Source organism: Lentzea nigeriaca (assembly GCF_016907955.1).
In the GTDB taxonomy this organism is placed as follows: Bacteria; Actinomycetota; Actinomycetes; order Mycobacteriales; family Pseudonocardiaceae; genus Lentzea; species Lentzea nigeriaca.
The window spans coordinates 57,194-114,864 of the sequence record NZ_JAFBCX010000008.1 but is presented as its reverse complement, the minus strand read 5'-3'; the positions used below and the strand labels follow the sequence as shown (position 1 = coordinate 114,864).

The following is a 57,671-nucleotide window of genomic DNA, read 5'->3' as shown; positions in this document are numbered from 1 at the left end:
GAGCCAGAGCTCATCGACGGCGGCCCCGCCTGGCGCTGCGGCGACGCCACGATCCGGCCCGCGCCGAAGCCCGCGGAGGCCACCTGGATCGCCAAGACCCTCGACGGCCTGGACGTGCCCAATCTGCGCATCGGCAGACCGCTGAGATCCACGGACGGCCGGTACGTCGTCGGCGGCTGGTCCGCCACCAAGTTCCTCGCCGGTCGTGCCGAGGCACGTCACGACGAGGTCGTCGCCGTCGCCCAGCGTCTGCACCAGGCCACGGCCGACCTGCCCAAGCCCCGTTTCCTGGACGCGCGGACGGACGTGTTCGCCGTCGCCGACCGCAAGGCGTGGGGCGAGGAGGACGTGCCGCTCGAGGCCGACCTCGGCGGCAGGCTGTTCGACCTGCTGAAGGAAACGCAGAAGCCGCTCAACCTGCGGTCGCAGGTCGTGCACGGCGACCTCTTCGGCAACGTGCTGTTCGCGGGCAACGCCCCGCCCGCCGTCATCGACTTCACCGCGTACTGGCGCCCCGCCGAGTGGGCCGCCGCCGTGATCGCGGTGGACGCCGTCGCGTGGGGTGGCGCGGATTCCGGACTGTTCAAGCGGTGGAGCCACCTCGCGGAGTGGCCGCAGGTTCTGGTGCGCGCGACGCTGTTCCGGTTGGCAGTGCACGCTTTGCACCCGTTGTCAACGCCACAGTCGTTTGCGGGCTTGGAACGAGCTGCTCACCACGTCACAGCACTGCTCTGAGCTGACAACTTTCCACGTTGGAAACATTGCGGAGCATTGGGTTAACGCGCGCTTCTTAGCGTCAGCCGGGTGACCCATTGCCCCTACTGCGCGCTGCAGTGCTCCATGAGCGTCATCGACGGCCAGGTGGCCCCTGGTCCCGGTGGGCTGTGCCAGAAGGGCTGGACGGCGGGGGAGTTGCTGCGCCATCCAGGCCGCCTCACCACGCCGCTGGTCCACGGCCGGCCCGCCTCCTGGGACGAGGCTCTGGACTTCGTCGCCTCCCGGATCAAGGAGTTCGAGCCAGACGAGGTCGCCGTGTTCGGCGGCGGCGGACTGACGAACGAGAAGGCGTACCTGCTCGGCAAGTTCGCGCGGGTCGCGCTGAAGACCTCGCAGATCGACTACAACGGCCGCTTCTGCATGTCCTCCGCCGCCGCGGCGGGCAACAAGGCGTTCGGGCTCGATCGCGGCATGCCGTTCCCGCTCAGCGACCTCAAGTCGGCCGACACGGTGCTGCTGGCGGGCTCGAACCCGGCCGAGACGATGCCGCCGTTCCTGCGTCACCTGGAGGGCACGCGGCTGATCGTCATCGACCCGCGCCGGACCGCGACCGCCGAGCGCGCGACGTTGCACCTGCAGCCCGCGCCCGGCACGGATCTCGCGCTGGCACTGGGACTGCTGCACACCGCCGTCATCGAGGGCGTGATCGACAAGGAGTACATCTCCTCCCGCACCAGCGGTTTCGACGACGCCTGGCGGGTCGCGGCGCAGTGGTGGCCGGAGCACACCGAACGCGTCACGGGCGTTTCCGCCGCTGACCAGCGCGCTGCCGTGCACATGCTGGCCGGGCGGTCGTACATCCTGACGGGCCGCGGCACCGAGCAGCACGCGTCCGGCACCGACAACGTGTCGGCATGGATCAACCTGGCGCTGGCGCTGGGATTGCCCGGCCGTGTCGGCTCCGGCTACGGCTGCCTGACCGGGCAGGGCAACGGCCAGGGCGGCCGCGAGCACGGGCAGAAGGCCGACCAGCTGCCCGGTTACCGCAAGCTCGACGATCCCGTGGCGCGGCAGCACATCATGGACGTCTGGGGCGTCGACTGGTTGCCGGGACCGGGCCGCAGCGCGTACGAGCTGCTGACCGCCGACGACCTCAGGGCGATGCTGGTGTTCGGCAGCAACCCGGTGGTCTCGGCGCCGCGGGCGTCCGGCGTCGCGGAGCGTCTGAAGGCCCTGGACCTGTTGGTGGTGGCGGACTTCGTGATGTCCGAGACCGCCGCGATGGCCGACGTCGTCTTCCCTGTCACGCAGTGGGCTGAGGAAGACGGCACGATGACCAACCTCGAAGGCCGGATCATCAGGCGCCGCAAGGCACTCGACCCGCCTGCCGGAGTGCGCAGCGACCTGCACCTCATCCACGGACTGGCCGCACGTCTCGGCTGCGCGGAGAAGTTCCTGACCGAGCCGAAGGAGGTCTTCGAGGAGCTGCGCAGGGCTTCCGCCGGCGGGCCCTCCGACTACTCCGGCGTCACCTACGAACGGCTCGACGCCGAGCAGCTGCACTGGCCGGTGCCGTCCGTCGATCATCCCGGCACGCCAAGGCTCTTCCTCGACCGGTTCGCGCATCCGGACGGTCTCGCCCGGTTCGTCCCGGTCGACCACAAGGGTCCGGCGGAACCGCCGGACGAGGAGTTCCCGTTGCAGGCCACCACCGGGCGGGTCCTGCAGCACTACCAGTCGGGTGCGCAGACGCGGCGGATCGGCGAACTGATGAAGGCGGTTCCCGAGATGTACGTGGAAATGCACCCGGACACGGCTTCACGTGCGGGGCTTGCTTCCGGTGAGCCCGCGCACGTCGTGTCCCGGCGGGGCAGGGTGACGGCGACCGTGCGGTGCGTGCCGAGCATGCGCGCCGACGCGGTGTTCCTGCCGTTCCACTTCCCCGGTGACGGGAGGGCGAACCTGCTCACCAACCCCGCGCTCGATCCCACGAGCCGGATGCCCGAGTTCAAGGTCTGCGCGGTGCGATTGGAGCAGGTATGCGACGAGTCGTGATCGTTGGCTACGGCATGGCGGGCGCTCGGCTTGCGGACGAGCTGCGCCGTCGTGACCACGACATCTCCATCACCATCATCGGATCCGAGCCGCACGCCGCGTACAACCGCGTGCTGCTCTCGACGGTGGTCGCCGGAACCATGACGCCGGAGTCGACCCGGCTGCACGACGAGAAGTGGGCGGCCGAGCACAACATCGACCTGCGCCTCGGCTACGAGGTCGCCGAGATCGACCGAGCCTCACGCACAGTGACCATCGAAAGTACGCGGGGAGCTTCCGTACTCTCGGAGAGTACGGAAGGGCCCCGCGTGAGCGTCCAGTACGACGCGTTGGTGCTGGCTACCGGGAGTACGCCGTGGGTGCCGCCGGCTGAGGGGCTCGTCGAGGACGGGCGGCTTGCGGAGGGGGTCGTCGCGTTCCGGACGCTCGACGACTGTGCCGAGATCGAGGCCAAGGCACACAAGGGTGCTCCCGTGGTAGTCCTCGGCGGTGGGCTGCTCGGCATCGAGGCCGCACGTGGCCTGGCTGGACGAGGCTGCCTCGTCACGGTCGTCCACCCCGTCGGCCACCTGATGGAACGCCAGCTCGACCCCGGCGCGGGTGGTGTGCTTGCCCGCACGCTCGGCCAGCTCGGCATCGAGTTCAAGCTGAACTCGCTGGCCGCCAAGTACCTTCCCGGCGACGGCCTGATCCTCGACGACGGCACCCACGTGCCCGCCGAGCTCGTGGTCGTCTCCGCGGGTGTGCGCGCCGAAACGTCGTTGGCGGTCAAGGCAGGTCTCGAGGTCGACCGCGGGATCGTGGTGGACGACGCCCTGCGCACCAGCGACCCGCGCATCCACGCGATCGGTGACTGCGCCCAGCACCCCGGCACGGTCTCCGGCCTGGTGCAGCCCGCCTGGGACCAGGCCGCGGTGCTCGCCGACCGTCTGACCGGCGCCAACCCGGCGGCCCGCTACCTCGGCACCTCCGTCGTCACGCGGTTGAAGGCCCGTGACGTGGACCTGGCGGCGTTGGGTGACGTGCACACCGACGTGGACTGCCCGGACTCGGAAGTCCTGTGCTTCCAGGAACCCTCCCGCGGCCGGTACGCGAAGCTCGTGCTGCGGGACGACCGGGTGGCGGGCGCGATCGTGCTCGGCGCGCCGGATGCCGCCGCCACGATCACCCAGTTCTACGACCGCGGAATCCCCGCGCCGACCGATCGACTGGCGTTGTTGCTGGGCCGTGCGCTGCCCGCGGAGGCCGCGTCGCCGGCGGACCTGCCGTCCAGCGCGGTGATCTGCCGGTGCAACACCGTTTCCAAGGGACAGATCGTGTCGGCCTGGCGTTCGGGAGCGGAAACCCTCCCGCAGCTGGCGGAGTCCACCCGCGCGACCACGGGCTGTGGTGGTTGCAAGGACGCCGTGTGCGGACTGCTCGACTGGCTCGGAGCCTCACAGCCCGCCTCGGCGTGATGTGCGGCGGAGTTGCCTCCGCCGTCATCGGCCAGAACCCCTCGGTAATCCGGACTTCTTAGCTTTTTCGGCAGTCGCCGACCCCAGGAGGAACTACATGCGGAGCTGGATCGAGCACTGGGAACCCGAGAACCCCGAGTTCTGGGAGTCGAAGGGCAAGCAGATCGCGCGCAAGAACCTGGCGCTGTCGATCTTCGCGGAGAACCTCGGGTTCAGCGTGTGGGTGCTGATGAGCATCGTCGTCGTCAGCCTCGGCTCGGTGGGCTTCAACTTCACCGTCGGCCAGCAGTTCTGGCTGCTGATCGTGCCGAACCTGGTCGGCTCACTGCTGCGCGTGCCCTACACGTTCGCGGTGCCGAAGTTCGGCGGCCGGCTGTGGACGACGATCAGCGCCGGTCTGCTGCTCATCCCGACCGCGATGCTCGCCTACGCCGTGACCACGCCGGGCACGCCGTACTGGTTCTTCCTGCTCACCTCGGCCGCGATGGGCCTCGGCGGCGGCAACTTCTCGTCGTCGATGGCGAACATCTCGTTCTTCTACCCGGAGGGCAAGAAGGGCCTGGCGCTCGGCATGAACGCGGCCGGCGGCAACCTCGGTGTCGCGATCACCCAGCTGATCGTGCCGGTCATCATCAAGATCGGCACGGGGATCAACCTCGCCTACGCGGCACTGATCTGGATGCCGTTCATCGTCCTCGCCACGGCGTTCGCGTGGTTCTTCATGGACAGCCTCACGCAGGCCAAGCCGGACGGTCAGTCGTACAAGAAGGCGCTCTCGAACCAGCACACCTGGGTGATGTCGTTCCTGTACATCGGCACGTTCGGGTCGTTCATCGGCTACTCGTTCGCGTTCCCGTCACTGATCAAGATCAGCTTCGTGGACTACAAGTCCTGGGTGTCACTCGCGTTCCTCGGCGCGCTGATCGGTTCGATCGCCCGTCCCGCCGGTGGCTGGCTGGCAGACCGGATCGGTGGCGCCAAGGTGACGCTCGGCACGTTCGTCGGGCTCGGGATCGGCACGATCGGCGTCATGGTCAGCGTGGACATGAAGAGCTTCCCGCTGTTCTTCGCCTCGTTCATCCTGCTGTTCATCCTGGCGGGCGTCGGCAACGGCTCGACCTACCGGATGATCCCGGCGATCTTCAAGACGCAGGTGGACGACGACAAGTCGGCCAAGCGCCAGGCCGCCGCGGTCGTCGGCATCGCGGGTGCGATCGGTGCTGCCGGTGGCGTCTTGGTGAACCTCGTCTTCAAGTTCTCGCTGGAGGGTTCGAAGACGCTGACGCCCGCGCTGACGGCGATCCTCGTCTTCTACGCGCTCTGCCTCGGCACGACGTGGTGGTTCTACCTGCGGCGCAACGTGTTCGCGACGCGACCCTCGCTGGCCTACGCCGGCGTGTGACGCACAACGCGTTGAGCTGCGAAGAGAGTTTCCTTTAACACCCGCGAAATGTTGCGGACCTTGGGATGACACGCCGCCCGGTGAGCATAACCGGGCGGAAGGAGGGATACCCGATGACCCAGACCCTGGTCGTGATCGGCAACGGCATGGTCGGCCACCGGCTCGTCGAGATCCTCCGCGACTCGTCCTGGCGGATCGTGGTGTTCGGCGAGGAAGCGCGCCCTGCCTACGATCGAGTCGCGCTGTCGTCCTATGTGGACACCTGGAACTCCGCCGACCTGGAGCTGACGCCGCTGACCGGCTGCGAGCTCCGCCTCGGCGAGAAGGCTGTCTCGGTCGACCGGGAACGCCGCGTGGTGACGGGCGCGTCCGGCATCGAGGTGCAGTACGACGCGCTCGTGCTCGCCACCGGTTCGGTGCCGTTCGTCCCGCCGGTTCCCGGTCGTGACCTGCCCGGTTGCCACGTCTACCGGACCATCGACGACCTGGACGACATCCGGGCGACCGTCCAGGCCGCTGACCGGCCCGGCCGGCACTCCGGCATGGTGCTCGGCGGTGGCCTGCTCGGCCTGGAGGCCGCCAACGCGCTGCGCGGCATGGGCGTCTCGCCGCACGTCGTGGAACTGGCGCCGCGGCTGATGCCGATCCAGGTCGACGAGGGTGGTGCCGGGCTGCTGAAGCGGCTGGTCGAGAAGCTCGACCTGACCGTGCACACCGGAACCTCCGCGTCCTCCATCGAACGCGACGGCACGCGGTTGATCGCCAAGCTGGCCAACGGTGTCGAGCTCGACCTCGACGTCGTGGTGTTCAGCGCGGGTATCCGGCCGCGCACCGACCTCGACCTCGGCCTGGAGCTCGGGCCGCGCGGCGGTTACCTGGTCGACGCGGCGTGCCGGACCGCTGACCCGCGCGTGTTCGCGATCGGTGAGTGCGCTTCCGTCGAAGGCGTGGCGTACGGACTCGTGGCTCCCGGTTACGCGATGGCCGAGGTGGTCGCGGACCAGCTTTCCGGTGGCACGAAGGTGTTCCCCGGTGCCGACCTGTCCACGAAGCTGAAGCTGCTCGGTGTGGACGTGGCGTCGTTCGGTGACGCGCACGCCACTACTGAGGGTGCGCTGGAAGTAGTCGTCAACAACGCGGTTGCCGGCACCTACAGCAAGCTCGTGGTGTCGGACGACGCGAAGACGTTGCTCGGCGGCGTGCTCGTCGGTGACGCCTCGGCGTACCCGTCGCTGCGGCCGTTGGTGGGCAAGGAAGTTCCGGCGGCCCTGCTGCAGCCGGGTGGTTCCGTCGACGTCGAGATGCCCGCCGACGCCCAGGTCTGCTCGTGTCACGCGGTCACCAAGCAGACGATCACCGACGCGATCCAGTCCGGTGTCGCGTGCGATGTCGCCGAACTGAAGGCGTGCACCAAGGCCGGCACGGGCTGCGGCTCGTGCGTGCCGATGCTGAAGAAGCTGCTGACCGACTGCGGTGTCGAGCAGTCCAAGGCCCTGTGCGAGCACTTCACGTACTCGCGCGCCGAGCTGTTCGAGATCGTCCGGGCGACGCGCATCACGACGTTCACCGCGTTGGTGGAGAAGCACGGCACTGGCCGTGGCTGCGACATCTGCAAGCCCGCCGTGGCGTCGATCCTGGCATCGCTGAACAACGGCCACATCCTCAGCGAGGCGCAGGTCTCGTTGCAGGACACCAACGACAGGTTCCTGGCGAACCTGCAGCGCAACGGCACGTACTCGGTCGTGCCGCGCATTCCCGGCGGCGAGATCACGCCGGAGAAGCTCATCGTCATCGGCGAGGTGGCCCGCGACTTCGGCCTCTACACCAAGATCACCGGTGGTCAGCGCATCGACCTGTTCGGCGCGACCGTCGAGCAGCTGCCGCAGATCTGGCGCCGGCTGGTGGACGCGGGCTTCGAGTCGGGCCACGCGTACGGCAAGGCGCTGCGCACGGTGAAGTCCTGCGTCGGCACGACCTGGTGCCGTTACGGCGTCCAGGACTCGGTGGGCCTGGCGATCGAGCTGGAACTGCGGTACCGCGGCCTGCGTTCGCCGCACAAGCTGAAGTCGGCCGTCTCCGGTTGCGCGCGTGAGTGCGCCGAGGCACGCGGCAAGGACTTCGGGGTGATCGCGACGGAGAACGGCTGGAACCTCTACGTCGGCGGCAACGGCGGCTTCACGCCCCGCCACGCGGACCTGCTGGTGTCCGATGTGGACACCGAGACGTTGATCAAGGTGATCGACCGGTTCCTGATGTTCTACATCCGCACCGCCGACCGCCTGCAGCGCACCTCCGCGTGGCTGGAAGGCCTCGACGGGGGGCTCGACCACCTGCGCGAGGTCGTCGTCGACGACAAGCTCGGCATCTGCGACGACCTGGAAGCCGCCATGGCCGCACACGTCGACGACTACGCCGACGAGTGGAAGGGCGTGCTGGAGGACCCGGAGAAGCTCGCGCGGTTCACGTCGTTCGTGAACGCGCCCGGCACGCCCGACCCCACGATCTCGTTCCGCGCTGAGCGTGGTCAGCGCGTTCCCGTCCAGCTCGGTATTCCGGAGGTCGTCAGGTGACCGTCGTCTGTGACTTCGACTTGTTGCGTCCCGAGACCGGCGTGGCCGCACTGCTGCCCGACGGCACGCAGGTGGCGGTGTTCCTGACCGCCGACGGATCCCTGCACGCGCTGGACAACATCGACCCGTTCAGCGGTGCCGCGGTGCTGTCGCGCGGCATCGTGGGCGACCGGGGCGGCGTTCCCGTCGTGGTGTCACCGGTCTACAAGCAGGCGTTCGAGCTGGCGACCGGCAAGTGCCTCGACGAGCCGGCCGTCTCCGTCGCGGTGCACCAGGTCCGCGTGCGTGACGGCGTCGTGGAGCTGCCATGAACGGACCGTTGGCGGGCTTCACTATCGGGGTGACCGCGGCCCGTCGCGCCGACGAACTCATCGCCCTGCTGGAACGCAAGGGCGCGTCGGTCATCCACGGCCCGGCGATCCGAATCCTGCCGTTGCCCGACGACGCCGAGCTGCACCAGGCCACCTCGCAGCTGGTCTCGGCGCCGGTCGACGTCGTCGTCGCCACGACCGGCATCGGCTTCCGCGGGTGGTTCGAGGCCGCAGAGGGGTGGGGACTGGCCGCCCGCCTGCACCGCGCTCTCGAAGGCGTCGTCGTGCTGCCGCGTGGCCCGAAGGCCAAGGGCGCGGTGCGGGCGGCCGGCCTGGTCGAGACCTGGTCGCCGGAGTCGGAGTCGAACGCCGAGCTGCTGCAGTACCTGCTCCGCATGGGCGTGTCGGGCAAGCGCGTGGCCGTTCAGCTGCACGGCGAACCGTTGCCGGACTTCGTGAACACGCTGCGCGCCGCCGGTGCCGACGTCGTCGAGATCCCGGTGTACCGCTGGGAGCCGCCCGCCGACATCGCGCCGCTGGAGCGGTTGATCGACGCGACGCTGGCGGGGCAGGTGGACGCGCTGACGTTCACCAGCGCGCCGGCGGCGTCGTCGGTCTTGCGGACGGCCGGTCCTCGGTACGCGGATCTCGTGGAAGCGTTGCGGCGCAACGTTCTCGTGGTCGGCGTCGGGGCGATCACCGCCGGGCCGCTGGTTGCTGCCGGGATTCCGGTGGTGCAGCCCGCGCGGTCGCGGATCGGGTCGATGGTTCGTGAGCTGGCTTTGGAGCTGCCGGCTCGTGCCACTCGGTTGCGGATCGCTTCTCGGGACATGGAGATGCGGGCGCAGGCCGTGGTGATCGACGGGGAGCTGCGGCCTGTGGCGCCGGCTCCGATGGCTGTTCTGCGGACTCTGGTGGCTGCTCGGGGACGGGTGGTTTCCCGGCAGGATCTGTTGGCTGCCTTGCCTTCCGGGGGTGAGGAGCACGCTGTCGAGACGGCTATCGGGCGGTTGCGGACCGCTCTCGGGTCGCCGCAGATGGTGTGCACGGTTGTCAAGCGTGGTTACCGGTTGGCGATGGAGCCCGCATGAAGCTTGTAGTGGCGTTTCACGGTACGCGGGACCCTCGTGGGGCCGTGGTGTGCGAGGAGATCGCGGCCTCGGTCCAGTCCTCTGTGGACGTTCCGGTCGAGGTTGCGTATGCCGATGTTCGGCAGCCTGACGTCCGGTCGGTTGTCGACGGGCCTTGCGTGGTGGTTCCCGCCTTCTTGGCTGCTGGGTATCACGTCCGGGTGGACATTCCCGAGCAGATCGGGAATCGGCAGGGTGTGGTGCTGACGTCGCCGCTCGGAGTGGATGCGGTGCCGGCGGTTCGGGATCGGTTGCGGGAAGCCGGCTTCCGCCGCGGCGACGCAGTGGTGCTCGCCGCGGCGGGTTCTTCCGATGCTCGGGCGTTGGCTGACGTCGGGCGGGCTGCTCGGATGCTCGGGGCTGCCGCCGTCGGGTATGTGGCTACGGCTACGCCTCGGGTGGCGGATGTCGTTGCCGAGGTGCGGAGGCGGCCGGGGGTGGTGGGGCGGCGGGTTGCTGTTGCCTCTTGGCTGTTGGCGCCTGGGGTGTTTCATTCGTCGTTGGACGAGTGTGGAGCGGATGTTGTTTCTGCGCCTATTGGGGCGCATCCGCTTGTGGTTGAGGCGTTGTTGCGGAAGTACTACGCGGCTCGGGCGGGGTTGGTGCGGTCGGCTTGAGCGGTGGTGCGGGTGGGTCGGCAATGCCCTGCCCAGCTCGGCTTCGGCATCGCGGTTGGGACGGCTCGCTTCGCATCGCCACGCGGGGGCCTCGGCGTCGCTACCAGAGGCCCGGCTCTTCCTCCTTGCGCGCGTCCTCCCAGCGGTACTCGCGCAGGTTCACCTTGCCGTCGAGGTTCGGGACGCCCTCTTCGTGCAGCAGCTGGAGTTGGGTCTCGCGGAGGTGCGGGGCGCAGGTGCCGTCGGCCCTCAGGACTCGTTGCCACGGCAGGTCGTGGCCGTCCTCGTTGAGGATGCGGCCTACCAGCCGTGGCGACGGGGCCTTGGCTAGATCCGCGATGTCGCCGTAGGTGGCGACTCGTCCGCGGGGGATGGCCTTGATGAAGTCGCGGACTCGCTCGTGGATCTCTTCGTCCATCCCCTGAGTCTAGTCAGATCGATTTCGTCCAGGTGGCCACAACGGAGTGGTAGTCGGGGGCGTTGGGGGCGTAGTTGATGGAGTGGCCGTAGCCGTTCAGGATGAAGGTGTCGAGGCGCGTTGCCGAGGGGAAGAACTGGCCCTCGTCGGCCTTCAACGCGGAGGCGGAGGAGCAGTCGCTTCCCATCAGCGGGAAATCGTTGCCGCAGAAGTGGAAGTCGTTGCCCACCACGAGGAGGACGGGGACGGTGATCCGAAGGGAGATGGGGATGATCACGGTGTCCAGGAGGATGGTGTCGACGGCCTCGGTGGCGGAGAAGACGTCCTTGGTGGACTCGTCGAACCTGATGGCGCCGTCGACCAGGGGGCCTGGCTTGTGGAACGAGTCGTAGCGGGTGTTCGGCATCGTGGTCAGGTAGCCGAGGTCGAGGCGTGCCGGGATCATGTTGGCCAGCACCGGGATGACGGTGACGTAGTTCATCTTGTGCGTGAAGCCGGTGACCAGGACGCCGTCCACGTCGTGGTAGGTGCCCGCCTCGATCATGGCCATCGCGGAGCCGATGGAGTGGCCGGCGACGATGACCTTCTCGAAGCGGGGCCTCAGGGTTTGGATGACCTGGTGGACCGCGCCGGCTTGCGTCGAGGCGGTGACCAGGGCGCTCAGCGGCTTGGAGCTCCTGCCGGTGCCCAGGCGGTCCAAGGCGAGGGTGGCGATGCCCGCCTTGTTCTGAGCTCTGGTGTAGGAGCGGGTGTCCGGGTCGTAGCCGATGTCCCAGTACGAGTGGTCGTAGGTGCCTCCGGGAATCAGCACCTGGACGGTCCTGGCGCCTTGGGGAGCGCAGAGGCGGCCGTACATCCGTTCCAGGGACGGGACGAGCGGGGTCCGGCCGATGTTCACGTTCGTGTAGACGTCATCGCACGTCACTGCGGCCGAGGCGGGTGTGGGGGCTAACAGTGTTCCGGTGGCGAGCAGAGCCGCGGCGCACAACCGGCGGAAACGCATGGGAGAACACCCTCCAACTAGTTGCGGGGGACGGCCTTCATCCGCAGACCGTCGGGGTACGGGGCGGACGTGAACTTCACGCGCGCCGGACGGGTCGGGATGAGACGCCAGCGCGTCGCGACGGTGGCGAGCGTGATGACGATCTCGGTGTGGGCGAAGGTGTTGCCGAGGCACTGGCGGTTGCCGCCGCCGAACGGGATGAACGCTCCGCGCGGCAGGCCTGCGGTGAATTCCTGCGTCCAGCGGCCGGGGTCGAAGCGCCGCGGTTCGGGGAAGTAACGCTCGTCGTGGTGCAGCGCGTGCGGGCTGACGATCACCTCGGCGCCTGCCGGCAGGTGGACGTCGCCCAGCTGGACGTCGGTCAGCGTCCGGCGCATCACGAACCAGATCGGGTACCTGCGCAGGGTTTCCTGCACGATCTGCTCGGTGTAGGTCAGGAAGGCCACGTCGGCGAACGTCACCGGGCGACCGCCCAGGACTGCGTCGACCTCGGCGTGCAGGCGGTGTTCGATCTCCGGGTTGCGGCCCACCTCGTAGAGGGCCCAGGCCAGGGCGATCGCGGTGGTTTCGATACCGGCGGTCAGCAACGTCAGGACTTCGTCGTAGGTCTGCTGGTCGGTCATGCCGGCCAACAGCAGCATCGAGAGCACGTCGCCGTGGTCGATGCCGTCGGTGCGCCAGCTCTCGATCACTTGCAGCACAACGGCTTTCATTCGGGTGATGGCCGCGTCGAACTCGCGGTTGCCCGGGATCGGGAGCTTTTCGACGAACGACGGGGAGAGGGCGCGGATCATGCCCTGCTGGATGACGGTGAAGATCGACCGGCGGACCTCCTCGACGGCCCGTCTGCCCATCTCGGTCGAGAAGAGCGCCTCGCCGACGATCGTGACCGCGAGCTCCTGCATGTCGTTCTCGATGACGCGGACCTCGCCCGGTCGCCACCGCGCGGCCAGCGCGGCAGCGGCACGAGCCATCGTCGCGGCATAGGTTTCGATTCGTTCCCGATGGAACGCCGGTTGCATCAACCGGCGCTGGCGCAGGTGGAACTCTCCGTTCGACAGCAGCAGTCCGGTGCCGAGGTACGGCTGGAACTTGTCGAACATCGCGCCCTTGCGGAACCTCGACCCCTGGGAGACGAGCACCTCGTGGGTCAGTGCGGGACTGGTGACGAAGTACGCGTGCAGCGGGCCCAGGTCCAGGCGCACCACGTCGCCGTGCTCGTGCAGCGCGTCGGTGAACTTGGCGCGCTGGGTGAGCATCGCCGGGGTGTGCCCGAGTAACGGCCAGCGGCGGGGAGCCACCGGGACGGGCATCCAGACTCCAAGGAGTTGGACCGGAGGGGGACGGACCACCCTAGGAGCCGTTCGGGGAAGACGGCAGTGCCTGATCGGGTGGTTTCTCATCACTCTGTTGGTCCAAGGCCGTTGCCGCTCGGGTGACTAAGCTCGTTCGTCTTCCCCGAACGCCACGAACCGAAGAGGTGTGCACCGTGGCAGAGACCCAGGACTGGGTGCCGCTCGGCATCGACACGAACGTGCCCAGCATGGCCCGCGTCTACGACTACATCCTCGGCGGCGCCCACAACTTCGCCGCCGACCGTGAGGTCGGCTCCCAGATCGAGAAGCTCGTCCCGGGACTGCCGAGCGTCGCCCGGCTCAACCGGCGGTTCCTCGGCCGCGCGGTGAACTTCCTGATGGACCAGGGAGTTCGTCAGTTCCTCGACATCGGCTCCGGCATCCCGACCGTCGCCAACGTGCACGAGGTCGCGCAGAACCGCGACCCGGCCGCGCGCATCGTCTACGTCGACAAGGACCCGGTCGCCGTCGCGCACAGCGAACTGATGTTGTCCGGCAACGAGAACGCCGCGATCGTGCAGGCCGACATGCGTGATCCCGAGGCCGTGCTGGCGCATGCCGAGGTCAGGCGGTTGCTGGACTTCGACCGGCCGATCGGGCTGCTCATGCTGCTCATGCTGCACTGGGTGCCGGACGAGGACGACCCGCGGAAGCTCGTCGCCGCCTACCGCGACGCGTTGCCCGCCGGCAGCTTCATCGTGATGACGCACGTCGCCAAGGACCAGATCGACGAAAGCGTCGACAAAGCCGCCGAGGTGGTGAACCGCAGCAAGAGCGCGGACCAGATGCACATGCGCACGCACGCGCAGGTCAGCGCGTTGTTCGACGGGTTCGACCTGGTCGAGCCCGGCCTGGTGGGCTGCGGGGAGTGGCGGCCGGACGGACCCGGTGACATCGCGGACGAGGCGAGCATGAACATGTTCCTGTACGCAGGGGTCGGTCGTAAGGACTGAAACCATCCTGTAGTGTCGGAGATTCACTCCGTCGGCGCAGTATGCGTCGACTGCCGGTAGGTAAACTGCCGAACACTCTCCAACCCATACAGGGCAACGGGAATGACGAATCCAAACCGAAGACCCGATGCCGCTCCACCGCCGGACACCGCCGCCGGCCGCGCGCGCGAAGCCTTGGCGCGCAAGTGGAGCTACCTGCTCAGCAGCGTGATCGTCGTCGCGTTGAGCAGAGACGAGCTGGACGCTGAACTGAGCGCCCAGCTCGATGCGTTGTGCGCGGCGTTGCACGGCGAGCCGTTCGACTCTGCTCCGTTCGAGGAGGCGGGCGAGCGACTCGTCGCTCTCGGCTACGTCAACGAGCCCGGACTCCGCCGCACTGTCGACGTGCTGGGCAAAGGCCTGCTGGCACTGGAGGAATTCCACGCGGTCGATCAACTCCCCGTCCGGGTCGTCGGTGGAATCGGCGCGCTCACGTGCGGTTTCACGATCGCGCGTGCCCGCGTGATCCTGGACCAGCAGGAGAGCATGCAGCGCTCGCTGCTCAAGGCCGCCCGTGACGCGCAACGCGACCAGCGCCAGAGCGAGGCGAAGTTCGCCGGCATCGCCTCCTCGTCGACGAACGGCATCCTGATCGTCGGCCTCGACGGAAAGCTGGCCTGGGGCAACGACTCGATCGGCGACATCCTCGGGCACCAGCCGGAGCCCGGTACGAGGCTTGTGGAGCTCATCGCGCCGCAGTCGATCGTGGTGTTCCGCGAGATGATGGAACGGGTTCTCGCCGAGCGCGGCGAGTTCGAACGCGAACCGATGCAGCTGCTGCGCGACGACGGCGAGTTCGCCAGGGTGACGCTGACGGCGTCACTGCTGCGCGACGACGACGGCAAGCCGAGTCATGTGCTCGTGATGGCCGACGACGACACGGAACTGGCGCTGCTGCAAGGAGAACTGCGCAGGCAGTCGCTGCACGACGTGCTCACCGGCCTGCCGAACCGGCAGTTCTTCACCACGCACCTGGAAACCGTGCTGCGCAGGGCTGATCCCGAGTTCGGCGTGACGATCCTCCACCTCGACCTCGACGCGTTCGGCCTGGTGTGCAACAGCCTGGGCGGCCGCGTCGGCGAACACCTGCTCCAACACGTGGCCCGCAGGCTGCGGGCGCTGACGTCCCGCGAGCAGGCCATGGTCGCGCGGTTCGACGGCGACGAGTTCGGCATCGTCGTCGAGAACACCGCCTCCACACCGGACATCGCCACGATGATGGCGGCCATCAACACCGACCTCGGCGAACCGACCTATGTGGACGAACACGGGCTCGCGGTCTCCGTGAGCGCGGGCGTCGTGCACCGGCCCTCGCCCGACATCGACCCCACCGAGCTGCTCCGCATGGCGGACCTGGCGTTGCGGCAGGCCAAGAAGGACCAGCGTGGTCAGTGGCAACTGTTCCACGGCAACCAGGACACCGAACGCAGGCGCGACCACGCGCTGGCCGTCGTGATGCCGGGAGCGTGGGAACAGGGCGACATCGGTGTCTGCTACCGGCCCGTTCGCGTGCTCGCGACCGGTGAGCTGGCGGGCGTCGAGGCGTTGCTGCATTGGGATCTCTCCGACCGGTGCGCCGAGCTCGCCGACCAGACGGGGCTGATCCTGCCGATGGGCGAGTGGCTGATGAGGATCGCGGCCGGCCAGGCGCAGTGGTGGCGTCAGCGCGGCGAGCTCGACGCGCAGTTCGGCGTCCGGCTCACGCGCCACCAGGCGACCGACGCGGATCTCGTGTCACGGGTGGCGAAAGTCGTGGAGGAGACCGGGATGCCGCACGAGCGCCTGACGTTGTGCATGCCGGTCGGCGTGCTCGGCGTGGCCGACGCGGCGGAGAACCTGAGCACGCTCGCGGCCAGGGGAGTGGCGATCGCCCTGGAGGACTTCGGCCTCGGACCGCGGGACCTGGCCTGGCTCTCGGAGCTGCCGATCGTGTCCGTGTGCGTGCCGAAGGACCTGGTGCGGCGTCAGGATCCTCGTTCCGCCGCGTTGGTTCCGGCCGTGCACGAGCTGGGCGTGAACATCTGCGTGGACGGCATCGAGACCGCAGAACAGGCCAAGTGGTGGGCGGAAGCGGGCGCCGACCTCGCGATCGGCGCCCACTTCGGTGCTCCGCTCGATGCGGGAGAATTCCTGAAGAACCTCTAGATGCCGCGCTGCCACGCGACGACCGCCGCGTGGTATCCGGCCGAGTCGGGTGCGAAGTTGAAGCAGTGGCCGTAGCCGTTCAGCACGAAGCCGTCCACCCGCGGTGCGTCGCCGAAGAACGGCCGTTCGGAGTTGACCAGCGCCTCCGGTGACGAGCAGTCGGCGCCGAGCGGCGGGGTGCCGCAGAAGTAGTCCGCCGAGGTCTGCACCGACATCACCGGGGCGTCGATGGTGGCGCTCGCGGGCAGCACGATGTTGGACATCACGACGGTGGTGACCGCCTCGCCTGCCGAGAAAACGTCCTTTGTGGACTCGTCGTAGTCCATCACCGCCGGGATGTTCGGGCCTGGCGCGTGGAACATGCCGTAGCGGGCGCCCGGCGCCGTGGTCAGGTAACCGGCGTCGAGACCGCGCGCGCCCAGCTTCGGGTCGAGCGTGGCGGGGATCGAGTTCGCGAGCGCCGGCACCACCCTGGTGTAGTCCCACAGGTGGGTCATGCCGGTGACGAGCACGCCGTCGACGTCGCGGTACCGGCCGGCCTCGGTCATCGTGATGGCTGATCCGATGGAGTGCCCGCCGATCAGCACCTTCTCGAACCGCCGGCGCAGGCTCGCGATCACGTGGTGCACCGCTTCGGCCTGGGTGGTGACGTCGACCAGCAGGCTCAGCGGCCTGCTGCTCTTTCCGGTGCCGATCCGGTCCACCGCCATCGTGGCGATGCCCCCGTTGTTCATCGCGCGCCGGACGGAACGGGACCCGGAGTCGAGGGGAATGTCCCAGTACTCACTGGTGTAGGTGCCGCCGGGGACGAGGACCTGGACGGTGGTCGCGCCCCGCGGCACGCACAGCCTGCCGTACATGGTCTGCTGGATGAGCCCGAAGCGCACGGGGGTGTACACGTCCTGACAGCTGGTCTGGGCCGCGTTCGCCGAAGTGGGCACGGGGACGAGCAATGCGAGCGATACGGCGGCGCAGAGCCGACGGAGACGCATCGGAGAACAACCTCCAACTAGCGGGGCACGGCCTTCATCCGAAGGTCGACGGGGTAGACGGCGTTGGTGAACTTGGTGCGCACGGGCTGGACGGGGACCAGCCGGTAGCGCGTGCAGATGGTCGCCACCGCGATGACGATCTCGGTCAGCGCGAAGTGGTTGCCGATGCACTGGTGGATCCCGCCGCCGAACGGGACGAACGCGCCCTTCGGGAGCTGCCGGGCGCGGTCGGGGGTCCAGCGGTCGGGGTCGAAGCGGTCGGGGTCGGGGAAGTGCTCGGGGTTGTGGTGCATCGCGTGCGGGCTGATGATCAGCTCGGTGCCGGGGAACACGCGGACTCCGCCCAGCTCGACCTCCTCCGCGACACGGCGCATGAGGAGCCAGAGCGGGTACTTCCGCAGCACCTCGTTCGCGACCCGGCCCACGTAGGTCAGCTTCGGCACGTCGTCGAACGTGACCGGGCGCCCTGCGAGCACCTCGTCGATCTCGGCCAGCACCCGCCGTTCGATCTCCTGGTTCGCCGCGATCTCGTGGAAGATCCACGCCAGCGCCAGCGCGGTGGTCTCGATTCCCGCCGACAGCAACGTGATGACCTCGTCGAAGACCTGCTGGTCGGTCATCGGCTCGCCGGTCTCGGAGTCCCGCGCGAGCATCAACATCGACAGCAGGTCGCCCTGGTCGGTTTCGTCGGCGCGCCAGCTCGCGATGACCTCCTCGACGATCGCGCGCATCCTCGCGATGGCCGCGTCGAACTCGCGGTTGGCGGGGATGGGCAGCTTCTCGACAAAGCCCGGTGAGAGCGCGCGCACGATGCCGTTCTTGATGATCACGAAGATCGACCGGCGGGCCTCGTCGATCGCGCGCTTGCCGATCTCGGTGGAGAACAGCGACTCGCCGACGATCGTGACGGCGAGACCCTGCATGTCCGCCTCGACCCGGCGGACCTCACCCGGCCGCCACTGGTCCATCAGCTCGCGCGTCGCGCGGGCCATGATCTCCGCGTAACCGGCGATCCGGTCGCGGTGGAACGCCGGCTGCATCATCCGGCGCTGCCGCAGGTGGAAGGGGCCGTTCGACATCGCGAGCCCGTTGCCGATGAACGGGCGGAACTTGTCGAACATCCTCCCTTTGCTGAACTTCGGGGCATCGGTGACCAGCACCTGATGCATCAACTGGGGACTTGTCACGAACAGAGTTCGCATCGGGCCGAGATCTACTTCGACGAGATCGCCCTGACGTCGTAAATTCGCCGTGAACTCGAATCTTTTGTGCAACATCGGCAGGGTGTGCCCGAGAAATGGCAGCCTGCCAGGCGCCACCGGGACAGACATCATCACTCCTCGTGAGTGGAAAGAGACGGACCACAATAGGAGTCATTCGGGTGAGCGTGACAGTGTCCGAACGGGTGGCATGTGCTCACACCGATGGATGAGCGAGGCGACCTTCGCGGGTGACTAAGCTTGTGCGTCCGCAACCTGAAGAGGTGGTCACCGTGCCCGTCGAGCAGAACTGGGTTCCGCAGAGCGTGGACGTGTCGGTGCCGAGCGCGGCCCGGCTGTACGACTACATGCTGGGCGGCGCGCACAACTTCGCGGTGGACCGCCTGATGGGCGACAAGATCGAGCTGGTGATGCCGCACGCCCGCAGCGCGGCCAGGATCAACCGGTCGTTCCTCGGCCGCGCGGTGCGGTTCATGGTCGAGCAGGGCGTGCGCCAGTTCCTCGACATCGGCTCCGGCATCCCCACCGTGTCCAACGTGCACGAGGTCGCGCAGGCGGAGGATCCCGAGTGCCGCGTGCTCTACGTCGACCGCGATCCGGTGGCCGTCGCGCACAGCGAGCTCATCCTCGCGGGCGACGACCGGACCGGCGTGCTCCAGGCCGACATGCGTGATCCGGAGAGCATCCTGGACAGTCCCGTGGCGCGCCGGGTGCTCGACTTCGACGAGCCGATCGGCCTGCTGATGCTGTTCATGGTGCACTGGGTGCCCACGGAGGCCGATCCGTGGGGCCTGCTGAAGCACTACCGCGAGGCGCTGGCCAGCGGCAGCTACCTGGCGATCACCCACTTCGCCAACGACCACGACAACGAGGGCGCCAAGGCCGCCGCCGAGCGGATGAACCAGGCGGGTGGTGACCAGGTCGTCCAACGCGGCCGCGACGAGATCCTGGCGCTGTTCGGTGATTTCGAGCTGGCCGAGCCGGGACTGGTCGGATTCGCCGAATGGAGGCCGGCCGGGCCCGGCGACATCTCCGTCGATCCGTCGTTGAACAGGGTCGCGTACGCAGGGGTCGCGCGGAAACCATAGAGAATCCCGATAGAGTGGCGGTCATTCACTCTGACGGTCGACCAGGGGCCTACAGTTCGTGGATAAACTGCCGGAAAATCTGAGCCCCGACGAGGCAGCCCCGAATGCCGAGCCCGAGTCGAATACCCGACGTATCGCCGTCGCCCGAGGACGTTGTCCGGGCGCGGCTGACGCTTGCCCGGAAATGGGCTTATCTGCTGCAGAGCTGCGTGGCCATCCCCATGGGCAGGGACGCTCTCGAGGCGGACCTGGCCGGCAGGCTGGACGCGTTGTGCGAGGTGCTGCACGCGGACCCGTTCACCGCCGATCCGGCCGAACGCACCGGCGCGGAACTGGCGGGCCTGGGCCACCTGGGCCGGTCCGGGTTGCGCTGCACCACCGACGTGCTCGGCAAGGGCCTGCTCGCGCTGCCGGAGTTCGGGCGCGTCGAGCGGTACGCGGAACGGGTCGCTCTCGTGATCGGCGCGCTCGGGAGCGGCTTCACCGCGGCGAACACAGAGTCGGTGCTCACCCAGCAGGAGAGCATGCAGCGGTCGTTGCTCAAGGCGGTCCGCGACGCCAACTGGAACCTCAAGGAGAGCGAGGCCCGCTTCAACGAGGTGGTCACCTCGTCGGCGAGCGGCGTGCTGATCGTCGACCTCGAAGGCCGGCTGATCAGGGCGAACGCGGCCGTCAGCGACATCCTCGGGCACGCACCGGAGGACCTCACCGGGACAGCGCTGCTCGACCTGACCGTCCCCGGCTTCACCGAGACGCTGCGCGACGCGATGGCCGCACTGGTCAGCGGTACCGCGGAACGGATCCGGCAGTCGCAGCAGATGCGGCGCAAGGACGGTGAGATCGCGCGGTTGTCGCTGACGGCGTCGTTGCTGCGCGGTGCCGACAACGAGCCGAGCCACTTCGTCGTGGTCGTCGAGGACGGCACGGAACTCGCGCTGTTGCAGGGAGAACTGCGCAGACAGTCGCTGCACGACGTGCTCACCGGGCTGCCGAACCGGCAGTTCTTCACCACCCAGCTGGAGATCGCGCTGCGCAGGGCCGATCCCGAGCACGGCGTCACGATCTTCCACCTGGACCTCGACGCGTTCGGCATGGTGAGCAACAGCCTCGGCAGCCGCGTCGCCGAACGGCTGCTGCAGCACGTCACCCGGCGGTTGCAGGTGTTGATGGAACCCGAGAAGGCCATGATCGCCCGGTTCGGCGGCGACGAGTTCGGCCTTCTCGTGGAGAACACGCCGACCACGCCGAGCATCGGCTCGATCATGAAGCGCATCAACGACGACCTGCTCGAACCGACCTATGTGGACGGTCACGGCCTGGCGGTGTCGGTGACCGCTGGCGTGGTGCACCGGCCGGACAGCGCGGCCGAGCCGGTCGACCTGCTGCGCGCGGCGGACACGGCGTTGCGAAGAGCCAAGGTGCGCAGGCGCGGCCAGTGGGAGGTGTTCCACCCCGGGCAGGACGCGGACGAACGCAGGCACCACGCGGTGGCCGTGACGATGCCAGGTGCGTGGGAGACCGGCGAGATCACCGTGCGGTACCGCCCGATCGTGCGGCTTTCCGACGGTGAGGTGACCGGCGTCGAGGCGGGGTTGCACTGGGACCGCCCGGACGCGGAGGCGCTGGGCCACGACCGGTGCGCGGAGCTGGCGGAGGCGACCGGGTTGATCCTGCCGCTCGGCGAGTGGCTGCTGCGCGTCGCGAGCGGGCAGTCGGCGTGGTGGCGGCAGCGCCGGCAATTCGGTCACTCGCTGGTCGTGCGGCTCACCGCGCACCAGTCGTCCGACGCGGACCTGGTCGAGCGCGTGGTCCGGGTGCTCGGTGAGACCGGGCTGAAGATGCACGAGCTGGCGGTCAGCATGCCGGCCGAGGTGCTGCCGGAGTCCGACGCCGCAGACAACCTGGGTGTGCTCGCCGGGCTCGGTGTCCACGTCGGGATCGACGACTTCGGGCTCGGTCCACTGGATCCCGCCACGGTGCTGGAACTGCCGGTGAAGTCGGTGCGTGTGGCCCGCAGCCTGGTCGAGCGCCGATCGCCGTACATCACGGCGTTGATGCCGTTGGTGCGCAAGGCGGGCGTGACGGTCGCGGTGGACGGCATCAGCAGCGCGGAGCAGGCCCGGTGGTGGCGCGGGGCCGGTGCGGACTTCGCGACCGGCGACTACTTCGGCGTGGCGTGCACGCCCGGACAGTTCCTGGAGCGGGTGGAGCCCCGGTGACCGGACGGGGGTCGGGGACACGTCCGGTCACCGGAGGAGATCTTGCTCAGCCGGTGAACTTCGCCAGCGCCTTGGTGAACTCGTAGGTCTGCTGGTTGATGCCGGAGCAGGAGTCGCTCATGGCGCCGCAGTTGCCCTTGTCCCGGTTGACCGCCCAGAACGAGACGCGGGACAGGTGCTTGGAGTTCGCCCAGGTGACGATGTCGCGGAAGTTCTGCGGGGTGACGGTCTCGCCGGTGTCGGTCTTGCCGTTCATCGACGAGAGGCCGCTGCGCCGGTAGGCCGCGTCGTCGCTCAGCCCGTACGTGGCCTTGATGTGGTTCTTCAGGCCGTCGACCGCGCTCTTGGTCTTGGCGGACATGTCGCCGCCGCTGCCGAAGTCGAACGGCATGACCGCGAACGTGTCGATCGGGGCGCCGAGCTCCTTGGAACGGGTGATCAGGCGCTTGCCCCAGGAGTTCGGGCCGCTGGCCTCGGTCGGCATGGTGATGACGACCTTCAGCCCGGCGTTGTTCTGCTTGACGATCTTCAGCGCGCCGAGCACGCGGTCCTGGACCGTGTTGTTCTCGAACTCCTGCGCCTCGATGTCGATGTCGATCGCCTTGAGTCCGTAGGCGTCGATCACCTTCTGGTACGCGCCGGCGAGTGCGGTCGCCGAAGAGCACTTCTGGCCGAGCTTGTTGCCGGACCAGCCGCCGATCGACGGGGTGGCCTCGCCGCCGGCCGCGCGGATGTTGCTGATCAGGGTCTTGTCACTTCCCGTCAGCGAACGGGTGCCGTCCCACTTCGGGTTGCAGCCGCCGTCGCTGAGGATGAACGCGAGGGTGAACGACTTGATGCCTGTCTGCTGCATCACGCTCGTCGCGCTGGGCACGCTGCCCCACTGGTAGAGGTAGGGCGCGGCGAGCACGGGGTTGACCGCGGCCTGAGCCTGCGCGGGGAGAAGCATCGCCGTGCACGCGGCGGCGACTGCGCCGACGAGGAACCGCTTCATCAGTCCTCCAAGACTGCTCGATCCAGGGCGGCGGAGCTGGCAGTGAGGGGGCTCACAACGTGTTCAAAAATGGACTAGACCACCTCTCTCTGTCAAGAAGGTAGACCAAATCGGTCCGTGGTCCGTCCGGCGGGCGTGACTGATCTTGTCGGTGCAGCGTGGTGAAATCGGAACGTGGCACTTCCACCCCAGCTGGTCCGCCGGAAGCCGGAGACGCGCCCGCGTCCCCGGTGGGACTCGGCTGCCCAGCGCGTCTTCTCGCGCTCCGGCTTCCTGCGGGTGCTGGGTGGTCCCGGAACGGGGAAGACGACGCTGCTCGCCGAGCTGGCCGCGCACGTCGTGCTGGAGGAGGGTGCCTCACCGGAGAACGTGCTGGTGCTCACCGCGAACCGGCGTGCGTCCGTGGCATTGCGCGCGCACATCACGCGGTTGCTCACCGGGCGGCTCTCGACGATTCGCGAGCCGTTGGTGCGGACCGTGCACTCGTACGCGTTCGCGGTGCTGCGCAACCAGGCGGTGCTGCAGGGAGAGCCGCCGCCGCGGTTGCTGTCGGGCCCTGACCAGGACGCGATGGTTCGTGAGCTGCTCGCCGGTGACGTCGAGCTGGGTGCGTTGACCTGGCCGGAGCGGCTGCGTCCCGCGCTGGAGCTGCCGGGGTTCGCGCACGAGCTGCGCGATCTGCTGTTGCGTGCGGCCGAACGGGGCCTGGGGCCGGAGGACCTGATCGAGCTCGGCGAGGAGCACGGGCGGGACGAGTGGGTGGCGGCCGGCCTCTTCGGTCAGCAGTACGAGTCGGTGAATCTGCTGTCCGGCATGGACTCCGCGACGGCGTTCGCCCCCGCCTACGACGCCGCCGAGCTGGTGTCGTCGGCGTACGCGGCGTTCGTGAACGACGAAGACCTGCTTTCGGCCGAACGGCGGCGGGTGCGGTACCTGCTGGTCGACGACGCACAGCACCTCGACCCGATGCAGTACTCGCTGATCAGCTCGCTGGGGTCGGGCGCGGAGCGGTTCGTCCTGGTGGGCGACCCCGACCAGGCGATCTTCACGTTCCGCGGCGCCGATCCGGAGATCCTGCGGGACGTGCCGGGCGAGACGGTGGTGCTGCCGAGGTCCTTCCGGATGATGCCGGAGATCCGGGACGCGGTGGCCCGCCTGGCTTCCCGCCTGCCTGGAGCGTCTCCCACGCGGTCGGTGCTGCCCGCCGACGGCGAGGGGTCCGTGCAGGTGCGGCTGCTCGCGTCGTCCGCGCAGGAGGCGACGTGGGTGGCCGACCAGCTGCGGCGCTCCCACCTGGCCGACGAGGTGCCGTGGTCGCAGATGGCCGTGGTCGTGCGTTCGGCGACGCTGTCTTTGCCGGTGCTGCAACGGGCGATGCTGGCGGCGGGGGTGCCGGTGGCCGTGCCGTCGGACGAGTTGCCGTTGGCGCAGCAGCCTTCGGTGCGTCCGTTGCTGGCCCTGCTCCGTGCCGCGGCGGTGCCGGGTTCGCTGGACGAGGACACGGCCGCGATGTTGCTGTCGTCCGCGTACGGTGGCGCGGATCCGTTGGCGCTGCGGCGGTTGCGCCGTGGTCTGCGGCGGCTGGAGATGGCAGCTGGAGGCGACCGTCCTTCCGGCGAGCTGCTGGTCGAAGTGCTGGAGACGGCAGACCGGCTGGCAGCACTGGAGGACGTGGAGTCGTTGCCCGCGCGGCGGATCTCGCACCTGCTGGCGTTGGCGCGCAAGGCGATCGAGGCCGGCAAGTCGGTGGAGGTCGTCCTGTGGGACCTCTGGACGGCGACGGGCCTGCAGGACCGCTGGGTCGCGCAGTCGGCTCGCCGGGGCATGCCGGGCATGCAGGCCGACCGCGACCTGGACGCGATCGTCGCGCTGTTCGAGGCGGCCGCGAAGTACGTCGACCGGCTGCCGGGGTCGGGTGTGGCGGGGTTCGCGGACTACCTGGAGTCGCAGCGGATCGTCGGCGACACCCTGGCCGCCTCGGCTCCCACGGGTGAAGCGGTGTCCGTCCTGACCGCACACTCCGCCGCCGGACGCGAGTGGGAGGTCGTTGCCGTGCCGGGGGTGCAGGAGGGCAGCTGGCCCGATCTGCGGCTGCGCGGCACGGTGCTCGGTGTCGAACGCATGGTGGACGTCCTGGCGGGCCTCGAACCGTCGGTGTCGGCGGTGGCACCGATCCTGGCCGAGGAACGCCGCCTGCTGCTCGTGGCCGCCTCCCGCGCCCGGTCGAAGCTGCTGATCAGTGCCGTCCGGGGTGAGGACGAACAGCCGTCGCGCTTCCTCGACGAGATCGAGTCGTCCGCCGAGGAAGAGCGCAAGCTGCACCGCCCGCAGCGCGGTCTGGTGCTGGGCGAGCTGGTGGGCGAGCTCCGCCGCGTGGTGTGCTCGGACTCTGAGGACCCGGAGCGCCGTTCGCGTGCGGCTAGGCAGCTGGCCCGCCTGGCTGAAGCAGGTGTGCCCGGCGCGCATCCGGAGTCCTGGTACGGCGTGGCCGACGTGTCGACCGATGCTCCACTGTGGACGGAGGAGCAGAAGGTCAGCGTGACGCCGTCGACCATCGAGGTGATCACGAAGTGCCCGTTGCGCTGGGTCGTGGAACGCCACGGAGGCCAAGATCCGGCCGAACTGGCGTCCGTGACGGGCACCCTGGTCCACGCGCTGGCCCAGGCGGCGGCGTCCGGTGCCGACGCGGCTCAGCTGCGCCTGAAGCTGGACGAGGCCTGGGCAGCTGTCGACGCGGGCGCCCCGTGGTTCTCCCGCCGCGAACGTCTGCGCGTGGAGCGGATGCTCGACACGTTCCTCGCCTGGCTGACCATGAGCCGCAGCCAGCTGACCCAGGTCGCGGTGGAAGAGGAAATGGTCGTGGAGGTGCCCAAACGCGACGGCGGGCCGTGGCTCCAGGTCCGCGGCCGGGTCGACCGCCTGGAACACGACGAGGACGGCCGCCCGGTCGTCATCGACATCAAGACGGGCAAGAGCCCGGTCTCCCGCGACGCCTCGCAGGAGCACCCCCAGCTGGCCGTCTACCAGCTGGCCACCTCGCTGGGCGGGTTCACCCACATCGGCCTGGGCACCGAACCGGGTGGCGCCCGCCTGCTCTACGTAGCCAAGGAGGACAAGAAGACCGGCGCTGTCGAACGCACGCAGGCGCCGTTGGACGAGCAGGGCGTCCGCGCGTGGCTGGAGGTCGTCCAGGGAGCGGCGGAGTCGGTGCTGGGCCCGAACTACACCGCTCGGGAGAACGCCGACTGCGACCGTTGCCCTGCTCGCACGACGTGCCCGGTCCACCCGTCAGGGCGACAGGTGAGCGAGTAGGGCCTGGGTGGTGCGGAGACGCGCGCAGCCTGGGTAGGAAGATGTGCTGGTGACGTTGTTCAGGACCTGTGACCGGCTCGTCGCCCCGTGCGACGTGCGGTGCGACGTCACGTGTGGACTGGTCGCCCGATGACGGTCAGTCCGTTCGAGATCGCCGAGGCGCTCGGGCTCAACAAGCCGACCCCCGAGCAGGCCGAGGTCATCGCCGCACCCACCCAGCCGGCCCTGGTCGTGGCCGGTGCTGGCGCGGGCAAGACCGAGACCATGGCGGCCCGCGTCGTCTGGCTGGTCGCGAACGGTGTCGTGCTGCCCGACCGCGTTCTGGGCCTGACCTTCACCCGCAAGGCGGCGCGGCAACTCGCGGACCGCGTGCGCGCGCGGCTACGCAGGCTGGCCGGGTCTTCGCTGCTCGACGAGCTCGACCCGAGCGGCGAGCGCAAGATGGCCGTGCTGACCGGCGAGCCCGTGGTGCTGACGTACCACGCGTACGCCGGGCGCCTGGTGTCCGAACACGGTTTGCGGCTGCCGGTGGAGCCTGGTGTGCGGCTGCTCACCGAGACCGCGTCGTGGCAGCTCGCGCACCGGGTGGTGTCGACGTGGGCCAAGGACCTCGACACCGACAAGGTCCCGGCGACGATCACCGGCTACCTGCTGGCGCTGGCCGGTGAGCTCGGCGAGCACCTCGTCACGCCGGAAGCCCTGCAGAACCACGCGGACAAGCTTTGTGCGCTCATCGAGAACGCCCCGCGTGCGCCCCGGCAACGCGACGGCCTGCCGGAGAAGCTGCAGGAGGTCATTCGCGCGCAACGGCTGCGGGTCGCGCTCCTCCCGCTGCTGGAGGCGTACCAGCTGCGCAAGCGGAAGGAAGCGGCGCTCGACTTCGCGGACCAGATGTCGCTGGCCGCACAGCTCGCCCAGTTCGAGGAGGTCGCGGAGGGCGAGCGCGAGCGGTACGGCGCGGTGCTGCTGGACGAGTACCAGGACACCGGGCACGCCCAGCGCGTCTTGTTGCGGTCGCTGTTCGGTGAGGGCAAGCCGATGCCCGTCACGTCCGTGGGCGACCCGGCGCAGGCCATCTACGGCTGGCGTGGGGCGTCCGCCGCGAACCTGCCGCGCTTCGCCGACGACTTCCCGCCCACCAGGAAGTTCGGGCTGCTGACCAGTTTCCGCAACCCGCCGGAGGTGCTGGAGCTCGCGAACGCGGTGTCACTGCCGCTGCGCGAGGCCGGCCTGGACGTCGAGGAACTGCGCGCGCGCCCCGGCGCGGGACCGGGCGACGTCCGGCTCGCGTTGCACGCCGACATCCGCCAGGAGCTCGACTGGATGGCGGACAACGTTGCGGCACAATGGGAAGCGCACCTCGACACCGAAGGCGTGCCGCCGACGGCCGCCGTTCTGGTGCGACGGCGCTCCGACATGGCGGCGATCGCGGCCGCGCTCAGGGAACGCGGCCTGCCGGTCGAGGTCGTGGGCCTCGGCGGCCTGCTCGACGAGCCCGAGGTGCGGGACCTGGTGTCGGCGCTGAGGGTTCTCGTGGATCCGCTGGCGGGCACGGCGGCCGCGCGCCTGCTGACCGGCTCGCGCTGGCGCCTGGCGGCACGGGACCTGGCAGCGTTGTGGAGTCGCGCACGTGAGCTGGCTGGTGTCCAAAGCAGACAGTCCGTTGTGGACGATCCTCTGCTCGTGCTGGCGGACGCGTTGCCCGGTGAGCACGCCGAGCAGGCCGGCCTGGCCGACGCGTTGGACGACCCCGGTGATCCCGACGCCTACTCGCAGGACGGCTATCGGCGCATTCGCAGGCTCGGGGCCGAGCTGGCTGCGTTGCGACGCCGCCTGGACCAGCCGCTGCCAGAGCTGGTGGCGGACGTCGAACGCACGTTGCTGCTCGACATCGAGGCCATGTCGCGGCCGGGCATGGTAGGCCGCGCACACCTCGACGCGTTCGCCGACGTGGTCACGGACTTCGCGGCGGCCAGCCCGTCCGCGACGCTGTCGTCGTTGCTCGACTACCTCTACGCGGCCGAGCACGCCGAGGACGGCCTCGAGCCCGGCGAGGTGGAGGTGTCCGAGGACCGCGTGCAGATCCTGACCGTGCACTCGGCCAAGGGCCTGGAGTGGCGGATCGTCGCGCTGCCGCACCTGGTCAAGGACGTCTTCCCGGGCCGCAAGAAGTCGTCGTGCTGGCTGAAGGCCGTCACCGAACTCCCGGCCGACCTGCGAGGCGACGCCCAGGACCTGCCTTCCTTGCGGTTGTCGGCCGGCTTCAACCGCAAGGAGGTCGACGAGGCGCTCACGATCCACGCCGAGGAGTTCGAAGACAGGCGCCTGGTGGAGGAACGCAGACTCTTCTACGTAGGTGTCACGCGCGCCGAGCACAGCCTGCTCATGTCCGGCCACTGGTGGGCGGAGGCGGGCGACAAGCCCAAGGGCCCGTCGGTGTTCCTGCAGGAGATGCACGAGGTCCTGCGACGCGACAACCCGCCGGGCGACATCAGCGTGTGGGCAGACGAACCGGACCCCGACACCCCGAACCCCCTGGCAGAAGACGTGAAGACGTCCCAGTGGCCGGCCGATCCGCTGGGCAAGCGCCGCGACGCCGTGGTCGAGGGCGCCAAGATGGTGCTGGCCGCGTTGGACGAACTCCGCAACGCCCCACCCGAACCACTGCCGCTGATCTTCGAGGAAGAACCGGCTGTGGCGGTCGAGGACTATCCGCCGCCGGACGAGCCGCCGGACGACGACTTCCCGCCAGAGCCCGAACCGCTGCCCGACGACGTGGTGCCCGACGACCCGGAGATGCCGGAGGAAGACGACCCGGACGGCTGGGCCAAGGACGTGGACGTCCTGCTGGCCGAGCGCGCCGCGTCGATGACCCGCCGCGAACAGGTCGAACTGCCCGAGCACCTCTCGGTGAGCCAACTGGTCGAACTGGCCAAGGACCCGGACCTGCTGGCCCGCCGTCTGAGGCGTCCCCTGCCGTTCCCCCCGAACCCACTGGCGCGCCGAGGCACGGCCTTCCACACGTGGCTGGAAAACCGCTTCGGCGCCACCCGCCTGCTCGACATCGACGAACTGCCAGGCGCGGGCGACGCCGACGCCTCCCCGGACGCCGACCTCGAACGCCTGAAGGAGGCGTTCCTCTCCAGCGCCTGGGCAGACCGCACGCCACACGACGTCGAGGTGCCCTTCGAAGCCGAGTTCGACGGAATCTCGGTCCGAGGCCGCATGGACGCCGTCTACAAGGACCAGGACGGCTGGACCGTCGTCGACTGGAAAACCGGCGCGGTGCCGGACGCGGAGGCCCTGCCGGCGCTGTCGGTGCAGCTCGCGGCGTACCGGCTGGCGTGGGCGACGCTGGTGGGGGAGCCGTTGGAGCGGGTCCGGGCCGCGTTCCACTACGTGCGTCACGATCACACGTTGCGGCCGGCGGACCTGCTGGATGAGCAGGGCCTGAAGGACCTGATCCGATCGGTGGGGTCGTGATCAGTGGGACGGCTTGGCTGAAGCTGCGACTCAGGTGCTGGCCGGTGCGTGCGACGCCTTGAGGACCCGCTCGTACAGCACCTCGAGCAGCCACCGCCCGAAGAGCGACGGCCCGAACTCGGGGGAGCGGTCCTCCGGCGGCACCATCATGTCGGCCGAGGTGTCGTCGGCGACCACGACGCCGATGCCGTAGTAGTCGAGTTCGATGTACGACCAGGCCTGCGACTCGTCGGACCGGGGCAGCATCACCGCGCACGGTGCCAGGGTCAGCAGGGTGCCGCAGGACTGCAGGGCTCGGTCCGTGGTGGACTCGCTGACCAGGACGCCGACGAGTTCGACGGCGGCGACGGGTAGGCGGTCGTGGGCCTCGGGCTCGAACCAGGAGCGGAACCAGGACGGGTCGGCGCGTGGTGGCCAGCCGTTCTGGGTGCGCCACTCGTGGACCTCGGGTAGCAAACGCACCACCGCGGACACCTGCTGGCCCAGGACGGCGACGTCGGGAACGACGACTCCGTCCCAGCCGAGCGCTGTTGCGGCGCGCTGGAGAAGCGTTTGCACAGGGCGCATCCTAAGGTTGCTCGCGCGAGAAATGACAGCGTTTGCGGGATACTTGGTTAAGGATTACCCAGGGTGGTCATGGGGTCGCTTTGGCCACTTTCCAGGCCCACGCGACGAGTGGGACCTGCAGTGGCAGGCGACCATACGCCAGGGCGCGCGCCTTTGGCGACTTGGAGCGAAAGTCCAGAGCCATTTTCACGTTTGCCGGGAACACCGCCACGAAGAAGGCCGCGGTTGCCAGGCTGCCCAGGCGGCGGGTGCGTGGGGCCGCTACCGCTGTGGCCAGGGCGAGTTCGGCCGCGCCCGACGCGTAGGTCCACTGCCGCGGAGTGCCGGGCAGGGGGCGCGGGACGATCGCGTCGTAGTACTTGGGCCTGGTGAAGTGGGTGATTCCGGCCAGGCCGAGCAGTGCGGCGAGCGCCAGCGCTGATCGCGCTCGGGAACGGTTCGGTTCCATGCGGTCACCCTGTCATGCCTACGCCGCGTAGGCGAGGTGGGGCTGGCCTATTCTCCTCGGGCGTGGCAGGTGATTCTCATCATCCCGAACGTGCCGCGGTTGCCGCGCTGAGCGAATCCTTCGTCGCCGGGCTCCGCGAGTGGATCAAGATCCCGTCGATTGGCGTCGACCCCGAGCATCGCGTTGACGTGCGGAGATCTGCCGAGTGGCTGGCCGGGCAGCTCAGGGAGGACGGCTGGCCGGAGATCGAGATCTGGGACGACGGGCCGGCGTTGCCCGCCGTGTACGCCTGCTGGCCCGCCGCGGATCCCGGTGCTCCGACCGTGCTCGTCTACGGACACCACGACGTGCAGCCCGTCGATCCGGTCGAGCGGTGGCACCATCCGCCGTTCGAGCCCGTGACCAGCGGCGACGAGTTGTACGGCCGTGGTGCGAGTGACGACAAGGGGCAGGTCGCGATGCACCTGCTCGCGGTGAAAGCGCATCTGGCGGCGACTGGCCAGAATGCGCCGAGCGTCACGCTGAAACTCTTCATCGAGGGTGAGGAGGAATCGGGTTCTCCGCATCTGCGAAAGCTGCTCGAAGACCACCGGGAAGACCTCGGCTGTGATCTCGTGGTGTTCACGGACACCGCGTTGCACGAACGCGATGCGCCCACCGTCAACACCGGCCAACGCGGTGTTCTCGGCGGTGAGATCACGTTCTTCGGCGGCACCGACGACGTGCATTCGGGGCGGGCCGGCGGCGCGATTCCGAACCCCGCCACGGCATTGGCGAAACTGATCGCGGCGCTGCACGACGAGGAGGGCCGGATCCAGCTGCCGGGCTTCTACGACGACGTCCGCGAACCGTCCGCAAAGGAACGAAGCGACTACGCCGCGCTGCCGTTCGACGAGCGGAAGTGGTTGGCGCACAACGGGGGTGGCGCGCAGGCAACCGCGGGTGAACCCGGCTACACGACGCTCGAACGCATCTGGGTGCGGCCGACCGCCGAGATCAACGGCATCAGCAGCGGCTACACCGGGCCCGGCCTGAAGACGATCATCCCGGCCACCGCGACCGCGAAGCTCAGCTTCCGGCTCGTGCCCGACCAGCTGCCGGAGAAGGTCGCGGACCAGCTCAAGGAGTTCGTCGCCGAGCACACTCCGCCGGGCATCAGGGCGGAGGTGAGCTTCCGCGGCGACGGGGTGCCGCCGTACGCGATCAGCCCCGACGACCCGGCCAACGCGACGGTGAAGGAGGCGATGGAGCTGGCGTTCGACCAGCCCGTGCGGTTCGCGCGGGCCGGTGGGTCCGGGCCCGCCGCGGTGCTGCAGGCGTGGCTCGGGGTGCCCCTCGTCTACCTCGGAGCGACCTTGCCGGATGATCGCGTGCACGCGCCGAACGAACGCGTCGTGGTACCGCTGCTCCTCAAAGGTGCGGAGGCGGCGGCTCACCTGTGGCGAATGCTTCCCCAAGCAAATATCGCGAAGAGGTTGACTCGATGAGCCTGACTGACGAAGCGTCGCACTCGCTCGTCGGCGTGATCAAGATGCCGGACCAGGCGCAGAGCCCGGTCCGCGCCATCGTCAAGCGCGTGATCGGGGCGTCGGCCGCACTGCTGCTCGCGGTGCTGATCGTCTACCTCGACCGCGAGGGCTACCGTGACGTCAACGGGGACGGCGTCTCGTTGCTCGACTCGTTCTACTACGCGACGGTGTCTCTCTCGACGACCGGCTACGGCGACATCACGCCCGCCTCGTCGTCGGCGCGGCTGGTGAACGTTCTGGTCATCACGCCGTTGCGGGTCTTGTTCCTGATCGTGCTGGTCGGCACGACACTCGAAGTTCTCACCGAGCGCTCCCGTCAGGCGTTGCGCATTCAGAAGTGGAGGCGGGTCGTGCGGGACCACGTGGTGGTCGTCGGTTATGGCACCAAGGGACGGTCGGCCGTCGCGGCGCTGCTCGGTGACGGTGTCGAGCCCGGCTCGATCGTCGTCGTGGACACCGTGCAGGAATCGCTCGACGCCGCGTCCGCCATCGGGCTCGTCACCGTGCATGGGTCCGGTACGCGCAACGACGTGCTGAGGGTCGCCGGTGCGGCCCGAGCGCGCGCGATCGTCGTTGCGCCGAACCGGGACGACACGGCGGTGCTGGTGACGTTGACCGCCCGCGAGCTCGCCCCGAAGGCGCAGATCGTGGCGTCAGTGCGGGAGCGGGAGAACGAGCACCTGCTCAAGCAGTCCGGCGCGGACTCGGTGGTCGTGTCGTCGGAGACGGCGGGCCGGCTGCTCGGCATGGCCACGGCGACGCCGTCGGTGGTCGCGATGGTGGAGGACCTGCTCACGCCGGACGCGGGTCTCGCGATCGCCGAACGCGACGTCGAGGCGAGTGAGATCGGCGGGTCGCCGCGGCACCTGTCGGACATCGTGCTCGGCGTGGTGCGGGGCAAGACGCTGTACCGGGTCGACGCCCCGGAAGCCGACGCGATCGAGCCGGGCGACCGGCTGCTCTACGTCAAGAAGGTGACCCCGCCCGGCGGGGAGTGAAAGCCACGTCCCGCCTCGGCTGAGTCGAGGCGGGATGCCTGACTTGCCGGCGGGTCCAGGACGGGTCCGCGACGGCGGGCTGAATGGCGCCGACCAACGCGAGTGCTATCCCCAAAAATGCGGTGCGATTCGAATTCTTACACGCTTCAAAGAGTCCCTCAGGCCTAATCGCTCCGAGTGGGGAGCACGGCCGGCGCTCGCAGAGGCGCGTAGCGGAAGAGGAACGCGTAAAAACCGCCCGCCAGCGCTGCCATGCACAGCAGCAGCGCGGTGAGGCGGCGTCCTACCGGCAGTCCGACCGGGACGGAGGAAGCGGACGACACCATGTCGTTGCCGGTGTTCACGATTTCGAGGGTCTCGCCTTTGCGGTGGCCGCAACCGTCGAGCTTGGCCTGCTTCTTCTCGCCGTTCGCATCCCACTCGACGGTGTCCATGCCCTGGCCGCACGACCCGGTCTCGATGACGGTCGCGGTCACGGGTCTGGGGGGCTCCTCGGCGCCCAGCACCTTGGCGGGCGCCAAAAGAGCGATCGCGACCCCGATCCCGACCAGTCCGACGACCAGCAGGATGAACACCCATCTGTTCGGGCTTCGCGGAACCGCCACACTGCGATGTTCGCAGACGCGGCGGTCCGCGTGGAGCCCAGGTTTACTTCGGCAACTGACGTAGCTGCTCGACCTTGATGGTCTTGCCGTCGGACACCGAACCGGTCACCGCGACGAGGTCGCCGTTCTTCGGCTTCTCGCTCACGCCGGACAGGTCGAGCGGCGTCTGCAGGCCGTCTACCTGGATCAACGTGGCGTTGTTCCCGTTGACGTCCTTGATCGTGCCCTGCTCGTGCGCCTTGGCGAGCGCCACGTTCAGCGCCTTGCCGTCCTTCACGCGCACGGTCACGCGCTGGTCGGCCTTCAGGCCACCCAGGTCTCCACCACGCAGCTTCGTCGAGCTGTCAGTGGTCAACGACACTTCGCTGCCGTCGTCCTTGGTGATCGTGAGTTTGCCGGATTCGACGGATTTCACACGTCCGACGACGAGAGTGCCGCCCTTCAGCTTCACCTTGTCCGGGCGGCCCGGTTTGCCGGGACCGCCGGGGTGGCGCTCCGCGAACGCCGCGGGCGGGCCATCGGGGTTGTCGGCCGCTGCCGCGACCGCGATGCCGCCGACGGTGAGCCCGACGGCCGCGACGATGGCGCCGGCCCACGCAGATTTCTTCGACATGTGCCTCAGGGTGCGCGCACATGCTGAGCGTGAGCTGAAGGCGAGTCGCCCGAAGTCCGGATGATCAGCAGAATGAGGAGGTGTCCGCCAGGGTGTTGGTGATCGAGGACGCCGAGGCGATCGGCGCCGCGGTGTCGTCCGCGTTGCGCGAGTCCGGGTACGAGGTGCAGCACCGGCTGGACGGGCGGCAGCTGGAGGCCGATCTCGGGCGCTTCCGGCCCGATCTGGTCGTGCTCGACGTGATGCTGCCCGGCCGCGACGGCTTCGCGCTGCTCGAGGTGATCCGCAGGGCTTCCGGGGCCGGGGTGGTCATGCTGACCGCCAGGGACGGGGTTCCCGACCGGTTGCGCGGCCTGTCCGGCGGGGCGGACGACTACGTCGGCAAACCGTTCGTGCTGGCAGAGCTCGTCGCACGGGTGTCGGCGGTGCTGCGCCGGCTCGGGCGGACGCCGTCCACCGTCCAGGTCGGCGACCTGGTCGTCGACGCCGACGCCGGCGTGGTCATGCGGGCCGACAAGGCCATCGAGCTGACGGCCACCGAGCTGCGGCTCCTGGTGTACCTGGCGGCGCAGCGCGGGCGGGTGGTGTCCAAGACGCAGATCCTCACCGCCGTGTGGGGTTATGAGGACTACGACCCGAACCTCGTCGAGGTCCACATCAGCGCTGTGCGGCGCAAGCTCGAAGAGCACGGGCCACGGCTCGTGCACACCGTGCGTGGCCTGGGGTACGTGTTGCGGGCCGACGAATGAACCTGCGCACTGTCTCGCTGCGGCGGCGGGTCGCCGTCTCGGTGCTGCTGGTGTTGTTCCTGGTGCTGGTCGCGCTGGTCATCGCCGTCGACCGGACCTTCCAGGGGCAGTCCAACAAGGACGTCGACCTCGTTCTGCGTGATGCCGAGAACCGCGCGGGTGTGTTGTTGATGAAGGGCAATCCGCCACGGGACGTCGTCCGGCAGCTGACCAAGCGGAACATCCACGTCACCGTGGAGCTGCCCAACGGGATCCGGTTCGGGGACGCGCCGGAAGACGGCCAGTTCGTGCGCAAGAACCACACCTTCGGGGCGGCCAAGTTCACGTTCTACGCCGACACCGAGGCCATCTCGCAGGCGCAGGTCCGGCTGCGCAAGCTGCTGATCATGCTGGGGCTCGGGGCCATCGTGATCACCGGGGTGTTGATGATCTGGGTGGTCCGGCGGGCGCTGGCTCCTCTCGACGCCATGACGTCCCTGGCCCAGGCCATTGCCGCCGGGCATCGGGGCGGTCGGTTGAACCCTTCGCGCACGGACACCGAGCTGGGACGGACGGCTGCGGCCTTCGACGGGATGCTGGACTCGCTGGAGGGGTCCGAGCAGCGGACCCGGCGGTTCGTCGCCGATGCCGCTCACGAACTGCGCACGCCGATCACGGGTGTTCAGGCCGTGGCCGAGGCGCTGGTGCAGGCGCCGGTCGACTCGCCTGATCGGGACCAGATGTCGTTCCTGCTGGTCCGGGAGGCGCGGCGGGCCGGACGGCTGGTCGATGACCTTCTCGCGCTGGCCCAGCTGGACGCCGGGTACGAGATGCAGCGCGAAGCCGTGGACCTGCTGGCGCTGGCCGAGGCCGAGGTGGCTCGGACCCGTTATGTGGCACCGGACTTCGACATCGCCGCCGAAGGGGTCTCGGTCACCGTGGTCGGGGACGGGCAGCGGCTGGCGCAGGTGCTCGCGAACCTCGTGGACAACGCCAGGCAGGCCACCGGTCCACAGGGGAGCGTGCGGATCCGGGTCGACCTGACCGGGTTCACCGTGTCCGACAACGGCCCTGGGGTGCCGGAGGCCGAACGGGAACGGATCTTCGACCGCCTGGTGCGGTTGGACGACGCCCGCGATCGGCGGTCCGGTGGCTCGGGACTCGGGCTGGCTATCGCTCGCGGGGTGGTTCGGGCTCATGGCGGCGAGCTGACCTGTGAGCCGTCCGGCTCCGGAGCCGTGTTCCGGGTCGTCCTGCCGGTCGCGCCCGCATAACCAGTCGCGTCGGTCCGGGGAGTTTTGCTTCCCTGTCGGGGTGGACGTCGACGTTGTGGTGCAGTGGGTGCGGACCGAGTGGACCAAGGATTCCCGTGGTGGAGCCGAGGCTGCTCGGCGCAACGCCGTGCCCGAGGCGTTCCCGTTGCCGCACGGGCGGCCTGCCGTGCACGAGGTGATCCAGCTCGAGTGGTGCGACTTCGAACCGGTGTGGTCGAAGGAGAGCGACTCGATCGACCGCATCCGCCTCAGCCTCCTGGAATCCGACGAGATGCTGGCCGTGCAGCTGCAGGACACCATGCACGCGGCACCGCGCCGGTGGAACCGGCCTTCTCCGGTGCGGCTCGCGCGCGGGGAGTGGGTGCGGTGGCAGCTCAACCACCGGTGGCAGCGGCCGCGTGACGGTGCCCACAACTACGAGATGACCACGCTCAACCTGGCGTACGGGCCGGTCAGCGACCTGAAGTTGTTCCTCGGCAAGCCCACCCGGCTCGTCGACGAGCGGGCTCGGTTGCGTTAGGACACCTGCGCTGCCGGGGCGGCGAAGGTGTTGCAGGCCGTCGTCGAGTTGCTCTTGAAGCCCGTCGTCGCCCACAGGGCCTGGTTGGCGGCCGAGCCGTGGGCGTTGTTCTCGGGCTTCTCCTCGACGGCGTACTTGAAGTCCTCCTGCGCCTGCCGGGCCAGTACCGGCGTCACGGAGCCCTTGCCCGCGGCGCCCGCGAGGAACATGCCCGCGAAGCAGTTGGCCTGCAGCTCGATCCGGCGCGACATCTCCAGACCCGCCGGGGTCTTCTCGCCCGCGTCGGTGATCTTCAGGTCGGCCGCGCGCAGGAGACCCGAGAGTGCCTGGACGTGGTGGCCGTACTCGTGGGCGAGAGTGGCCAGGTGGGTCGCCGGGGCGTCGCCGCCGCCGTTCTCGCGCAGGCGGGCCGTCGGCATGTAGATGGTGCGGTTGCGGCCGCAGTAGTAGGCGACGGCGTGCTCGGACTCCGGGGCCGCGCCGCACGGCCCGTCCTTGAGCTCGGGCGAGGCGTCGAGCGTCGGCTTCTCGAACGGGAGGTTGGCAGAAGCCAGCAACGGGGCCCAGGCGGAATCCAGGCACGCGACGCCCGCCGTGTAGTAGGCGACGAGTTGCTGGTCGGAGACGCCGAACGGCGGGAGCTGACAGGTCACCGGGGCGAGGGGCGCCGGCGTCACCAGGAACGGGTGGTCAGCCAGGCGGTAGACCGCGCGGGGGCGGACCGCGGTCGACGGCTCCGCCGGGCTCGACGGGGACGTGGCGGCGCGGGAATCCGCCAGCGCGTGGCCGGTCACCAGTCTGGGGCGGCTCAGTTGACCGATTCCGAGGACGAAGGCGACCACCAGCACGAACACGGCCCCGAGCACGACAGGGTTGTTCTTGGCTGGTTGGGTCACGTTCGCCCCTTCCGGGTCCTCAGGAGACGGATCCCGCGTCAGCTGCCCAGGTGTTGCACTCCGAGGCCTTGTTGTTGCGGTAGCCCCTGTCCACCCAAGCCGCGTTGTTCTCCGGTGTGCCGTGGTCCTTCGTCGGGTAGATGTCGTAGTCGCCTCGGTTGCCCGCGTCCGTCAGAGCCACTCGGATCACGTCCATGGGTATTGCGCCGTGCGACAGCGGTGCCAGGCTCATGCCGCCGAAGCAGGTTGCCTGCAGCTCCATCCGGCGGTTCAGGTCGAGGCCCTTCGGAGTATCCCACCCTCCCGCGTCGTACTGCGCGCGGTCCGACGCTTTCAGCATTCCGGTGAGCCACTGGATGTGGTGGCCGTACTCGTGCGCCAGCTGGCCGAGGTACTTGCCGGGGTGGTTCGGGTTGTTCGGGTTGCGTTCCGCGGCGTAGGCGTTGGCGGTCCAGTAGATGCCGCCCTGGCAGTACCGCGCGGTGGAGTCCGGGCGAACGGTGCCGCACGGGTACTGCACGGTCTCGGTGACGATGTGCAGCTCGACGGGCTGGTACGGGAGGTTGGCCGCCTGCAGGGCCGGCTTCCACATGCTCTCGATGCACGGCAGCGCGGCGCGCAGGAAGCGGTCCTGGCCCGCCGGGGAGTAGTCCATCGCGGGGAGCGGGCAGCCGGAGATCGTGTTCGCGCCGAAGTTCGGCTTCAGGAACGGGTGGTCGGCCAGGGCGTAGACGGCCCTCGGGCCCTCGGGCGTCGCGGACGCCGACGGCGTGCGGGAGGCCGACGGACGCGACGAGGTCGTGGTCGAGGCCGTGGGTTCGGTGGTGGTCGTGTAGGTGAAGGTCGGGCTGTAGGTCGTGTAGTTCGAGCTGCCGGCCTCCTTCACCCTGCTGTTCAGGGTCGCGGCGAACACACCGACCGCGCCCAGGCCGAGGATCACCACGCCGCCGAGGATCAGAGCCACGATCGGGCCGTTGCTCTTCTTCCGGGGTGGCATGGCCGGGTACGGCGCATAACCGGGCTGGAAACCGCCCGGCGGCGGGCCCCACGTCGGTTGCGGCGGCGGCATGACCTGGCCCGGCGGGGGCGGCGGAGGGCCGTAGTGGCCGGGCGGCGGACCCATCGGAGGGCCCTGCGGCGGCATGCCGTACGGAGGTGGTGAACCTTGCGGCGGACGCTGCCCGAGCGGTGCGGGCATCGGCGGAGGGCCGACCGGGCGTGGCGGTGGCCAGTTGCCCGGCGGCGGTGGTTGCGTCATCGCCTGAGGTCCCCCCATTGGTGAGCCTGGGTCGGGTACGAGCATATGCGGACCGAGATCGTTCGTCCCCCGACCGGGCTAACGCGTCCCGTCCACGTTCTTGAGACGCGCCGGCCGGGGGATCGGTTCACGAGACGTCCGCGGAACTCGCCGCCCAGGTGTTGCAGGCTTTGATGTCGTTCTGCTTGTGGCCGTGCATCACCCAACGCTCGTTGTTCTGCTGACTGCCGTGGTCGGGCGTGCGGTTGTAGTCGCCGCGTTGGCTCGCGTCGCTCAGCCCGGTGTTCACGACGTCCATCGGGATGACGTTCTTGTGCGAGAACGGAGCGAGCGTCATGCCGCCGAAGCAGGTGGCCTGCAGCTCCTTCCTGCGGTTGAGCTCGAGGCCCTGCCTGGTGTCCCAGCCGCCCACGTCGTACTGGGCCTCACTGGCGGCGCGCAGAAAGCCGGCCAGCCACTGGATGTGGTGGCCGTACTCGTGGCTGAGCTGACCGAGGTACACGCCGGGATGCCGGACCGTCGTGCCACCTTCGTTGGCGTAATAGTTGCCCGGCCAGTAGATGACGCCCTGGCAGTACATCGCCGTGACGTCGTTGCGCCGGGAGCCGCACGGGGTGTTCACGGTGCCGGTGAACACCTGCAGCTCGACCGGCTGGTACGGCAGGTTGGCCGCCTTCATCGCCGGCTGCCACGCCTTCTCGATGCACGGCAGCGCGGCCGCGAGGAACCGCTCCTCGCCCGCCGGGTTGTACTCCATCTTCGGCAACGGGCACGCGGCGAGGTCGTTCGCGCCGATCCCGGTGCCGAAGATCGGATGGTCGGCGAGCTTGTAGACGGCCTTCGGTCCGGGCGGCTGCGTCGGCGTGGAGGACGTCCGCGTCGACGAGGTGCGCGTGGTCGCCGTCGTGCTGGTGGTCGTGGTCGTCGTCGACGTGTAGGTGTAGGTCGGGCTGTAGGTCGTGTAGTTCGAGTTGCCCGCCTCCTTCACCTTGCTGTTCAACGACGCCGCGAAGACACCGACGGCACCGAGTCCCAGGATCACCACGCCGCCGAGGACCAGCGCGAGGATCGGGCCGTTGCTGCTCTTGCGCCGCGGCGGCATCGGGTACGGCGGTGGCGTGAAACCGCCGGGAGGTGGCGGGCCCCACATCGGCTGTGGTGGTGGCATCACGGGACGCGGCGGCGGCAGCGGTGCGCGGCCGGGCGGCGGTCCCGTCGGACGCATCTGCGGAGGCCCCTGAACAGGGCGGGGAGGCATCGGCGGCCCGTACTGACGTGGTGCGGGCACGGGTGGTGGGCCTACCGGGCGCGGTGGCGGCCAATTACCCGGCGGCGGTGGTTGCGTCATCGCCGAAAATCCCCCAGATGGCGTCTGTTCGAAAGTCCGCCGGAGCATATGAGGACTCCGCTATTGTCCGCAGCCGTGTTGAAGAACTGGGGAGTGGCGATCTTCGCCACGGCCGCGCTGACCGCAGTCATGACGTCGGGCACGGCCGTTGGCGCGCTCGCGCAGCCGCTTCCCGGGACGGTCAGCACAGAGGTGCGGATGAAGCTGGAGCGCGACGCCAGGCTGTCCGTCACCGAGACCGTCCACGTGCCGGACGGCAAGACGGTGAAGCGGACCGTCCCCTTGCGACTCGCGGTGGGCAACGGCCTGGAGCGCCAATACCAGGTCACCGACGCCAAGGTCGAGGGCAAGGGCAGCGCGACCGTCGACGACGACAAGTTCTCGGCGACGTTCGAGGGCGGCCAGGCGACGCTGACCTACACGGTCGTCGGCGCGGTCGCCCCGGTCGGTGACGCGCTGGAGGTCCGCTGGCAGGTCGCGGGCGGCTGGGACACCGAGCTCGACAAGGTCGCCGTCACGTTCTCCGCACCCGACTCGCCGACGTCGGTCAACTGCCTCGCGGGTCCCGTGGGCTCGTCGCAGCCGTGCACCAGCGCCGACCTCGCGGACGGCAAGGGCGTGCGGGCGCAGGAGATCAAGCTCGGCGCCGGTGAACGCGTCGACGTCGCGATTGGACTGTCCGCGGGTGTCGTGCCGCCCAACGCCGTCGTGGTCGAGCAGTCCGGTCTCGCAGCCGCGTTCGCCCTGACGCCGGTCAGCGGTGCCGCGCTCGGTGGCCTGCTCGTGTTGCTGCTCGGCGGTGTCGCCCTGCTCTGGTACCTGCGCGGCCGGGACGCCGCGGCGCTCGCGAGCGAGGTCCGCGCGGTGTCCGTGCTGGTGCGCGACCAGGCCGGACGTGTCGCGTTCGCGTCACCCGACGGTGTGCTGCCAGGCCAGGTCGGCACGGTCGTCGACGAGCACGTGGACGTCGTCGACGTGACCGCCACGGTCATCGACCTCGCCGTGCGCAACTACCTGTGGATCGCCGAGGTCCGCCAAGAGGATGGTTTCAGCCACGACTGGCAGATCGTGCGCCGCAACCCGGCCGACGACTCGCTCTCCGGCTACGAGAGGGCCGTCTACGAAGCCCTTCTGCCGCAAGGCGTCGACGCGGTGACGGTGTCCGAGCTGCGCGGCCGCCGGATCGATCTCGCCCAGGTCCGCGACCGGCTCTACGCGGACGTGGTGGAGAAGCGCTGGTTCGTCCGCCGCCCGGACGCCGAGCGCAGCCTCTTCTGGTGGGCGGGCATCGTGATCGCGGTGCTGGGCCTCGCCACGACCGTCGTGCTGGCGCTGACGATCGGCAACGCGCTGTTCGGGCTCGCCGTCGCCGTGGCCGGTGTCGCGCTGGCGTTCGGCGCCCGGTCGATGCCCGCCCGCACGAAGCGCGGCAGCGAGCTGCTGGAGCACGTCCGCGGCCTGCGCGGGTACCTGCACGGCGTGACGCCCGACGACGTTCCCGAGGCCGACCGCGAGCTCGTGTTCTCCCGTTCGCTCCCGTACGCGGTGGTGCTCGGCGAGACCGAGCGCTGGCTCGCGACGTTCGGCCGGCAAGACCTCTATTGGTACGGGAACGCGTCCGACTTCCGGCGCAGCTTCCCGGCGTTCCTGGGGGCGTTGGACGGCGTGCTGGCCCAGGCGGGCCACCTTCGATCGCTCCGGGCGCCGAACCCGTAGGCTTGCGGGCATGGCCTCACCCGAACTGCACAGGTTCACGTTGCCCAACGGCCTGCGGGTGGTGCTCGCCCCCGACGCCAGCGCACCGGTCGTCGGCGTCAGCGTGCACTACGACGTCGGCTTCCGCTCCGAGCCGGAGGGGCGCACCGGGTTCGCGCACCTCTTCGAGCACCTGATGTTCCAGGGCAGCGAAAGCCTGGAGAAGCTGGCCCACTTCCGCCATGTGCAGTCGTCGGGCGGCACGTTCAACGGGTCCACGCACCCGGACTACACCGACTACTACCAGGTGCTGCCCTCGGCGGCGCTCGAGCGGGCGCTGTTCCTCGAGGCCGACCGCATGCGCGCGCCGAAGCTCACCGAGGAGAACCTCCGCAACCAGATCGACGTGGTGAAGGAGGAGATCCGGCTCAACGTGCTGAACCGCCCGTACGGCGGGTTCCCCTGGATCCTCCTGCCGCCGGTGCTGTTCAAGACGTTCGCCAACGCGCACAACGGCTACGGCGACTTCGTCGACCTGGAGAGCGCCACGGTCGACGACTGCGCGGAGTTCTTCGACACCTACTACTCGCCGTCCAACGCGGTGCTGACCGTCGCGGGCGACCTCGACGTCGAGGCCACGAAGACGTTGGTGGAGAAGCACTTCGGCGACGTGCCCGCGCGGCCGAAGCCGGAGCGTCCCTCGTTCGCCGAGCCCGCACCGCAGGGGGAGGTGCGACACGAGCACAACGACGCGCTGGCTCCGCTGCCCGCGATCGCGATCGGCTACCGCGTGCCGGACCCGGTCACCGACATCGACGGCTACCTCGCCTACCTGGTGCTCGCGGGCGTGCTGACCGACGGCGACAGCTCGCGCCTGCAGCAGCGCCTGGTGCACCGCGAGGGCATCGTGATCGACCTGAACGCCGGCTGCGGCCTGTTCGGTCCGCTGGAGGCCCGCGACCCGGACACGTTCAGCATCACCGCGATCCACACCGCCGAGGTCTCCGCCGAGCAGGTCGTCGCGGCCATCGACGAGGAGCTGCAGAAGCTCGCGCAGGAACCGCCGTCGGCGGAGGAGCTCGCGAAGGTCACGGCCCGCTGGGCGTCGACCATGCACAAGGAGCACGACCGGCTCACGAACCGCACGCTGGGCCTCGGCTCGGCGGAGCTGCTGTTCGGCCGCGCCGAGCTGATCTACGAACTGCCCGAGCGGATCGCCTCGGTGACCGTGGACGAGGTGTCCGCCGCGGCCAAGGCGCTGCGTCCCGACGCCCGCGCCCTTCTTCTCGTCAAGCCCACCGGAGGAGCTCAGTGACCGCCGCGAAGACCCACCGTTCGGCTGAGGAGATCGGGCGCACGTCGGCAGGCCCGCGTCCGCTGCCGGAGCTCGGTGTGCAGAAGGCGGCCGCTGATCTGTCCACTGTGGACACGGTGCTGCCGAACGGCCTGCGCGTCATCGCGGTCAAGCGCGCCACTGTGCCGATGGTCGAGGTGCGGCTGCGCGTCCCGTTCGCGGACCCGGCCACGTCGAGCGCCGGCTCGCACCACTCCGCCCAGGCGGAGCTGCTCGCCAACACCGTGCTCACCGGCACCGCCTCGCGGTCCCGCGTGCAGATCGACACCGAGCTGGCGCTCGTCGGCGGCGAGCTCGACTCCGTCGTCGACCCCGAGCGGCTGAGCATCACCGGCAACGCGCTGGCCACCGGCCTCGGCACCGTGCTGGACGTGCTGCGCGACGTGCTGACCAACGCCTCCTACCCGGCCGACGAGCTGGAGCGCGAGCGCGGCCGCCTGGTCGAGCGCATCACGATCGCCCGCTCGCAGCCGAACGTCATCGCCCGCGAGGCGCTGCAGAAGGTGCTGTACGGCGACCACCCGTACGCCAAGGAGATGCCGGAGGCCGACGAGGTCGCCGCCGTCACCCGCGACGACGTGGTGGCGTTGCACCGCAAGGCGTTGCTGCCGCGCGGCTCGGTGCTCGTGGTCGTCGGCGACGTCGAGCCGGCAGAGGCCGTGGCCCAGATCGGCGAGGCGCTGGGTGCCTGGCAGGGCGAGGGCGAGGCCGTCCAGCTGCCGCCGCTGCCGGTGGTGAAGGGCGGTGACGTGCTGCTGGTGCACCGCGCCGGTGCCGTGCAGTCGCAGATCCGCCTTGCCGCACAGGCGATCCCGCGCACCGATCCCCGCTACCCCGCGCTGCAGATCGCGAACCTCGTCTACGGCGGGTTCTTCTCGTCCCGCCTGGTCGAGAACATCCGCGAGGACAAGGGCTACACCTACAGCGCCCGCTCGCACCCCGAGTTCACGATCCACGGCGCCACGCTGCTCATCGACGCGGACACGGCGTCGGAGGTGACGGCGGCAGCGCTGATGGAGACGCGGTACGAGCTCGCGCGGCTCGGCCTGGTGCCGCCGTCGGAGTCCGAAGTGGACGTTGCACGCCGGTACGCCATCGGCACGCTGCTGACCACGACGTCGTCGCAGTCCGGCCTGGCGTCGTTCGTGGTGAACCTCGTCGGCCTCGGACTGGGCATCGACTGGCTGATCGAGCACCCGGCCCGGCTGGAGAAGGTCACGCCGGAGCAGGTCGCCGCGGCGGCGCTGGAGTTCTTCGCTCCCGGCAACTTCACCGGTGTGCTCGTCGGCGACGCCGAGCTGCTCAAGCCGAAGCTCGCCGCGCTGGGTGGGATCGATCTGGGCGGAGTCTCGTTCCAGTGAGCTTCGACCTGGTAGGTCTGCCCGCGCTGTCGAGGTTCACGATCGACAGGAGCGAGCCGTTGCGCGGCGATTCCGAGCGGATCGCCGCGCTCTGGCCGAAAGCCCGCATGATCGTGGTCGACACCCGCGGCCGCACGCTCGTCGCCGAGCGCGGCACCCGCGTGGTCGACCGGCCCGCCGTCGAGTTCGGCGAGCAGCCGCCACTGGGCTCCGTCCTGCTCGGTGAGCAGGACGGAGTGGCCTACTTCGCCGTGCTGATGCCCGCCGAGGAGGGTGAGCAGGTCCCGGTCGGCCGTTCGTGGGTCGCGCCGGAACTGACCGACGAGCCGCAGTGGCTCGACCTGCGGCAGGCCGGTGCGACGCTGGACGACATGTCGGCGGGTCTCTTCACGACCGCGGCGGCGTTGTTCCAGTGGCACCGGCTGGGGAAGTTCTGCGCCAAGTGCGGCTCGCCGACCGGGCTGGAGAAGTCCGGCTGGGTCTCGGTGTGCTCCGGCTGCGGCCGCGAGGAGTACCCGCGCACCGACGCCGCCGTGATCTGCCTCGTGCACGACGGGGCCGACCAGGTGCTGCTGGCTCGCGGACCCGGGTGGCCGGAGGGCCGGTTCTCGGTGCTCGCCGGGTTCGTCGAGTCCGGTGAGTCGCTGGAAGCCTGCGTGGCGCGCGAGATCCTCGAAGAGGTCGGCGTGACCGTGCGGGACATCCGCTACCTCGGCAGCCAGCCGTGGCCGTTCCCCCGGTCGCTGATGATCGGGTTCGAGGCCGTGGCCGATCCTTCCGAACCGCTGGTGCCTGCCGACGGCGAGATCGCCGAGGCCAGGTGGGTGTCGCGGGCGGACGTCCGCATGGCGATCGAGGAGCCCGGCAGCGTTCCGGGGCTCGGGCTCGCGGGCGGGGCGTCGATCGCGTTCCGGATGCTGCAGAGCTGGTCGGGAGCGGCGCACAGCGCCTGACGAGGTCCCGTCAGGGTGTGCCTCGGCCTCTTCCGGTGTGGCCTGGTTGCGCACATCACACCGGAAGTGCGGGTGGCTCATGAGCCACTTGGCGAGGGCGCGCGGTGAACGCACGCCCGACGCTCCGGTATCAGCTCGTCCGGGTGGCGATCCAGTCCCGGTAGGTGTGCCAGCCGACCTCGGGGAACTCCGCGTGGAGCGCCGCGAGGTCGAGGTCCAGCCCGATCTCGGTGTGGTGGCGGAACATCGCGGCCAGGTCGGCGGAGTACCGCTCGGCCTGGGCGAGTGGGATCTCGACGAACTCCGTGCCCCTGATCGCGGCCATCTCCGGTCCGGTGAGGCGGTCGCTCGCTATGTCGATGCGGCGGTTGCGGAACCGCTCCGGCTGTTCGAAGGCCAGCACGGCCATGGCCGCGATGTCCTCGGGCGCGACGACGTAGAGCTTCAGGTCCGGTGGGATCGGCAGGGCCACCGGACCTTCGGCACCCATGAACGCGGCCGGGCCGAGGACCGTCCACTGAGGATGGTGCGCGGCCAGGTGGTGCTCGATCTCCGCTTTGGTGTCGAAGTGCGGGATGCCGGTGCCGCGGTCGGCGTTGGTGGCCGATGTGAAGACGACGTGCGGCACGTGCCGGGCGGCGTCGATCGCGGCTTTGCCCTGCGCCACCTCGTTGGGGTCGCTGAGCGGGGTCATCAGGAAGACGCCGTCGACGCCCGCGAACGCCTGCGTCAGCGAGGCTGGGTCGTCGAAGTCGCCGTGAACGTCGTTGGGCTGCTTGGGGTTTCTGGTCACGCGGCGGACGTCGTGGCCGCGGTCGGTCAGGAGCCGTGTGACGGCACCGCCCTGGGTGCCGGTCGCGCCGGTGACTGCGATTTTCACGGGCCGATCCTGGAGATGTAGCCGTCCGGGCGGACGGTGGCTTCGAGGCCGTCCAGCACGATGCTGGTGCCCTTGCCGTCGGAGAGGTCGAGGTCCGGGACGAACGTGCCGGCCAGCGGGTGGTCGCAGCCCGTGTCGTAGCGGATGTCGGTGCCCTGGATCATCGCGGAGATGCGGGACTTCACCTCCCGCAGGTCGAGCAGGTCGCTGAACAGCGAGTGCAGCTCGCGGGACTGCGGATCCGGGCGGGACAGCGCGACCTGGGCCATCGTGTTGCGCAGGACCCGTTCCGCGACGGGGTGGCGTTCGGTCGTGTAGGTGTCGATCAGCTCGGAGTCGCCGGTGGCGAGCTTCCAGCCGAGGTTCAGCGCGTCCTGCAGGCCGAGGTTGAGACCCTGCCCGCCGAACGGAGAATGGACATGGGCGGCGTCCCCCGCCAGCAGCACGTTGCCCTTGCGGTAGGTGGCGGCCTGACGGGTGTTGTCGGTCCAGACGGTGGCGGTGTGGACGGCGGTGATGCGCACGTCGCGGCCGCTCACCCGGCGCAGTGAGGCTTCGAGGATCTCGCGGTTCACCTCACGGGTCGCGGGCGGGCCGGAGTACTCGATCATCATGATGCGACCCTGCATCGGACCGGAGGCGTAGACGCCGGTGGGCGTGTAGTTCCAGCCGCGGTCGAGGTCGCCTTCCAGGTCGACGACGGCCTGGTAGCCGGTGAGGCTCGGGCCGGTGCCGGGGAAGTCGATCCCCGCGAGCTTGCGGACGGTGCTGCGGCCGCCGTCGCAGCCGACGACGTAGTCCGTGCCGAAGTCCAGGTCGGTGACCTCGACGCCGCGGCGGATCTCGACGCCGAGTTCGAGGGCACGGGCTTCGAGAACGCGTTCGAGTGCCTGCTGGCTCAGCATGACGAGGTCGAGACCGTCCAGTTTGAACAGTCCGGCGAAGTGGCCGGTGCTGCGCCGGTACCAGGCGAGGCGGGCGATCTCGGCCTCGCTGGCGGCGGTGATGGCGGGGCCGAGGCCGCGCATGGCGAGCATCTGGAAGCTGCGGCCGCTGAGCATTCCGGCCTTGATGGTGTCGGCCTGGGAGGTGAGGCGTTCGAGCACGGTGGTGCGCATGCCCTGCAGCGCGAGTTCGGAGGCGAGCAGGAGGCCGACGGGCCCTGCGCCGACGATGGTGACATCCCCAGAGGTTTTCATGGACAACATTTGACGATGAAAATGTCTCGGTGTCAAACCTGTTTTAGGATGGTCGCGTGACGGAGCCGATCTACTCGTGGCTGTACGTGCAGCAGGGCGTCGACGCGGTGAAGGCCGCGATGGGGCGCCGCATGGAGGCGGAGGCGGGGTGCTCGCTGCTGGAGCACGTGACGCTGTACCAGCTGCACCACAACGGCGGCCGGTTGAAGATGCTCGAACTCGCTGAGCTCCTCGACGTGAGCCCGTCCGGTGTCACGCGCCTGGTCGAGCGGCTGGTCAAGCGCGGATGGGTGACTCGCGAGCAGCCGCCGGACAACCGGCGCCTCGTCTACGCCGTCCTGACGCCGGAAGGCGAGAAGGCGTGCCTGGGCAGCACCGCCGTGGTGTACCGGGCGTCGCTCGCCGAGGAGTTCACCGAGCTGCTGAACGAGCGCGACCTCGCCGACCTGCGCCGCATCGGCCGCAAGCTGCTGGAGGGACACGGCCGGTGGGACGTGAAGAGGTTCGCGCCGTCAGACGAGTGACGGCAGCACGTGCTCCTCGGTGACCATCAGGCCGGTGGTGGCCATGGTCTCGGCCAGATCGGGGTCCCAGCTCGCGTTCTCCGGCCGGCTGTGCAACGTCGGCAGCTCGACCCCGCGCGCGATCAACGTGGCGACGGCCTCGCGATAGTCGGCCGCGGACATCCGCCACGCGGTTCCGCCGGTCCACGCCAGCACCTCGTTGGTGACGCGGATGCCGTCCGGCGTGAAGTCGTTGTGGCACCGGACGATCCTGCCGTCGAGGTGGTGCTTCGCCTGCGCGGTCAGGCCGTTCTGCAGCACCATCAACGGCCCTGGCACGCCGGACTCGAGCAGCCGCGGGCTGCGGACGACGGTGATCTCCCGTGCTTCCAGGGTGTCGTTCAGTGTGAGGTAACCCTGCGAGGTCAGCACCGGGTTGCTGTAGGCGTCGGGCAGCACTCCGGACCGTTCCCAGTCGGTGCCCGCGAGCTGCAACGCCTTCCGCACGATGCGCGCGAGCGGCCGGCCGTCGTCCAAGTCGTTGCCCGCCAAGGCGAACCGCGTCGTCCACCGCCGCGGCTCCTGACTGAGCTTCGCGAGAATCGCCGCGGCCTGGTTCGCGATCATCGGCAACGCGGGCTGCGGGATCTTGCCGTACTTCCGCACGTCCTCGATCCACTCGGCGGCCCACGGGGCGTTGAGAAGTCCGTGCTCGCGCAACGCGAACTTCAGCACGGCGTCCGCGGTCGAGGCCTCTTCGGACGTGGCCAGGCCGACAGGCTTGCCGTGCACGGCTTCCAGCACCTCCGGCAACGTGCTGCCGTGAGCGCGAAGATGCTCGTCCAGCCGTGCCAACGAGATCTGCCGGCGGGCCGGGTGCGCGATCGGCTTGCGCAGCAGTTCACCGAGGACGGTCGCGGTGGCGGCGTCCTCGACGCGGAAGCTGAACGCCGAGCGGCCGCCGCCCTCCAGGGTCTCGCGGGCGAGGCGCCAGAACTCCGCGAGCTCGGGCTGGTCGGGGTTCACGGGTCGATCCGGTCCAGCGCCGCGCCGTCCCACGTCGTCTGCGTGCACGCCACACCCCGGCCGTTCTTGGGCCGCAGCACGTCGTAGATGTGCATGCGCGGGATCTTGTCCGACACGCCCCACCCGCTCGGCCAGGTGATCACCCAGTCCATGTCGAGGTCGACCAGCAGGCCCAGCATGCGCGCGATGGTCGGGTCGTCGAGACGTTCGAAGGCCTCGTCCAGCAACACGAGGCGCAGCGGGTCGAACTCGTCGCTCACCGCGTCGTAGAAGCTCGCAGCGGCCGCGAACAGCGTCACGTACGAGATCAGGCGGGTCTCGCCGGACGACAGCTGGCGCAGCCGCCGTTCGCGCGGGTTGCCGTCGGGGCCCGTGTCGGCGACGGTCACCGTGAACTGGTGCCACGTCCGGTAGTCCAGCGCTCGCGACAGGATCTCCGCGTAGCCGCCGGAGTGCGTGTCGCGCTCGTTCTCGATGCGCTCGGTGAAGACGCGGCGCAGCGTGGCGTCCTGCTCGGGCGTGCGCTCGCCGAACGGGAGCCGCACGAGCGCAAGCGCTTGCCTGGTCGAGTCGTCCAACGCGCTCGACGACTTCCAGGCCAGCTTGACGTGCACGCCCTGGCTGGAACGAGCCTGGGAGAGGACCTCGTTCATGCGCTTGGTGAGGTCCTCGGCGACGGTGATCTGGCCGCGCAGCCACTCGGCGAGGTCGCGGATCAGGTAGTCGGCGAAGATGCCCTGGTACTGCTCGTCGAGGAAGCCGCGCTGCTCGGCCAGTTTCGTCGTGACCTGGCGGGCGGCCACGGCGACGGGCTTCGCACCCTCCTCGCCGGTCACCGTCACGGTCAGCAGGCCCGCGTGCTGCTCGGCGGCGATGTCGTGGCTGCCCGCCAGCGAGGTCTGCAACGCCTGGAGCTTCGCGATCACCGTGGCCTCGGTGCCGCCGCGGCGGTCGCCCGCGTCGGCGATCGCCTGGCGCACAGCGGCTTCGAGGGCGGCGCCGGCGAGCTGCCGGGCGGCCTCGTCGTCGCCTGGTTCGCCGGTCCGGCTCTGGGTGGTGCCGTCGGCCAGATCCGGGAACGCGGCGGCGATCAGTCCTGGCGCGCGAACCGTCGCCGAGAAGTTCGCCGTGGCACGCTCCAGCGCCTCGGCGGCCTCCTCCACCTGTGTGGAGTTGTTCTCCAGCAACGCTTCCAGCTTCGCGGCCTGCTCACGTGCGGTCGTGATGCTCTCGCGCACGCCCTTGAGGTCCTCGCGCATCTTCTTGCGCGACTTCTCGAGCTGCGTCAGCTGTTCGCTGATCTCCTTGGCCTCACCGCCGACCGCGTCGGTCAGCTCGGCCAGCGTGCCCGCCTGGGCCGCGTAGTCGATGCAGCGGGCATCGGCGTCGGCTTCGGCGGTCTGCCGGTCGGCCACGGCCTCGTGGTAGCGGTGCGAGGCGTCCGTGAGGTCGGAGATCGTGCCCTGGCAACGCCTCCGCACCGCGTCGCCGAGCAGATCGGCTGTGCGCTGGGCCTCCGACGCCGCCGCCTGGGCCTGCCGCAGGCCCTCGGTGTCCGAGGGCAGCCCGGCGTCGGCCGCCTGCCTGGTCAGCTCGCTCTGCGCCGCTTCCAGCCGCGCGTTGGCGTTCTCCAGGGCGTCGCGCAGCTCGAACGTGCGCTGCTGCGCCCGTGCCGCGGACTCCTCGGCGGCCTGGACGCGGGTGTGCTTGGCGATCAGCTCGCCGTCGCCGGGGAACGCCGCGACGTGCGCCTCCCACGTGGCGACGTGCTCGTGCGCGCGGGCCAGTTCGTCTTCCGCGGTGCCGAGCTGGGCGCGCAGCTCGGCCAGTTCCTCTTCCAGGGCGGCGATTCGGCGGCCACGGGCGGCTTCCCGCGCACCGGCGCCGATGAACTCGGCCTCGGGCTTGGTCCACCGGCCGGTCAGCACGCCCGTGCGCCAGTCGCCGGTCGTGGTCATGTCGTCCAGCGACACCGCGCGTAGCAGGTCGGCGACGAGCGACTCGGGCACCGGCGAACCTTCGACGGCCGGCACCAGGAACTCGGCCAGCGAACGTCCTTCGACCACGGGCCGCGGGACTGCCAGAACGTCGCTGAGGTCTGTGCTGTGCGGGGTCACCCAGGCGTCCAGCAACCCGCTCGCCTGCAGCGCGGCCTCCAGCCCCGCTCGCTCGTCGTCGGTGAGCGACGGCGCGAAGTCCACGAGCCGGTAGAAGGGTGCGCCGACAGCGGGATCCCGGTCGGCCGACGTGTACGGGCCGGGCACCGGCACCCGCTCGTTGCCCGAGCGCAGGCCGACGAGCTCCTCGTCCAGCGTGTCGAGGCGGGCGCGCAACTCGGCGCGCTGCCTCGTGAACGCGTGCGCGGCGTCACGGGCGGCCTGCACCAGCGGGCCGACCCACTCGCGGGCCTTCGCGCTCAACGCCTTGGCAGCGGCGGGATCGGTGGTCTGCGGCAGAACCAGGGCCTCGGCAGGGCGTTCGTCGAGCAGCGGGCCGCTCGACGTCCACGCCTCGACCTGCTCCAGCCAGGCCTGCACGACCTCGGCCAGCTCCTGCATCTCCTGGTTGCGCAACGCCGTCGACTCGGTCGCGCCGAGCTGGGCGTCGCGGGCCTTCTGCCGCAACGACTCCACCTCGCGCTGCTGGGCGTCCAGCGCGATCGCCTGCTCGTGCAACGACAGCGCGAGCGCACCCCGTTGGCGCGCAAGGGAAGCGATGGCCGTGGTCTGGTCGATCACCGACGTCAGCGCGGCCAGCACGTCCTCGGTCGCGGCGGCGGGCGGCACGCGGCGTTCGATCGGCAGCGGTTCTGCCTCGGGATCCGGCTTGGCACGCACGGAATCCGTGGTCGCGGTGGCCTCGGCGGGCGGGACCTGCGGCACGTCCGGCGCGAGGTCGGGGTCCATGCCCGCCAGGCGCAGGTTCTCGCGCAACGGGTGGCTCAACGCGTCGGCGGCGCTCAGGTCTTCGGCGAGCCTTCGCAGCAGGCGCAGCACGTTGTCGACGGCCGCATCCTCCTGGGCGCGCTGGCGGTGGGCGGTTTCCAACGCCGCAACGGCAGAGGAGCGCTTCTCCGCCACCAGGTTCTCGCGCGTCTTGAGGTCCTGCAGGTCGCGGAACGCCGGCAGTTCCTTGAGCGCCGCGATGGTCTCCTCGGCCTGCTGCTCCCCGGTCTCCATGTCGACGAGTGCCTGCTCGGACGCCGCCCGCTCCATCCGCGTGACGTCCAGCTCCCGCGAGAGCTTCGTCTGCTCACGCCGCAACTTCGCGACCGCCTTCTCGGCGGACTCCAGCCGCTCCGAAGCCGACCGCAGCCCGCCGAACGCGTAGTCGCTGTAGGTCTTGAGGAACGTCGACAGCGCACTGTCCGCAGAGGACAGTCGCACGATGTTCTCGCGGATCGACTCCAGGTCGTCGAACGACGTCGCGAGCTGCTCGATCATCGTCTGGTCCAGCGGCGGCAGCGCGTCGGACAGGATCTGCTCCAGCTGCCCTTCCAGCACCTTCAGGCCGACGTCCGGGTTGCGCAGCGTCCGCTGCAGGTGCAGCAGGTCGCCGTACCGGGCCGCGGGCACGCCGTAGACGGCATCGGCGATCTTCGCCCGGAACGCCGGCTCCTCGAACATGCAGTCCGCGCCGATGATGTCCCGCAGCTGCGCCGGGCCGTGCGGAACGCGTTCCGGGCCGGCGAGCTGCAGTTCCGTGCCGACGCGCATCGGCGTGACGAACCGCCACGAGTCCGTGATCGCCTGCGAGGTCTTCGACGCCTTCACGCCGAGACCGCACGTCAGGTACTCGTTGCCCGAGTGGTCGGCGGCCTCGCGGATCAGCTCGACCCACGCGTAGCCGATGCGGTTCGGGCCGCCGTCGTAGTCGTCGAGCATCAGGCGCCGGATGCTGACCGTGTCGAAGCCCTTCGAGCCGAGCTGGCGCAGGTCGCCGTCCAGGCACAGCGGCAGCAGCAGCTCCAGCGTGCGGGACTTGCCGGAACCGTTGGTGCCCTGGAAGATCGCGCGGCCGCCGGAGAAGTCGAACGTCTGCTCGGTGTACTGCCAGATGTTGACCACGCCGCCGCGGTGCAGCCGCCACCTGCTCATGACACGTTCTCCTCATCGAACAGGGACCAGCTCGGCACTTCGGGCACCACGACGGGTTCCGGTTGTTCTCGTTCTGGATCGCCGTCGGGTTCCGGCAGCCAGCGGTGTGCGGCCGCGCTGATGGACCAGCCTTCCTCCACCGGCACCGCGAGACCCATGCGGCGCAACAACTCCGTCACCTCGGCGACCAGCCGGTCGAGGTCGTCGGTGAACTGCTTGGACCACGCGGCGGGGTAGTCCTCGACGAGACGGGCGCAGACCTCGCGGATCCGTTCCACGGCGACGACGTGCCGCGCGGGCGGGTCCTCCGAGTCGTCCTCGACGAGGTCCGGCAACGCGAGCAGGGCGATGCGCGCGACCGTCGAGACGCCGGGGAACGACAGGTCGGTCAGGAAGTCCTCGGGATCGGCGGCGAGCACGCCCTCGACCCGGCACTCGGTGTAGAGGCCGAACGCCTGTTCCAGCAACGCGGTTTCCTTGCGCTGGTTGCGCCGCAGCCACTCGGCCTGGTCGTCGGGCAGGTCCGCGTAGAGCACCAACGGCGTCTCGACCAGTTTGCGCCGCACCGCGTGCTCGACGCCGCGCGGACCCGGCCGCGCCGCGAGCTCGATGAGGTGGGCAGGGCTCTGGGCTTCGCCGACCGGACCGGTGACGAGCTGGCCCAGCAGGTCCGTGTCGATCGTGATCAGCGCTTCCTGCGGGATCATGTCCTGCGCGACCGAACCCTCGGTTTCCTGCAGCACGCCAAGGGAAACGAGGTGGCGCAGCGCCGCCGTGAGGGCCCGTCGCTCGGTGACGTCGTCGGGTGCGTCGATGCCCGCTTCGACCGCGGCGGAACGGATGTCGGCCACGAGCCGGGACAGCAGCGTCTGCCGGCCGATGCCCGTGAGCACGGCGAGGGTCAGGGCCAGATACGCGTACGCCCGCGGAGACATGCCGAGGACGCCGCGGGTGTCGTCGTGGCCGGGGCCGGACTTGTAGAGGCGCGCGAACCGGCGTTCCACCACGAGCCGGTAACCGAGCAGGCCCGCGAACAGGTCCTGAAGCGTGGCCCGGTGCCGGTAGACGAGGCTGAGCAGCTCGCCGTCCGGGCCGTCGGACCGCAGCAAAGGCCTGCGCAGCAACGCTCTGGCGCACCGCACCACGTTGGCGGCGTCGATGTCGGAGAGGTTGTCCAAGTGGTTCATTGCTTCAGGGCCACCGTCGCGTCGTGCAGAGTGAGCGTTCCGGCGGCGGATTTGATCTGCGTCGTGGTGCCGTGGGCGATCTCGAGTTTGAGGCCGCGTACGGGGTCACTGGCCGATCCGCTGTCCTGCGGCGAGTCGCGCTGGGCCATCGCGAGCGTGAGCAGCTCGCAGAAGACCTCCAGCGCGCCGTGCGTCAGCGTGGTGTTCTCCAGATTCCCCGCGGCCCTGGTGAGTTCCGCGACGTGGCGCGCGCGGAGCTCGTCGGCCTCACGGGCTTCCGCGAGCAGCGACTGCTCGGTCATCGGGTCGTCGAGGATCCGCGACGGTCTGCCGCGCGCGCCTCGGTCGCCGCGGGATCGCACGGAGACCGTCACGTCGCAGACCGGGCCGTCGCGCCACGGCGTGCGCTCGTTGTCCGAGTCGTGTTCCGGCGCGGGGGAGAGGTGTCGCGCGCTGTAGAGGCCGAACGCGGACGCGTAGATCTCGTGCGCTTCTTCTCTGGTCGAGTTGTCGAACCAGCTCGCGAGCTTCAGCAGTTCGGCGCGGCGTCCCGGCAGCAGACCACCGCCGGACGTCGCCCGCTTCACGCTCGCCAGCAGGCTGCCGATGGCGCGGGCGGTGGCTTCGCGCAGCGCCGTGACCTGGCTCGGGCGGCCGGGCCGGTCGACGAACCAGTCCGTCAGCTCCTGCCAGTCCTCGGGCGTGCGGCCGCGGGCACGTTCGACGCTCGCGCCCAGGTCGGTGCTGAGCAGCCTGAGCAGTTCGGAGCGGGCTTTGGTGAGGCGGGCCAGGGCTTCGGCGATCGGGGGCGTGTACTTCAGGACGTCCTCGACGACGCGTTGGATGTACTCGACGAGCAGGTTGCGGAAGCCCGCGATCTCGTCCGGCGCCAGGTGGTTCCTCGTGACGACCTGGCCGAGGTAGGCGTAGAAGTCGCGCACCGTCGCCGCGAGCTCGGCGTGCTGCAGGAACAGGGTGGTGACGCGCTCGGCGAGGAGTTCCTTGGTCTTGTCGCCTTCGTTGAGCAGGGCGACGCTCAGCGATCCGCCCAGCTCGTTGAGGCCGCGTTCGATGGCGGGCAGCAGCTCACGGGACACCTCGCGGGCCCCTTCCGGAACGCGGAGCAGCTCGTCGACGTCACGCTGCACGCGGACGGCGAGCTTCGACACCTGGTACCGGACGCTGCCGTGCTGGAACTCGGCGATGCTGGCCGCCACCACCTCGCGCCGCCCCTGGACGAGGTTGCCCCACTCGACCAGCTGCTTGAGGCGGTTGATGACGTTCTCGATGCGGCTCTCGCCGGGTTCGACGCGGCCTTCCCTTTCCTGACCCGCCAGCGCTCCGGCGACCTCACCAGCGCTGAGATCCGCCAGCAGCGTGGAGGTGAACAGCCGCATGATCGCCAGGTACGTGCGCTGGTGATCGCGCGCGTCCAGATAGGCGTACAGCTTCAGCCGCTTGTGCTCCACGACCGGCCACCCTAATGCGCGCGCCTCGGCGATGCGGCGCTACCGTGCCTCCAGCGAGCTGGGGAGGATGCCGTGGGCGCGGGGCGCGCGTTGGGGTTGTTGCTGGGCGTGGCCGCGGACGCGGTGTTCGGTGATCCACGCCGATTTCACCCGGTAGCGGCATTCGGCACCTCGGCCGCGGCGCTGGAGAAGCGCGTGTACGCCGACTCCCAGGCGGCCGGCGTCGCCTACACGGCCGCGCTGGTCGGCGGAACCGTGGCCCTCGGCGTTGCCGTGGAACGTGCTTCCCGCCGCCACTGGCTGACGCAGGCGCTCGCGACCGGCGTGGCGACCTGGGCGGTGCTGGGCGGCCGTTCCCTGGCGGCCGAGGGCACCTCGATGGGCCGCGAGCTGGACTCGGGCGACCTGGAGGCCGCTCGCGCGCGGCTGCCGCACCTCTGCGGCCGCGACGCCGCCCGCCTGGACACGCTCGGCCTGGCGCGCGCCACCGTCGAATCCGTGGCCGAGAACACCTCGGACGCCGTCGTGGCGCCGCTGTTCTGGGGCGCGGCCTTCGGAGTTCCCGGGTTGCTGGGCTATCGCGCGGCGAACACGCTGGACGCGATGGTCGGCCACAAGTCCCCGCGCTACCTGCGTTTCGGCTGGGCCTCCGCCCGCCTGGACGACCTGTTGAACCTGCTGCCGTCACGGCTGGCGGCGTTGCTGACGGTCGGCGGCGCCCCTGTCGTCGGCGGCTCGGCCTCGCAGGCGCTGGAAACCTGGCGCCGCGACGCGTCGGCACACCCGTCACCCAACGCGGGCCAGGTCGAGGCGGCCTTCGCGGGAGCGCTGGAGATCCGCCTGGGCGGCCGGACCGTCTACTCCCACGGCGTCGAGGAACGCCCGGTGCTCGGCCACGGCCGCAACCCGGACTCAGGTCACGTGACGCGTGCGGTCGAGCTGTCCCGCGTCGTCGGCTTCGGGGCCGCGTTCGTCAGCGCCCTCATCGCCTTCTTCCGCAAGTAGCTCGGCGATCGACTTCTTCCGCTTGGGCCCTTCGTGCAGCACGCCACCCGGCCGTGCCTCGCGAATGGTGAAGTACAGCCACCCGCCGACAGCCATGACCCCGAACGCGATCCACTGCAGCGCGTAGGAGAAGAACGGCCCCGACTCGAGCCGCGGCAACGGCAACGTGTCGAGCGCCCCCGGCTGGTTCTCGATCAGCTGGTAGTAGCCGGGCTCGATGTTCTCGCCGACCGCCTTGTTGTTGATCGAGTAGATCTGCCGCCGCCCGTCCTGCTGGAACGCGGGCTGCTCGTTCGACTCGTTGGGCCTGGCCAGCCCGATGATCGTGACCTCGTCGGCGGGCGGCTTCGCGAAGTCCGGCGGCTTGATGCCGTTGACGGGCCGGACATACCCGCGGTCGATCAGGACCGTGTGGCCGGTCGTGGTCCTGAACGGCGTGATGACCTCGAACGCGGCCTCACCCTGCACGGTCCTCAGCCGGGCCAGCGCTTCCAGCTCCGGCAGGTAGCGACCCTTGATCTCGACCTTCTGCCACTCGTCGTGCCGCGTGCCGAACGGCACCGGGTCGCTCTTCAGCGACTTGGTGATGGCGGCGTTCTGCGCCTGGCGCTCGTCGTTGCGGCCGAACTGCCACGGGGACAGGAAGTAGACGCAGGCACCCGCGAACACCCAGACGGC

At 69.7% G+C, this 57,671-nt stretch carries 45 protein-coding genes (2 of these 45 running past the window's edge); 25 read left to right on the top strand and 20 right to left on the bottom strand.

Features of this window, described 5'->3' with window-relative positions; genetic code table 11:
• From JOD27_RS27010 to JOD27_RS26975, 8 genes are all read left to right on the top strand, one after another.
• Nucleotides 1-735 carry the 3' portion of a TIGR02569 family protein gene (locus JOD27_RS27010; RefSeq protein ID WP_204765089.1) on the top strand. Its footprint begins 63 nt before the window's first position, so only the last 735 of its 798 coding nucleotides appear in the window; the start codon falls outside the window, past its left edge; its stop codon occupies nucleotides 733-735.
• Nucleotides 736-840: 105 nt separating this feature from the next.
• The gene (locus JOD27_RS27005) at nucleotides 841-2,772 is read left to right on the top strand and encodes a molybdopterin oxidoreductase family protein (protein ID WP_204765088.1); all 1,932 of its coding nucleotides are present in this window, start codon (nucleotides 841-843) and stop codon (nucleotides 2,770-2,772) included.
• The gene (locus tag JOD27_RS27000; protein WP_204765087.1) at nucleotides 2,757-4,229 is read left to right on the top strand and encodes an FAD-dependent oxidoreductase; all 1,473 of its coding nucleotides are present in this window, start codon (nucleotides 2,757-2,759) and stop codon (nucleotides 4,227-4,229) included. Before JOD27_RS27005 ends, JOD27_RS27000 begins: the two co-directional genes overlap by 16 nt.
• 97 nt (nucleotides 4,230-4,326) lie before the next feature.
• Nucleotides 4,327-5,631 (top strand): MFS transporter, encoded by a 1,305-nt coding sequence (locus tag JOD27_RS26995; protein WP_204765086.1) that lies wholly within the window; start codon nucleotides 4,327-4,329, stop codon nucleotides 5,629-5,631.
• Nucleotides 5,632-5,744: 113 nt separating this feature from the next.
• Entirely contained in the window at nucleotides 5,745-8,201 is a 2,457-nt protein-coding gene (gene nirB / locus JOD27_RS26990) for a nitrite reductase large subunit NirB (protein ID WP_204765085.1), read from the top strand.
• Nucleotides 8,198-8,512 (top strand): nitrite reductase small subunit NirD, encoded by a 315-nt coding sequence (nirD, locus tag JOD27_RS26985; RefSeq protein WP_204765084.1) that lies wholly within the window; start codon nucleotides 8,198-8,200, stop codon nucleotides 8,510-8,512. The genes nirB and nirD overlap by 4 nt, the downstream gene beginning before the upstream one ends.
• A complete protein-coding gene (locus JOD27_RS26980; protein WP_204765083.1) occupies nucleotides 8,509-9,603 on the top strand; it encodes a uroporphyrinogen-III synthase in 1,095 nt (364 codons plus the stop codon). Before nirD ends, JOD27_RS26980 begins: the two co-directional genes overlap by 4 nt.
• Nucleotides 9,600-10,259 (top strand): sirohydrochlorin chelatase, encoded by a 660-nt coding sequence (locus tag JOD27_RS26975; RefSeq protein WP_204765082.1) that lies wholly within the window; start codon nucleotides 9,600-9,602, stop codon nucleotides 10,257-10,259. The genes JOD27_RS26980 and JOD27_RS26975 overlap by 4 nt, the downstream gene beginning before the upstream one ends.
• Nucleotides 10,260-10,359: 100 nt before the next feature.
• Here the strand turns inward: JOD27_RS26975 and JOD27_RS26970 are convergent, their stop codons facing one another.
• The 3 genes from JOD27_RS26970 to JOD27_RS26960 are packed head-to-tail and all read right to left on the bottom strand — an operon-like array spanning nucleotide 10,360 to nucleotide 12,993.
• Entirely contained in the window at nucleotides 10,360-10,677 is a 318-nt protein-coding gene (locus JOD27_RS26970) for an MGMT family protein (RefSeq protein ID WP_204765081.1), read from the bottom strand.
• Between the two features lie 13 nt (nucleotides 10,678-10,690).
• On the bottom strand, nucleotides 10,691-11,680 hold the full coding sequence (locus tag JOD27_RS26965; protein WP_204765080.1) for an alpha/beta hydrolase: 990 nt from the start codon (nucleotides 11,678-11,680) through the stop codon (nucleotides 10,691-10,693).
• Nucleotides 11,681-11,697: 17 nt separating this feature from the next.
• The gene (locus tag JOD27_RS26960; RefSeq protein ID WP_204765079.1) at nucleotides 11,698-12,993 is read right to left on the bottom strand and encodes a cytochrome P450; all 1,296 of its coding nucleotides are present in this window, start codon (nucleotides 12,991-12,993) and stop codon (nucleotides 11,698-11,700) included.
• A gap of 176 nt (nucleotides 12,994-13,169) precedes the next feature.
• Here JOD27_RS26960 and JOD27_RS26955 point away from each other — a divergent pair, with 176 nt between their 5' ends.
• Both JOD27_RS26955 and JOD27_RS26950 read left to right on the top strand, forming a co-directional pair.
• Nucleotides 13,170-13,988 (top strand): SAM-dependent methyltransferase, encoded by an 819-nt coding sequence (locus tag JOD27_RS26955; protein WP_204765078.1) that lies wholly within the window; start codon nucleotides 13,170-13,172, stop codon nucleotides 13,986-13,988.
• Between the two features lie 102 nt (nucleotides 13,989-14,090).
• Nucleotides 14,091-16,172 (top strand): putative bifunctional diguanylate cyclase/phosphodiesterase, encoded by a 2,082-nt coding sequence (locus tag JOD27_RS26950; RefSeq protein ID WP_204765077.1) that lies wholly within the window; start codon nucleotides 14,091-14,093, stop codon nucleotides 16,170-16,172.
• Here JOD27_RS26950 and JOD27_RS26945 read toward each other — a convergent pair.
• Nucleotides 16,169-17,164, bottom strand: a complete 996-nt coding sequence (locus JOD27_RS26945; protein WP_204765076.1) for an alpha/beta hydrolase — start codon at nucleotides 17,162-17,164, stop codon at nucleotides 16,169-16,171. The genes JOD27_RS26950 and JOD27_RS26945 overlap by 4 nt on opposite strands.
• Before the next feature lie 17 nt (nucleotides 17,165-17,181).
• The gene (locus JOD27_RS26940; RefSeq protein ID WP_204765075.1) at nucleotides 17,182-18,495 is read right to left on the bottom strand and encodes a cytochrome P450; all 1,314 of its coding nucleotides are present in this window, start codon (nucleotides 18,493-18,495) and stop codon (nucleotides 17,182-17,184) included.
• Nucleotides 18,496-18,656: 161 nt separating this feature from the next.
• Here JOD27_RS26940 and JOD27_RS26935 point away from each other — a divergent pair, with 161 nt between their 5' ends.
• Both JOD27_RS26935 and JOD27_RS26930 read left to right on the top strand, forming a co-directional pair.
• Entirely contained in the window at nucleotides 18,657-19,472 is an 816-nt protein-coding gene (locus tag JOD27_RS26935; RefSeq protein WP_204765325.1) for an SAM-dependent methyltransferase, read from the top strand.
• Nucleotides 19,473-19,681: 209 nt separating this feature from the next.
• Nucleotides 19,682-21,691: a putative bifunctional diguanylate cyclase/phosphodiesterase gene (locus JOD27_RS26930; RefSeq protein ID WP_307830337.1), complete on the top strand. Its 2,010-nt coding sequence runs from the start codon at nucleotides 19,682-19,684 to the stop codon at nucleotides 21,689-21,691.
• Nucleotides 21,692-21,737: 46 nt separating this feature from the next.
• Here the strand turns inward: JOD27_RS26930 and JOD27_RS26925 are convergent, their stop codons facing one another.
• A complete protein-coding gene (locus tag JOD27_RS26925) occupies nucleotides 21,738-22,685 on the bottom strand; it encodes a chitinase (RefSeq protein ID WP_204765073.1) in 948 nt (315 codons plus the stop codon).
• A 174-nt stretch (nucleotides 22,686-22,859) separates the two neighbouring features.
• On the opposite strand from JOD27_RS26925, the gene JOD27_RS26920 reads away from it, so the two are divergent.
• The gene (locus JOD27_RS26920; RefSeq protein ID WP_204765072.1) at nucleotides 22,860-25,997 is read left to right on the top strand and encodes an ATP-dependent helicase; all 3,138 of its coding nucleotides are present in this window, start codon (nucleotides 22,860-22,862) and stop codon (nucleotides 25,995-25,997) included.
• Between the two features lie 129 nt (nucleotides 25,998-26,126).
• On the top strand, nucleotides 26,127-29,480 hold the full coding sequence (locus JOD27_RS26915) for an ATP-dependent helicase (protein ID WP_204765071.1): 3,354 nt from the start codon (nucleotides 26,127-26,129) through the stop codon (nucleotides 29,478-29,480).
• Between the two features lie 30 nt (nucleotides 29,481-29,510).
• Here the strand turns inward: JOD27_RS26915 and JOD27_RS26910 are convergent, their stop codons facing one another.
• A complete protein-coding gene (locus JOD27_RS26910) occupies nucleotides 29,511-30,047 on the bottom strand; it encodes a hypothetical protein (RefSeq protein ID WP_372441746.1) in 537 nt (178 codons plus the stop codon).
• 67 nt (nucleotides 30,048-30,114) lie between these two features.
• Nucleotides 30,115-30,495 (bottom strand): DoxX family protein, encoded by a 381-nt coding sequence (locus JOD27_RS26905; RefSeq protein WP_204765069.1) that lies wholly within the window; start codon nucleotides 30,493-30,495, stop codon nucleotides 30,115-30,117.
• 62 nt (nucleotides 30,496-30,557) lie between these two features.
• On the opposite strand from JOD27_RS26905, the gene JOD27_RS26900 reads away from it, so the two are divergent.
• Both JOD27_RS26900 and JOD27_RS26895 read left to right on the top strand, forming a co-directional pair.
• On the top strand, nucleotides 30,558-31,982 hold the full coding sequence (locus tag JOD27_RS26900; protein ID WP_307830336.1) for a M20/M25/M40 family metallo-hydrolase: 1,425 nt from the start codon (nucleotides 30,558-30,560) through the stop codon (nucleotides 31,980-31,982).
• Nucleotides 31,979-33,022 carry a potassium channel family protein gene (locus tag JOD27_RS26895; RefSeq protein ID WP_204765067.1) on the top strand — a complete coding sequence of 348 codons (1,044 nt, stop codon included), beginning with the start codon at nucleotides 31,979-31,981 and terminating at the stop codon, nucleotides 33,020-33,022. The genes JOD27_RS26900 and JOD27_RS26895 overlap by 4 nt, the downstream gene beginning before the upstream one ends.
• A gap of 164 nt (nucleotides 33,023-33,186) precedes the next feature.
• Here the strand turns inward: JOD27_RS26895 and JOD27_RS26890 are convergent, their stop codons facing one another.
• Nucleotides 33,187-33,627, bottom strand: coding sequence for a hypothetical protein (locus tag JOD27_RS26890; RefSeq protein WP_204765066.1), 441 nt, complete (start codon nucleotides 33,625-33,627; stop codon nucleotides 33,187-33,189).
• A gap of 43 nt (nucleotides 33,628-33,670) precedes the next feature.
• Nucleotides 33,671-34,240 carry a single stranded DNA-binding domain-containing protein gene (locus JOD27_RS26885; protein WP_204765065.1) on the bottom strand — a complete coding sequence of 190 codons (570 nt, stop codon included), beginning with the start codon at nucleotides 34,238-34,240 and terminating at the stop codon, nucleotides 33,671-33,673.
• 80 nt (nucleotides 34,241-34,320) lie between these two features.
• Here JOD27_RS26885 and JOD27_RS26880 point away from each other — a divergent pair, with 80 nt between their 5' ends.
• The 3 genes from JOD27_RS26880 to JOD27_RS26870 are packed head-to-tail and all read left to right on the top strand — an operon-like array spanning nucleotide 34,321 to nucleotide 36,762.
• The gene (locus JOD27_RS26880) at nucleotides 34,321-34,989 is read left to right on the top strand and encodes a response regulator transcription factor (protein ID WP_204765064.1); all 669 of its coding nucleotides are present in this window, start codon (nucleotides 34,321-34,323) and stop codon (nucleotides 34,987-34,989) included.
• A complete protein-coding gene (locus JOD27_RS26875) occupies nucleotides 34,986-36,242 on the top strand; it encodes a sensor histidine kinase (RefSeq protein WP_204765063.1) in 1,257 nt (418 codons plus the stop codon). The genes JOD27_RS26880 and JOD27_RS26875 overlap by 4 nt, the downstream gene beginning before the upstream one ends.
• Nucleotides 36,243-36,282: 40 nt before the next feature.
• Nucleotides 36,283-36,762, top strand: a complete 480-nt coding sequence (locus JOD27_RS26870; RefSeq protein WP_204765062.1) for a hypothetical protein — start codon at nucleotides 36,283-36,285, stop codon at nucleotides 36,760-36,762.
• Here JOD27_RS26870 and JOD27_RS26865 read toward each other — a convergent pair.
• The 3 genes from JOD27_RS26865 to JOD27_RS26855 form a co-directional block, all read right to left on the bottom strand.
• Nucleotides 36,759-37,658: a neutral zinc metallopeptidase gene (locus JOD27_RS26865; protein WP_204765061.1), complete on the bottom strand. Its 900-nt coding sequence runs from the start codon at nucleotides 37,656-37,658 to the stop codon at nucleotides 36,759-36,761. The two genes, JOD27_RS26870 and JOD27_RS26865, sit on opposite strands and share 4 nt — an antisense overlap.
• Nucleotides 37,659-37,677: 19 nt before the next feature.
• Nucleotides 37,678-38,916 (bottom strand): neutral zinc metallopeptidase, encoded by a 1,239-nt coding sequence (locus JOD27_RS26860; RefSeq protein WP_239569042.1) that lies wholly within the window; start codon nucleotides 38,914-38,916, stop codon nucleotides 37,678-37,680.
• A 127-nt stretch (nucleotides 38,917-39,043) separates the two neighbouring features.
• Complete coding sequence (locus tag JOD27_RS26855) at nucleotides 39,044-40,141, bottom strand: neutral zinc metallopeptidase (RefSeq protein WP_239569138.1); 1,098 nt, start codon at nucleotides 40,139-40,141, stop codon at nucleotides 39,044-39,046.
• Between the two features lie 198 nt (nucleotides 40,142-40,339).
• Between JOD27_RS26855 and JOD27_RS26850 the strand changes: the two genes are divergently transcribed.
• From JOD27_RS26850 to nudC, 4 genes are read left to right on the top strand one after another with little or no spacing between them, the layout of a single operon-like run.
• Nucleotides 40,340-41,980 (top strand): DUF2207 domain-containing protein, encoded by a 1,641-nt coding sequence (locus tag JOD27_RS26850; protein ID WP_204765060.1) that lies wholly within the window; start codon nucleotides 40,340-40,342, stop codon nucleotides 41,978-41,980.
• A gap of 10 nt (nucleotides 41,981-41,990) precedes the next feature.
• Nucleotides 41,991-43,274 (top strand): M16 family metallopeptidase, encoded by a 1,284-nt coding sequence (locus tag JOD27_RS26845; protein WP_204765059.1) that lies wholly within the window; start codon nucleotides 41,991-41,993, stop codon nucleotides 43,272-43,274.
• The gene (locus JOD27_RS26840) at nucleotides 43,271-44,674 is read left to right on the top strand and encodes a M16 family metallopeptidase (RefSeq protein WP_204765058.1); all 1,404 of its coding nucleotides are present in this window, start codon (nucleotides 43,271-43,273) and stop codon (nucleotides 44,672-44,674) included. Before JOD27_RS26845 ends, JOD27_RS26840 begins: the two co-directional genes overlap by 4 nt.
• Nucleotides 44,671-45,627 carry an NAD(+) diphosphatase gene (gene nudC / locus JOD27_RS26835; protein ID WP_204765057.1) on the top strand — a complete coding sequence of 319 codons (957 nt, stop codon included), beginning with the start codon at nucleotides 44,671-44,673 and terminating at the stop codon, nucleotides 45,625-45,627. The genes JOD27_RS26840 and nudC overlap by 4 nt, the downstream gene beginning before the upstream one ends.
• Before the next feature lie 130 nt (nucleotides 45,628-45,757).
• Here nudC and JOD27_RS26830 read toward each other — a convergent pair whose 3' ends face one another.
• Nucleotides 45,758-46,507, bottom strand: a complete 750-nt coding sequence (locus JOD27_RS26830; protein WP_204765056.1) for an NmrA family NAD(P)-binding protein — start codon at nucleotides 46,505-46,507, stop codon at nucleotides 45,758-45,760.
• Complete coding sequence (locus tag JOD27_RS26825; RefSeq protein WP_204765055.1) at nucleotides 46,504-47,706, bottom strand: FAD-dependent monooxygenase; 1,203 nt, start codon at nucleotides 47,704-47,706, stop codon at nucleotides 46,504-46,506. Before JOD27_RS26825 ends, JOD27_RS26830 begins: the two co-directional genes overlap by 4 nt.
• A gap of 56 nt (nucleotides 47,707-47,762) precedes the next feature.
• Between JOD27_RS26825 and JOD27_RS26820 the strand changes: the two genes are divergently transcribed.
• Nucleotides 47,763-48,230 (top strand): MarR family winged helix-turn-helix transcriptional regulator, encoded by a 468-nt coding sequence (locus JOD27_RS26820; protein WP_204765054.1) that lies wholly within the window; start codon nucleotides 47,763-47,765, stop codon nucleotides 48,228-48,230.
• Here JOD27_RS26820 and JOD27_RS46800 read toward each other — a convergent pair.
• From JOD27_RS46800 to JOD27_RS26800, 4 genes are read right to left on the bottom strand one after another with little or no spacing between them, the layout of a single operon-like run.
• On the bottom strand, nucleotides 48,219-49,235 hold the full coding sequence (locus JOD27_RS46800; RefSeq protein ID WP_204765053.1) for a DUF2399 domain-containing protein: 1,017 nt from the start codon (nucleotides 49,233-49,235) through the stop codon (nucleotides 48,219-48,221). The two genes, JOD27_RS26820 and JOD27_RS46800, sit on opposite strands and share 12 nt — an antisense overlap.
• Entirely contained in the window at nucleotides 49,232-53,332 is a 4,101-nt protein-coding gene (locus JOD27_RS26810) for a TIGR02680 family protein (RefSeq protein WP_204765052.1), read from the bottom strand. Before JOD27_RS26810 ends, JOD27_RS46800 begins: the two co-directional genes overlap by 4 nt.
• A complete protein-coding gene (locus JOD27_RS26805; RefSeq protein ID WP_204765051.1) occupies nucleotides 53,329-54,519 on the bottom strand; it encodes a TIGR02678 family protein in 1,191 nt (396 codons plus the stop codon). The genes JOD27_RS26810 and JOD27_RS26805 overlap by 4 nt, the downstream gene beginning before the upstream one ends.
• Entirely contained in the window at nucleotides 54,516-55,988 is a 1,473-nt protein-coding gene (locus JOD27_RS26800; RefSeq protein ID WP_204765050.1) for a DUF2397 domain-containing protein, read from the bottom strand. The genes JOD27_RS26805 and JOD27_RS26800 overlap by 4 nt, the downstream gene beginning before the upstream one ends.
• A gap of 72 nt (nucleotides 55,989-56,060) precedes the next feature.
• Between JOD27_RS26800 and JOD27_RS26795 the strand changes: the two genes are divergently transcribed.
• Nucleotides 56,061-56,993, top strand: coding sequence for a cobalamin biosynthesis protein (locus JOD27_RS26795; protein ID WP_204765049.1), 933 nt, complete (start codon nucleotides 56,061-56,063; stop codon nucleotides 56,991-56,993).
• Here the strand turns inward: JOD27_RS26795 and JOD27_RS26790 are convergent.
• Nucleotides 56,901-57,671, bottom strand: partial view of an SURF1 family cytochrome oxidase biogenesis protein gene (locus tag JOD27_RS26790; RefSeq protein ID WP_204765048.1) — the 3' portion only. 48 nt of this gene lie beyond the right edge of the window; only the last 771 of its 819 coding nucleotides appear in the window; the start codon falls outside the window, past its right edge — the gene reads right to left on this strand; the stop codon is at nucleotides 56,901-56,903. The two genes, JOD27_RS26795 and JOD27_RS26790, sit on opposite strands and share 93 nt — an antisense overlap.

Coding starts and splice junctions, on each gene's coding strand:
- JOD27_RS26945 (WP_204765076.1), bottom strand. CDS start 17,164: ATGCGTCTCCGTCGGCTCTGCGCCGCCGTATCGCTCGCATTGCTCGTC.
- JOD27_RS26980 (WP_204765083.1), top strand. CDS start 8,509: ATGAACGGACCGTTGGCGGGCTTCACTATCGGGGTGACCGCGGCCCGT.
- JOD27_RS26845 (WP_204765059.1), top strand. CDS start 41,991: ATGGCCTCACCCGAACTGCACAGGTTCACGTTGCCCAACGGCCTGCGG.
- JOD27_RS26940 (WP_204765075.1), bottom strand. CDS start 18,495: ATGTCTGTCCCGGTGGCGCCTGGCAGGCTGCCATTTCTCGGGCACACC.
- JOD27_RS26970 (WP_204765081.1), bottom strand. CDS start 10,677: ATGGACGAAGAGATCCACGAGCGAGTCCGCGACTTCATCAAGGCCATC.
- JOD27_RS26860 (WP_239569042.1), bottom strand. CDS start 38,916: ATGACGCAACCACCGCCGCCGGGCAACTGGCCACCGCCACGCCCGGTC.
- JOD27_RS26805 (WP_204765051.1), bottom strand. CDS start 54,519: ATGAACCACTTGGACAACCTCTCCGACATCGACGCCGCCAACGTGGTG.
- JOD27_RS26855 (WP_239569138.1), bottom strand. CDS start 40,141: ATGCGTCCGACGGGACCGCCGCCCGGCCGCGCACCGCTGCCGCCGCCG.
- JOD27_RS26905 (WP_204765069.1), bottom strand. CDS start 30,495: ATGGAACCGAACCGTTCCCGAGCGCGATCAGCGCTGGCGCTCGCCGCA.
- JOD27_RS26895 (WP_204765067.1), top strand. CDS start 31,979: ATGAGCCTGACTGACGAAGCGTCGCACTCGCTCGTCGGCGTGATCAAG.
- JOD27_RS26910 (WP_372441746.1), bottom strand. CDS start 30,047: ATGCGCCCTGTGCAAACGCTTCTCCAGCGCGCCGCAACAGCGCTCGGC.
- JOD27_RS26950 (WP_204765077.1), top strand. CDS start 14,091: ATGACGAATCCAAACCGAAGACCCGATGCCGCTCCACCGCCGGACACC.
- JOD27_RS26995 (WP_204765086.1), top strand. CDS start 4,327: ATGCGGAGCTGGATCGAGCACTGGGAACCCGAGAACCCCGAGTTCTGG.
- JOD27_RS26915 (WP_204765071.1), top strand. CDS start 26,127: ATGACGGTCAGTCCGTTCGAGATCGCCGAGGCGCTCGGGCTCAACAAG.
- JOD27_RS27005 (WP_204765088.1), top strand. CDS start 841: ATGAGCGTCATCGACGGCCAGGTGGCCCCTGGTCCCGGTGGGCTGTGC.
- JOD27_RS26925 (WP_204765073.1), bottom strand. CDS start 22,685: ATGAAGCGGTTCCTCGTCGGCGCAGTCGCCGCCGCGTGCACGGCGATG.
- nirB (WP_204765085.1), top strand. CDS start 5,745: ATGACCCAGACCCTGGTCGTGATCGGCAACGGCATGGTCGGCCACCGG.
- JOD27_RS26885 (WP_204765065.1), bottom strand. CDS start 34,240: ATGTCGAAGAAATCTGCGTGGGCCGGCGCCATCGTCGCGGCCGTCGGG.
- JOD27_RS26825 (WP_204765055.1), bottom strand. CDS start 47,706: ATGAAAACCTCTGGGGATGTCACCATCGTCGGCGCAGGGCCCGTCGGC.
- JOD27_RS26810 (WP_204765052.1), bottom strand. CDS start 53,332: ATGAGCAGGTGGCGGCTGCACCGCGGCGGCGTGGTCAACATCTGGCAG.
- JOD27_RS26975 (WP_204765082.1), top strand. CDS start 9,600: ATGAAGCTTGTAGTGGCGTTTCACGGTACGCGGGACCCTCGTGGGGCC.
- JOD27_RS27000 (WP_204765087.1), top strand. CDS start 2,757: ATGCGACGAGTCGTGATCGTTGGCTACGGCATGGCGGGCGCTCGGCTT.
- JOD27_RS26960 (WP_204765079.1), bottom strand. CDS start 12,993: ATGCCCGTCCCGGTGGCTCCCCGCCGCTGGCCGTTACTCGGGCACACC.
- JOD27_RS26965 (WP_204765080.1), bottom strand. CDS start 11,680: ATGCGTTTCCGCCGGTTGTGCGCCGCGGCTCTGCTCGCCACCGGAACA.
- JOD27_RS26875 (WP_204765063.1), top strand. CDS start 34,986: ATGAACCTGCGCACTGTCTCGCTGCGGCGGCGGGTCGCCGTCTCGGTG.